The sequence below is a fragment of the Microbacterium sp. AG1240 genome, assembly GCF_003635115.1.
Classification (GTDB): domain Bacteria; phylum Actinomycetota; class Actinomycetes; order Actinomycetales; family Microbacteriaceae; genus Microbacterium.
The window spans coordinates 1,019,667-1,075,593 of sequence record NZ_RBXJ01000001.1 but is presented as its reverse complement, the minus strand read 5'-3'; the positions used below and the strand labels follow the sequence as shown (position 1 = coordinate 1,075,593).

Below are 55,927 nucleotides of genomic sequence, written 5' to 3'. Positions count from 1 at the left end.
AAGATCGCGCGCGGATCGCTGAGGAGAACAGAGGTGTCGAGCACGTACGTGCGGAGGTCCTGCTCCGTCGACGTGTCCTCCGCGGTGTTCTCCAGACGCTGCTTCTGAGGTGCTCGTGCGCTCACAACCCACTCCCGACCCGGGACACTCTCCCGGAAAGCGACGAGTCGACCAGGGGTCACGAGTCGCGATCCAGAAGGCCGACTCGAACGGGCGCCTTGCCCGATGCGATCAAGCTACGACGGAACGCACCGCGCGCGCAGCGACACGCCCCTTCGTTCGCGTTACGAGCAGGTGAACTTCCTCACCACACGCGCGACGCCGCGAACGCGGCCATGGCGTCACCGAGCTGGCGGAGCGTGTCGGGGCTGGTACCGGCGTGCACGGCGATCCGGATCCCGCCCGAACGGACGGTGACGGCCAGACCGTGGTTCGACAGGGCGGCGGCCAACGGCGCGGCATCCCGGGCGTCGGGGGCGAGCGCGATGATGCCGGCACGGTGCGCGGGATCGCGGGGTGTCGTCACGGGGATGTCGTACTGATCGGCCAGGGCGAAGACGTCGGCGGCTCGCTCGGCGATACGCGCGCCGACCGCGGCGACGCCGACGTCTCGGATGTCGGTCACCGCCGTCTTGAGTCGACCCGCCGCCAGCGAGTCGAACGCGCTTACCGTGAAGGCGCGAGCCTGGTGCACCGGCGGCGGCACCTCGTCGAGCGGTAGCCCCTCCGCTTCGGTTCCGGTGAAGCCCGAGAGCACGGGGTCGAGCCGATCGAGCGCGCGCTCTGCGAACCAGGAGTACCCGGTCCCCCGGCCGGCGCGCAGCCACTTGTACCCGTTCCCGCACACGACGTCGGCCGCGGCGAAGTCGGCCTCGACCACACCGAACCCCTGGACGGCGTCGACGATGAGCAACCGGTCCCCGATCACGTCGCGGATGGCGGCGAGGTCGGCGAGGTAGCCGGTGCGGAAGTCGACGAGACTCACGGCCACCGCCGTCACGTCGTCGGTGAGGGCGTCGCGCACGACCTCCGGAGTCACGAACCCGGCCGGTGGCAGCATCCATGAGACCTGCGCACCACCGACCGCGGCCGAGCGCGCCGCGGCGACCGTCAAACTCGGGAATTCGGCCGACGAGAGCAGCAGCGTGCCGCGGAGGGCGTAGATCGCCTGCATCAGACCGTGCGCGGTCGACGGCTGCAGCACGACCTGGTCGGCCGGTGCGCCCAGCAGCTCGGCCACGGCGGCGCCGGCCTCGGCGACGTGATCGACCACGAGGTCGAGGCTCGACCGCCGACCCGACGCGAGGAGCTCCGCGTCGGCGTTCGTCTCGGCCACCACGGACGGGGCGAGGGGGCCGAACGACGCCCAGTCGAGATACCCCGTCTCATCGCCGAAGGAGTGCACGTAGGTATCGAGGTCGGTCACAAACGGCCATTCTCCCACTCCGCTCGCCGCTTCGCTCGCCGTTGACCGCGAGACCCGGTCTGCGCGACGACACCCCGACATCATGGCCGGGTCTCGGCGCGCCGTTGCGGTCTCGCGGAGGAGCTCAGCCGCCGTAGCGGCGGTCGCGCTTGGCGAAGTCGCGCACGGCGCGCAGGAAGTCGACCTCGCGCAGGTCGGGGCCGAGCGCCTCGACGAAGTAGAACTCGCTGTGGGCGCTCTGCCAGAGCAGGAAGTCGCTGAGCCGCTGCTCGCCCGACGTGCGGATCACGAGGTCGGGGTCAGGCAGCCCACCCGTGTAGAGGTGCTCGCCGATCTGCTCGGGCGTGAGGCTCGCGGCCAGCTGCTCGAGCGAGCCGCCCTCGCTGTCGTGCTGGGCGATGATGCTGCGCACGGCGTCGACGATCTCGCTGCGCCCGCCGTACCCGACCGCCAGATTCACGTGCAGACCCGTGTGGGCACGGGTGCGGTCCTCCGACTCTGCGAGCACCCGCGCGAGCTCGGGCGGCAGGTTGGCGGCGCGACCGACGTGCTGCACCCGCCAGTTCGGCTCGCGGGAGACCTCGTCGGCGAGCTCGGCGATGATCTCCAGGAGGTCGGCGAGCTCTCGGGAGTCGCGCTTGACGAGGTTGTCGTTGGAGAGCAGGTAGAGCGAGACGACGCCGACGCCGAGATCGTCGCACCAACGGAGGAACTCGCGCATCTTCGCCGCACCCGCTCGATGGCCGTGCGCGGCGGAATCGAACCCGAGCTGTCGGGCCCACCGGCGGTTGCCGTCGATCATCATCGCGACGTGGTGGGGCACGACATCGGGCGTCAACCGGCGGCGCAGTCGATTGATGTAGAGGCGGTACAGAGGTCCTCTGCCCTCGTTGATCCCGGTCTCCGTCACGCCCCTACGCTACCCCCGACCTGTGCAGTGCATGCGGAACCGCACAGCGTGCGCTCAGCGGCATACGCCCGGACGTAGGCTCATTGCGTGACCCGCCCAGCCTCCTCCCGTGCGGCCGAAGACGACGGCCCCGACATGCCGCAGCTGCCCCTCATCGAGGCGGCGGCGGTCGGTGCGCAGGACGAGCTGAAGCCGACGTGGCGCGGGTGGATCCACGCCGGGACCTTCCCCGTCGCCATCGCCGCCGGCATCGTCCTCATCGCGGTGGCGCAGGGTGCTCCCGCGAAGTGGGCGGCGGCGGTCTTCATGGCCACCTCGCTGCTGCTGTTCGGCAACTCCGCGCTGTACCACCGCTTCCAGTGGAAGCCGCGGACACGCGCGATCCTCAAGCGGATCGACCACGCCAACATCCTGCTGCTGATCGCAGGCACCTACACACCGCTGTCGGTGCTCGCCCTCCCCACCGACAAGGCGATCATCCTGCTGTCCATCGTCTGGGGCGGCGCGATCCTGGGCATCTTCTTCCGCGTGTTCTGGCTGAACGCGCCGAGATGGCTCTACGTCGCCCTCTACCTCGCGCTCGGATGGGCGGCCGTGATGTACATGGGCGATCTGTTCGCCGCGAACGTCGCCATGATGGTGCTCGTCGTCATCGGCGGTGTGCTGTACTCCGGCGGTGCGGTGATCTACGCGCTGAAGCGACCGAACCCGTGGCCCGGCCATTTCGGCTTCCACGAGATCTTCCATGTCTGCACGGTGCTGGCGTTCCTCTGCCACTGGACCGCGTCACTGCTCATCGTGCTGAACCCCGCGTTCCACGCGGGATGACCCTCAGCGGCGGAAACGATCGTCGCGGGGATCGATGTCCTGGTCGTCGACGTCGGATGCTTCCTCGGCCGCCCTCGCCTGCGCCTCCGCAGCATCCAGGTCTTCGTTGACCTCCGCGCGGTAGCGTCCGCGACGGATGCGGCGCAGCATGTCCCAGACGAGCAGGAACACCGCCACGGCGATGAACGCGATGGCGGCGAAGCCCCACGGACCGGGGGTGACGAGTTCGGCCGGAGGCGCGCTGGGCTCGGGGGTCACTGCGGCGAGAAGAATCGCGGCGTACATCACACATCCTCGTTCTGCGCGGGAGCGCTTAACCTGGACTTCCAGCCTAGTTCCGACCCGAGGTAGCGATGACCCAGCAGATGCTCGACGAACGATACGGACGGCGACGCTCCGGCGGACGGCGGGCTGCCGGCTGGATCGTCGTCGGAGCCGTCGCGGTCGGGCTGATCGGATGGGTCGGCTGGGGCACGGTGGCCCGCTCGATCGACGAGATCGACGACGACCTCACCGCCTTCGAGGTCGTCGACGCGCACACGGTCTCGGTGACCTTCCAGATCACCTCTCCCCCGGGCCGCGGGGTCGCGTGCGTGCTGGAGGCACAGGACGAGGAGCACGGGATCGTGGGCTGGCGGGTCGTGGAGTACCCCGCGGTCGACTCGCACGCGCGGGCGTTCTCGGAGGAGATCCCGACGGTCGCCCTGGCGACCAATGGTTTGGTCAACAGCTGCTGGGTCACGTAAACTCAGGACCCACATTCGATCGACGCCCTGGCCGATGCCGGGGCGTTTCGAATTGCGGGCGTCGATATCGGCGCTCCACGACGACCAAGGAGACCGACCGTGTCCAGCGACGCCCCGGTGACGTTCCTCACCCAGGATGCCTACGACCGCCTCGCCAATGAGCTCGAACACCTGTCGACGACCGGCCGCGAAGAGATCGCCAAGCGCATCGAGTCGGCTCGCGAAGAGGGCGACCTCAAGGAGAACGGCGGCTACCACGCCGCGAAGGACGAGCAGGGCAAGCAGGAAGCACGCATCCGCACCCTGAAGGCGCTGCTGAAAGACGCCACGGTCGGCGAAGCACCGCAGAGCCACGGCGTGGTCGAGTCGGGAACGATCGTCACCGCTATCGTCGCGGGAGGCGAAGAGCGGTTCCTGCTCGGCAACCGCGAGATCGCGGTCGACTCCGAACTCGACGTGTACAGCGAGGCCTCCCCGCTCGGAGCTGCGATCCTCGGCCAGAGCGAGGGAGCGAAGGTGTCGTACACCGCCCCCAACGGCCGCGAGATCCCGGTCGAGGTCGTGAAGGTCGAGACCTACTCCGGCGAGTAGGCCCCGCCCTCAGTCGCGCGAGACGGTAGCGGTGAACCCCGCCTCTTCGAGCGTGCTGATCACGAGACCGCGGTGGTCCTCACCCCGGGTCTCGACGCTCAGCTGCAGCACCACCTCGCTGATCTGCATGCCCTGACCGTGTCGGGTGTGCATCACCTCGACCACGTTCGCCCCGACCTGGGCGAGCAGCTCCGACACCCGCGCGAGCTGCCCCGGACGATCGGGCAGCGGGATGCGCAGGGTCATGTAGCGACCGGATGCTGCGAGCCCGTGCGCGACGACGCGCTGCAGCAGCAGCGGATCGATGTTGCCGCCCGACAGGATCGACACGGACGGGCCGGAGGCGGTGACCTTCCCGGCCAGGATCGCCGCGACCCCGACCGCACCGGCCGGCTCGACCACCTGCTTCGCGCGCTCGAGGAGTACGAGGAGCGCACGGGCGATGTCGTCTTCGGTCACGGTGACCACGTCGTCGAGGTGCTTGCTGATGAGGGCGAACGGCAGGTCGCCGGGGCGTGCGACCGCGATGCCGTCGGCGATGGTCGGTCGGGTCTCGACCTGGAGCGGACGCCCCGCGGCGAGTGACGACGGGTACGCGGCCGAGTTCTCGGCCTGCACCCCGATGACCCGTACGGTGCGGCCTTCGGCGGCGGCGCGAGCCTTGACGGCGGCGGCCACTCCGGCCGCGAGGCCTCCCCCGCCGATACCGACGATGACGGTCTCGAGGTCGGGGAGGTCTTCCATGAGCTCGAGACCGAGCGTTCCCTGGCCGACGACGATGTCGCGGTGATCGAAGGGGTGGATGAGCACCGCACCGGTCTTCTCGGCGAACTCCGCCGCGAGTCGCAGCGGCGTCTCGACCGTGTCGCCCTCGAGGATCACCTCGGCGCCGTACCCCCGAGTTGCCAGCAGTTTCGGCAACGGCACGCCCAGCGGCATGAAGATCGTCGCCGGGATGCCGAGCTGCTGGGCCGCGAGAGCGACGCCCTGAGCGTGATTCCCCGCCGACGCGGCGACGACGCCGCGCGCACGCTCGTCGGCCGTGAGACGCGACAGGCGGTAGGTGGCCCCCCGGATCTTGAACGAACCGGTGCGCTGCAGGTTCTCGAGCTTGAGATGCACCGGCACGTCGAGGAGGTCGCTGAGGTGCTGCGACTGGTCGAGCGGGGTGCGCGTGATGATGCCGCGAAGGGAGGCGGCCGCGTCTTCGAACTCGGCCAGGGTGGGATCGGTCATGCCTTTTTTCTCTCTTTGCGTGGCACGGTGCTCCAGATCAGATCTCCCGTGAGGGGCTGCTCGCCCGCGGTCGTCCAGGCCCGTGACGACAGGTAGACCGCGACGACGTTCACGAACGCCGCGAGCGGAACCGCGAACAGGGCCCCGGGGATACCGCCGACCATGGCGCCACCGGCCACGACCAGCACGACCGCGAGCGGGTGCACCTTCACCGCCGAGCCCATCAGGATCGGCTGCAGGATGTGGCTCTCGATCTGCTGCACGAGCAGCACGAAGATGAGCATCCACAGGGCGATCCACGGCCCGTTGTAGACGAGGGCGATGAACACGGCGACGGCACCCGTGAGGACGGCGCCGACGAACGGGATGAAGGCACCCAGGAAGACGAGCACGCCGATCGGGATGGCCAGCGGCACGCCCAGGAAGAAGGCGCTGAGGCCGATGCCGACCGCGTCGATCGTGGCGACGAGCAGCTGCGTCCGCGCGTATGTCACGACGGTGCGCCAGCCCGCGCGTCCGGCACCGTCGACGGCCGGACGGGCGTCTTTCGGGAACAGGCGCGTCGTCCACTGCCAGATGCGTGCGCCGTCGGCCAGGATGCACAGGAGGATGAAGATGGTCAGTAGGAGTCCGGTGACCACGTGCCCGACGGTGCTGCCGACGGCGAGCGCGCCGGTCCAGAGCACCTGGGCCTGCTGCTGCGCGAAGTCGATCGCCTGCGCGAGCCCGTCGTCGATCTGGGCCGCCGTCAGATGCAGCGGGCCGTCGATGAGGAACTGGCGGAACTGCTCGGCCGACGCGACGGTGCGCTCCTGCACCGAGCGGAAGTCGCGGGTGATCTGCCACACGGCGACCCAGAACAGTCCGCCGACGATCGCGATGGTGCCGAGCACCGTCACGACGATGGCGAGCCATCGCGGCCAGCGATGGCGCAGCACGAAGGTGAACGCGGGCCAGGTCAGGGCCGTGATGAGGATCGCGATCAGCAGCGGGATGACCAGCAGCTTGAGCTGGATCACCAGCCAGATCACGACGCCGATCGCGGCGGCGAGCACCAGCAGCCGCCACGCGTAGGAGGTCGCGATGCGCAGGGCGTTCGGCACGGCGCTCGGGGCATCGATCGTGACCGTGCGGCGACGCAGCGCGTCGAGGAACGAACCGCGGGATTCGGGGGCGGGATCGCTCATCCACTCAGTCTAGGCTCGGGGCATTCCGCGGCGGGCATGGCCGCCGCGGTGTCGGTGGCCATCAATAGGCTGACTCGGTGAGACAGACCCTCGGACGAGCTGAAGCACGTCGCATCGCCCTCGCCGCCCAGGGGTTCGCGCGCCCGCGACCCGAGACGGTCGGCACGCGGCAGCTCAACGGCGCCCTCGCGCGCATGGCGACCCTGCAGATCGATTCGGTCAACGTCTTCGCCCGTTCGCACTACATGCCGCTCTTCTCCCGGCTGGGCGCGTACGACACCGCCCTGCTCGATCGCCTGCTGTTCTCGCGCAGACCTCCGTACGTCGAGTTCTGGGCGCACGTCGCAGCGTTCATCCCCGCCGATGACTGGGGCCTGTTCCGCTTCCGGATGGACGACCACCGCGCCAAGTACGCCGAGAAGGCCGACGCGTGGATGGCCACGCATTCCGAGATCGTCGAGTGGGTGCGGGCCGAGCTGGTTTCTCGCGGTCCGCTGCGGCCGGCCGAGATCGAACACGATGCCGCGGGCGGTCAGCGCGGCCCGTGGTGGGGCTGGAACGACGTCAAGCTCGCCCTCGAGTACCTATGGCTCGTCGGCGACGTCGCCATCGCGGGGCGACGAGGATTCGAACGTCGCTACGCGCTCGCCGAGCAGGTGATCCCCGCCTCCGTTCTCGCATCGCCCGTGGCGCGGCCCGACGCCATCCGGGAGTTGGTGCGGCGCGCAGCCCGCGCCTACGGCGTGGCGACAGCATCCGACCTCGCCGACTACTGGCGCATCCGTGATCGCCGGGCCGTGCTGGGCGCACTCGACGAGCTCACCGACCAGGGCGAGCTGCAGCGTGTGACCGTCGAGGGGTGGGAGACCGGCGGGCGCCCCGCGAAGGCGTGGCTCCACCGCGATGCGGTGCTGCCGCGTCGCCTGACCGGAGCGGCGATCCTCACCCCGTTCGACCCGGTGGTGTGGTTCCGCGATCGCGCGGAGCGTCTCTTCGACTTCGAGTACCGCATCGAGATCTACACGCCGGCGCCGCAACGCCGGTACGGCTACTACTCCCTGCCGGTGCTCGTCGGTGACGACATCGTCGGACGCATCGATCTCAAGGCTGATCGAGCCTCGAGCACCCTTCTCGTGCAATCCGCCTGGTGGGAGCACCGGCGACCCTCCGACGCCGCCGACCGCATCGCCGCCGAGATACGCCTGGCCGCCGCGTGGCAGGGGCTCGAACGGGTGTCGGTCTCACGATGGGGCGATGCCGTCGACGACCTCGCACGAGCGATTCCCGGCGCAGATCGGCACGAGCGGACGACGACCCTCGAGTCCGTCGCGCTCGCCCCGGAAGAACCCCGACTCTGACGCGTCAGAACTGCACGCGGGGCGGCTCGGAGATGGCCGCGCCGTCGACCACTTCGAAGAACTCGCGCTCGGAGAACCCGAGGCGGCGGGCGAAGAGGTTGTTCGGGAAGACCTTGACCTTGGTGTTGAGCTCGCGAACGCCGCCGTTGTAGAACCGGCGCGATGCCTGGATCTTGTCTTCCGTGTCGACGATCGACTGCTGCAGGTGCAGGAAGTTCTGGCTCGCCTGCAGCTGGGGGTAGGCCTCGGCCACCGCGAAGATCGATTTCAGGGCCTGTTGCATGTGCCCTTCCGCCACGCCGGCCTCGGCCGGCCCGGTCGCCGACAGGGTCTCTGCGCGCGCCCGCGTGACGTTCTCGAACACGGCCTTCTCGTGGGCCGCGTAGCCCTTCACCGCCTCGATGAGGTTCGGCAGCAGGTCGGCTCTGCGCTTGAGCTGCACGGTGATGTCGCTCCACGCCTCGTCGACGCGGACGTTGAGCTGGACCAGCGAGTTATAGGTCGCCCACAGGTAGATTCCGCCGATGGCCACGAGGGCGACGACGGCCAAGACGGGGATGAGCCATTCCCACATTGCCGGGTTCTCCGTTCGACGATTTTCCTCATCCTAACCGTGGCGGTCGCCGCGAAAGACTCCCGACCCCGCCTCTCAGGGCTTACTCACCGAGCACGCGGGCCAGATAGGGATTGGCGAAGAGCCGATCCGGATCCAGCCGATCCCGCACCGCCAGGAAGTCGTCGAATCGCGGGTAGAGCGCGCGGAGCTCGCCGGCTCCGAGCGCGTGCTCCTTGCCCCAGTGCGGTCGTCCGGAGAAACCGCGCATGACCTCGCCGACCGCCTCGAAATACTCGGTGGGATCTTCCCGCCAGTACCGGTGGACGGCGATGTACCCGCTCTCCCTCCCCGACGCCGTCGACAACCACAGGTCGTCGGCGGCCGCCACGCGCACCTCCACGGGGAAGGAGATGCGCCATCCGCGCTCGCTCACGAGATCGCGCACGGCGGCGAACGCCGCGGTCAGGTCGTCGAGGCCGACCGCGTACTCCATCTCGCGGAACCGCACGGTGCGCGATTGCGTGAAGACGCGGTGCGAACGGTCCGCGTAGGTGCGACCGCCCATCAGCGCGCTGGCGACACGCGCCACCGGCGGAACCGTCGCGGGCACCACCGTGCCCACCGCGCACGTCGCTCGGTAGACGCCGTTCGCGAGAAGCGACTCGTCGACCCACCGCCGCAACGGCGGGATCGGACGGGTGGGACTCCCCTGCGGCAACCGCACGTTCTCCTTCGTCACGGCATCGTCGGTGTGGGGGAACCAGTAGAACTCGAAGTGGTCGGCCGCGCCGACCCGATCGCGGAGAACGCCGGTGACGTCGTCGAGCGGTTCGAGGCGCTCGGTGGCGTCGAGCACGAATGCGGGCACGCACTGCAGCGTCACGTCGACGAGGATCCCGAGCGCACCCAGCCCCACCGCGACGGCCGGGAGCAGCTCCGGATTGCTCTCGTCGTCCACGCGCAGCAGCTCGCCGTCGGCGGTGACGAGGGTCGCGCCGACCACCTGCGTCGAGATGCCGCCGAAGCGCAGACCCGTCCCGTGCGTGCCGGTCGAGATGGCTCCGGCGACGGTCTGCCGATCGATGTCACCGAGGTTCGGCATCGCCAGTGCGTAGGGTGCCAGGATGGCGGGAATCTCCCACAGGCGCGTTCCGGCGCGCAGACGCACGCGTCCGCGTTCGCGGTCGACGGCGATCAGGCCTCTCAGATCGCGCAGGTCGAGCATGATGCCCGCCGCAACGGCGATGCCCGAGAAGCTGTGCCCGGCGCCGACGGCCTTCACGGTGAGGGAACGGGCGGATGCGGCGGCCACGGCGCGGCGGACCGCACCCTCGTCGACGGGGAACTCGATGCGATGGGGCCGGACCTTCTGCGAGCGCCCCCAGTTGCGCCAGACGCCACCCGGACGGGTCACAGGAACGTCATCCCCTCGCCGCGGTAGGTGAGCGCCTCACCCTCGATGCGGTCGTCCTCCACGAGGAGGTAGCGGTCGACCCGTTCTGCGAGCTCGCCGCTCTTCGCGTGACGGAACCAGACGCGATCTCCGATCCGCAGCCCCCGCGCGGCGACGCCCCGTAGCGGGGTCTGCACCTCCCCCGCCCCCTCTCGCGAGAACATGGCCAGCCCTTCGGGCCACACCGGTCGGGGCTGTCGCGACGCCAGCGGCGGCCCCGATGCGATCCACCCGCCGCCGAGCACCGTCACGACGTCGGGGCGGGGCTTGCGCACGACCTCGAGTGCGAAGGCCGCGGCCGGCGCCGGCTGGAACGCGCGATACCCGTCGAAGAGGTGCCCCCCGAGCAGACCGCTCCCGGCGGTCAGCTCGGTGACCGACGTGTCGGAGGCCGTCTCCTCCAGGGATCCCGTCCCCCCGCCGTTGACGAACTCGATCGGTGCGACCTCGCGGATGCCTGCCACGATCGCTCCACGGCGTTCGAGGAGCTCGGCCGCCGAGCGACGCTGCATCCAGCGGATCACGGGGTCGGCGATCCCCGTGTCGTCACCCTGCCCGGCGATCTGCGCCTCGTACATCATCAGTCCGACGAGGTCGAAGCCGGGTCGGTCGGCGATGCGGCGGGCGAGAGAGACGACCTCCGCCGGTTCGTGCACGGGCGAACGGTGCACACCGATGTGTCCGAGAACGGCCGAGCGCCAGGAAGCATCCGCGTCGATCGCGATCCGGATGCGTGCTCGCGCGCCCGGCGACGCGATGGCGTCGATGAGATCCAACTGGGCCGGATCGTCGATCATCAGCGTGATGCGCGACGCGGCGGCGTCGTCCTTCGTCAGTCGCGAGAGGGCCTCCCGGTCGACGGTGGGATACCCCAGCACGATGTCGTCGTGGTCGGCCGCGAGCCAGAGCGCCTCGGGGAGGGTGTAGGCGAGAATGCCCCGGTAGCCGGGCACCGAGAGCACGGCGTCGAGCACCGAACGCACCCGGACCGACTTGCTCGCGACACGCACCGGTACGCCGCTTGCCCGCACGAGCAGATCCGCCGCGTTGTACCGGAGTGCGGGCAGGTGGATGGTCGCCAGCGGGCCGCTCACCGACGAGACGGCTCGGCCGAGGTGCGGCCAGAGCTCCGAGGCCGGCGGATGCGCCGCCGGGCGAGAGATCAGATCGATCGACACCGTGTGCGTCTCCCTCCGCGTGTGGGGTCAGCCTAGAACCATCGGCCGTGGGCCGCGGCGGTCACGCCGTCGGCAGCGAGAACGTGAATGCAGCGCCGACGCCCTTCGCCCCGCTCGCGGAGACCGCCCCGCCGTGGAGCGCGACGATCCTCGAGACCGACGCGAGCCCGAGGCCGGTGCCGGGAAACTCGTCGGCGCTGTGCAGACGCGTGAGCGGGCGGAAGACCCGGTCGGGGTCGGTGGCATCGAATCCCACGCCGTTGTCGCTCACCTCGATCGTGCGGAACGCTCCGTCCGACCCGACGCAGCGCAGACGGATCGCTGCGTCGTCGGTCGTGGAGGTGTACTTCACCGCGTTGTCGAACAGGTTGCTGAGCAGCAGGTGCACCATCGCGGGATCCGCCGAGACGCGGATGGCCGGTTCGATCTCGATGATCACGCCGTCGGCGCGGCCCTGCACGCGAAGGTCGGCGGCGATCCCCTCCGCGACCGCGCTCAGGTCGACCGGCTCGATGTGCAGCGGTTCGGTCGAGAGGCGGTAGACCGACAGCATCCGGTCGATCTGATCCGACATGCGCTGACCGGCGCCCAGTGCGGAGTGGGCGTAGGCGGCGGCGCTGGCGACGTCGGTCGCCGTGCCGTCGGCGACGAGCTCGGAGAAGCCCATCATCGCGCCGAGGGGCCCGCGCAGGTCGTGCACCAGCGAGTGCATCGCGGCATCGAGCTCGTCCGCCCGCGCGGCCTCCTGGTCGCGTTCCGCGCTGCGCCGGGCGATGGCGCCCCGCAGCTCGAGGTTCTCCAGAGCCACCGCGGTGCTGTTGGCGAGCACCTCCAGGTGGCGCACCACCTCGGGCTCGGCGACGTGGGGTTCGGCCCAGTACGCGCCGAGGACGCCGATCGGGTCGGACGAGCGGATCGGCGCCATGCACAGGCTCGAGACGAACGTCGGTCGGTACGCATCGTGCGGAACGCGGTCGTCGTCGTAGATGTCGGCGATGACCACCGTCTGCCGGTGCAGCATCGACCACCCGCTCACACACGCGGTCACCGGGAATCGGCTGCCCTTCCACAGCGGCGCGATCGCGTTCTCGTCGGCGTAGAAGCACTGGTCGTCTTCGCGGAGCACGAAGGTCGCTCCGTCCGCCCCGGTCAGAGCGCGGACGGCCGCTGCGACGATCGCGGTGACCTGAGCGGAGCTCGTCGCGGTCGACAATCGGTCGACCGTCTCGGTGAGAACGAGCGTTCTCGCGCTGGTCGTCGGTTCTGTCACGGTCATGGTTGCCCCCCAAAGCAACTCTGATGCGCCTGAATGGAAATACTAGCGGACGGGCCCCCACGAGTCGGGTCCCGCACGTCGCTCCCCGCCGGAGCCGTGCGCGCCGTACCCTGGTGCGGGGCGCGCATGCATCGCGCCGACGGACCGAAAGGACCCTCATGGCCGTTTTCTCCCGAGGCTTCGGGGCTCGCAGGCGCGAGTCCGACCCGAAGCTCCCTCCCGGCCAGTATCTGACCGAGGACTTCCCCGTGCTCTCCGCCGGGCCGACCCCGCGGATCGACACCGCGGACTGGAGCTTCAGCATCCAGACCGAGAAGAACACGACGACCACCTGGTCGTGGGACCAGCTGCACGATCTGCCGATCGAGGAGGTCGCCACCGACATCCACTGCGTGACCCGGTGGTCCAAGCTCGGCACCTCCTGGCGAGGCGTCTCGCTCGACACCCTCTTCGCCGGCGTCGACACCGACTTCGCCTACGCGATGGCGCACTCGTACGGCGGATACACCACGAACATCGCGATGGCCGACCTGCTCGGCGGCAAGGCGTGGGTGGCGTTCGAGTTCGGCGGTGAACCGCTCGACCCCGAGCACGGAGGGCCCGCACGGTTGCTCGTGCCGCACCTGTACTTCTGGAAGAGCGCGAAATGGGTGCGCGGACTGACCATGCAGAAGCACGACGATCCGGGCTTCTGGGAGCAGAACGGGTACAACCTGCACGGCGATCCCTGGACCGAGGAACGCTATTGGTGAGCGTCGGCGGCTGGCTGCCGGCCACTCTCGCCGCGATCGAGCCCTCGACTCCGAGCGCGCGTGTGCTGCGTCTGGACGTGCCGGGGTGGACGGGCAACCTCCCCGGGCAGCACCTCGATCTTCGCCTGACGGCCGAAGACGGCTACCAGGCCGTCCGGTCGTATTCGATCGCCTCCTTCGGCCCCGGTGAGCAGGTCGAGCTGGGAGTCGACGAGGTTCCGGACGGCGAGGTGTCGCCCTACCTCGTGCTCGACGCCCGACCCGGCGACGCCGTCGAGGTGAAAGGTCCGCTCGGGGCGTACTTCGTCTGGCACGACGACGACCCCTCCCCCGTGCAGCTCATCGCCGGCGGGTCGGGGATCGTTCCGCTGATCGCCATGGCGCGCGCACGCGCCGCGTCCGACTCCGCAGCGCCGTTCCGCCTGCTGTACTCGGTGCGGCGCCCCGACGATGCCATGTACCGCGACGAGATCGAGGCGCTCGGCGGCGGTGTCGACGTCACGTGGGCCTACACGCGCGAAGCACCGGTCGGGTGGGCGCGGCCGGCAGGTCGCGTGAGTCGCGACCTGTTGCGGGATGCTGCGTGGTCGCCCGCGCAGTCGCCGGCGGTGTTCGTGTGCGGCCCCACCGGCTTCGTCGAGACGGTCGCGACGGCGCTGGTCGCCCTCGGCCACGACCCCGCGCGCGTGCGCACCGAGCGGTTCGGAGGATAGCGATGGTCAAGGTGAAACCGGGCGACACGGTCGAGAGCGTGATCGTCGACGGAAATGCGGTCGCGGGCCTGCTGTCCGATGCCCTTCAGTCGGACGCGACGCTGCTGCAGCTGACGTGCGGAACGTGCGGCGATCAGAGCGTGCTCGCCGAAGCGCTCGTCGAACTCGACGAGGCCGGCGCGATCGTGCGATGCCGGTCGTGCACCCACACGATGCTCACGCTGCTGCGGCGACCCGAGGGCGTCACGCTGCGCATCGGGACGTTCGAGATGGTGTTCCCCGGCGCGGCCGGGTGACCTCAGACCCCGCAGCTACCCGGTGCCCCCGCTGGGACTCGAACCCAGACTGAAGCGATTTTAAGTCGCCTGCCTCTGCCATTGGGCTACGGGGGCCGGTGCCGGCACCTGCGCGTCGCCGACACCACCACCGTAGTGCCGGTACAGAACGAGCCGGGCACCCCGCGGGGTGCACCGGCTCGTTCGACGACGCGGGCGGATCAGCCGGCGGCGGCGACCTTCTCGGGCTCGGCCTTCTCGGCTGCCGGCTTCGACTCCTCGACGGCCGCGGGCTGCGGGGGCTTCGGACGAGCGGCGAACTCCTCGAACACGGCGCGGGGGGTCTGGACGGCCTCGAGGCTGACGATGTCGCGACCGAGGAAGAAGTTGTTGATCCATCCCCAGACCACGCGGATCTTGCGCTCCCACGAGGGCATGGCCAGACCGTGGTAACCGCGGTGGGCGAACCACGCGACGAGGCCCTTGAGCGCGATGTTGCCCGACTGGAAGACACCGTTGTAAAGACCGAGGCCGGCGACGGCTCCCAGGTTCTTGTGGAAGTAGTTCTTCGGCTCTTCGCCGCGGACGACCGCGAGCACGTTCTTCGCGAGGAGCTTGCCCTGACGGACGGCGTGCTGCGCGTTCGGCACGCAGAAGCCGCCGACACCGCCGCCGGAGAGGTCGGGGACGGCCGAGACGTCACCGGCGGCCCAGGCGCCCTCGACGATCTCGTCGTCGGTGCCGACGCGCAGGTCGGGGCGGGTGCGGATGCGACCGCGCTCCTCGACGGGCAGGTCGCCGCCGCGCACGACGGTCGGGTTGGCCATGACGCCGGCGGTCCAGACGATGAGGTCGGTCGGGATCGTCTCGCCCGTCGAGAGCTGCACGATGCCGTCGACCGCGCTCTGCAGCTGCGTGTCGAGGTGCACGAACGCCCCGCGCTTGGCAAGGTCTTTCAGCACCCACTCGCTCGTCTTCAGCGACACCTCAGGCATGATGCGCCCCATCGCCTCGATGAGGTGGAAGTGGGTCTCGTCGAACGACAGCTGCGGGTAGTCCTTGAGCAGCGCGGAGGCCAGCGAGCGCAGCTCGGCGAAGACCTCGATGCCGGCGAAGCCGCCGCCGACCACCACGACCGTGAGCAGGCGCTCGCGCTCAGGACCCGCGGGGAGCACCGATGCGCGGTCGAAGTTCGACATGAGGCGGTCGCGCACGGCGACGGCCTCTTCGATGGTCTTGAGTCCGATCGCGTTGTCGGCGATGCCCGGGATCGGGAAGGTGCGCGAGACGGCTCCGGCGGTGACGACGATCTGGTCGTACTCCTGCTGCCACGGCTCGCCCTCGGCGGGCGTGATCGTGGCGACCTTGTTCGCGTGGTCGATCTTGGTGACCTTCGCCGTGACGACCGTCGTGCGCTTCAGGTGGCGACGCAGGGCGACGACGGCGTGGCGGGGTTCGATGGCGCCGGCCGCGACCTCGGGGAGGAACGGCTGGTAGGTCATGTACGGAAGCGGGTCGACGATCGTGACATCCGCTTCGCCGCGGCGGGACCGCTTCTCGAAGTGCCACGCGGTGTAGAACCCCGCGTATCCGCCACCGACGATGAGGATCCTGGGAACGGTGTGGGTCACGGTGGAAGAACTCCTAGATGATGGTGCGGCTTGGCCCGCGAGATGCGCGCGCCGATCTGATGCGCCGGACAGCAGCGGTGAAGCCGAGCGAGATCATTATAGCCGCGAGCGTGCCCGCCACGAGCGGCACCGTCCCGTAGAGCAGGGTGTCGCCGCTCGGGACGAACGGCGAAGCCTCCGCGGTGCGCTCCTCCGCATCGGGAAGCGGGGGCACCTCCACGGGGGTCGGCGTGACCTCGGGCGCAGGCGCGGCGGCGGCGCGGCGGTAGAGGCGGATCCACTCCTCCAGCGTCAGCCCGAGCGGGCTCTCGTCGACGCTCGCCACCTGCGCGGTGACCGCGGCGGAGGCGTTCACGAGACCGTAGCCGTAGAGAGGGTCGGGCAGGGCGGAGATCCCGGGCACGGGGCTGGCGGTCTTGATCAACCGGTTGATCACGTTGTCGGCGTCGAGCTCGGGGTGCGCCGAGCGGATGAGGGCGGCGATCCCGGCGACGAGCGGGGCCGCCCCGCTCGTGCCGTCCCACCAGACGAGCTGACCGTTCGGCGAAACGCCGAGGAGGCGCTCACTGGGAGCCGAGACCCCGATGGTGATGCCTTGCGTGGATGCTTCTTGACTCGCAACGCCCGACGGATCGACACCGCCGACGGTCAGCACTCCGGGGATCGTGGCGGGTGCGCCGACGCGGTTGGTTCCGCTGCCGCGGTTCCCCGCCGCGACGATCACGACGACGTCGTTGTCGAACGCGTACTGGAACGCTTCGTCCCAGGTCTCGTCCCAGTCGAGGGTGTTCGTGGTGAAGGAGAGGTTGATCACGTTGGCACCGTTGTCGACCGACCAGTGGATGGCGTCGGCGATCTGCTGGATGAACGACACCGACGAGGTGCCGCCGAACCCGACGGAGACCGACAGCAGCTCGGCCTCGGGGGCGACGCCGATCATCCCCCGCCCGTCACCGGTCCCCCGCGCGCCCGCGAGCGATGCGACCCAGCTGCCGTGCGCGCGGTCGGTGCCGCCCACCGGGGTGCGTCCGTCGGGCGTACCCACACCCGACACGTCGGTTCCTCCGGCCACGGCGCCGGCGAACTCCACCGGCCCCGATGCGATACCCGTGTCGATGATGGCGATCCGCGAGCCGGCGCCGCGGGTGGTGTTCCACGCCTCGCGGATGCCGTACTGATCGAGCCAGTACTCCGCCGCTCTCACGCCGTCGGCGGGGTCGTCGACCACGGGAGGAGGCGGGGTCGCCGCCCCGACCAGCGTGCCCGCCACGACCACCGCGAGGACGGCCGCGGCGAACCGCCTCATGCCGCCGCTCCCGGACTGACGCAGACGCACTGCTCGGGCGACCACGTGGAGCGTTCGAGTGCGCGGTCGCCGACGGGATTCACCCCCGGGCCGGCGGCGAGCGCGTGGCCCGCCAGGGCGTGGAGGCACTTGACCCGCGTCGGCATGCCACCGGCCGACACACCGGCGATCTCCTCGGGCTCGCCGTACCGGGCGCGGTCGCGCAGATAGGCCTCGTGGGCGCGGAGGTACGCGTCGCGCTCGAGGTCGTCCTCGGCGAGCTCGTCGGTGAACTCGCGCATCACGTGGTCGGCCTCGAGCGTCGACATCGCTGCCGTGGCGGCCGGATGGGTGAGGTAGTAGAACGTCGGGAACGGTGATCCGTCGTCCAGACGCGGAAGGGTCGCGACGACGGTCGGGTTGCCGCAGACGCAACGGGCGGCGATGCCGACCACGCCGCGCGCGGGGCGCCCGAGCTGCTCGCGGAGCACGGCGAGCTCTGCGTCGGTGACCGGCGGGTAGGGCGGCGTACTCATCGCCCCCAGGGTACCGTGCGGCGCGCCCCCCACGCGGATCGGCGGCGGTCGCCGATGTCAGGGGGCGGGAACCGCGGTCTGCGCGAGGCCCGCCGTCGTGACCGATCGCACGAGCTGTGCCATCCAGTCGGTGCGTGTCTGCTCGACATCCTCGCTCACCGGCGCTTCGTCCTGCGGGAGGGCCGACGGGGGCAGGTCGTCATCGACGAGATACACGACCTCGCCGGGCTTGACGTAGTAGAGGCGCTCACGGGCCTGCGTCGTGATGTAGGCGGGATCCGTCCATCGCTCACGCTGCGCTTCGAGGTCGTCGACCTCGGACCGGCTCAGCGAGACAGCATCCTGGAGTCCCGCGATCTGCTGGCGCTGGTCGACGTAGGTGCCGACCGTCGGCACGAGGGTGAACACGGCGAGCACCACCAGTCCGAGCATGATCACCATGAACCCGGAGAAGCGGATGCCGCCGAGCCACGCGCGCACGTCGACGCGAGGGTCGCCCTGGCCGGACGTGCGAGAGGGAGGAACCCGATCGCTCATGGTTCCTCCCTCTCGTCGTGCGTCGTACTGCGTGTCAGCCCTTGAAGCGCGGGAAGGCGCCGCGGCCGGCGAAGACGCCGGCGTCGCCCAGCTCCTCCTCGATGCGCAGAAGCTGATTGTATTTCGCGACGCGCTCGCTACGGGCGGGCGCGCCGGTCTTGATCTGACCCGCGTTCACCGCGACAGCGAGGTCGGCGATGGTGGTGTCCTCGGTCTCACCCGAGCGGTGCGAGAGCATCGAGCGGTAGCCGTTCTGCGTCGCCAGCGAGATCGCGTCGAGCGTCTCGGAGAGCGTGCCGATCTGGTTGACCTTGACCAGGAGCGCGTTCGCGACGCCCAGGTCGATGCCGCGCTGCAGGCGCTCGGGGTTCGTGACGAACAGGTCGTCTCCGACGAGCTGCACCTGGGTGCCGAGCTTGTCGGTGAGCAGCTTCCACGCGTCCCAGTCATCCTCGGCCAGCGCGTCTTCGATCGTGACGATCGGGTAGTTCGCGGCGAGATCGGCGAAGTAGTCGGTCAGCTGCTCGGCCGACCACGACTTGCCCTCGACCGTGTAGACGCCGTCGGCGAAGAACTCGGTCGCGGCCACGTCGAGGCCCACGGCGATGTCGGTGCCCGGCGTGAAGCCGGCCTTCTCGATCGCGCCCATGAGGAAGTCGAGCCCCTCGCGGTTGCTGGGCAGGTCGGGGGCGAAGCCGCCCTCGTCGCCGAGGCCGGTGGCGAAGCCGGCGGCCTTGAGCTGCCCCTTGAGCACGTGATAGACCTCGGTGCCCCAGCGCAGCGACTCGGAGAACGACTCCGCGCCGATCGGAGCGAGGAAGTACTCCTGGAAGTCGATGCCGTTGTCGGCGTGCGAACCGCCGTTGATGACGTTGAACAACGGCACGGGGAGGACGTGCGCGTTGGGTCCGCCCAGGTAGCGGAACAGCGGGAGGTCGGCGCTGTCGGCGGCGGCCTTGGCCACGGCGAGGCTGACGCCGAGGATGGCGTTCGCGCCGCAGCGCGACTTGTTCTCGGTGCCGTCGGTCTCGATGAGGATCTCGTCGACGATGCGCTGCTCGCTGGCCTCGACGCCCTCGAGGGCGGGGCCGAGCTCGTCGACGACCGCGGCGACGGCCTTGAGAACGCCCTTGCCGCCGTAGCGGCTCTTGTCTCCGTCGCGGAGTTCGTACGCCTCGAAGGCGCCGGTGGATGCGCCGGACGGAACGGCCGCGCGCTGGACGATGCCGTCGTCGAGCAACACCTCCACCTCGACGGTCGGGTTTCCGCGCGAATCCAGAATCTCGCGCGCGTTGACAGCCTCGATAAGTGCCACGGAGGACTCCCTGTGTGATCTCGGGGTGTGAGGTGGTGCGGAGCGTCGTCGGTCCTCGTCGAGTCTAGTGATGCGAACGGCTCTCCACGGGGCGGGTCACGATGCGGCGTCCGTCACGAGCGCGATGGCCACGCCGTCCCAGCCCTTGCGGTCGAGGGTCTGCAGCGCGGTGGCGTCGAACCGCGGATCGCCCCCGAGCATCGCCAGCCCCGCGCGGGTGCCGACGATCCGCGGGTCGGTGGTGTCGGCGTCGGCGACGTCTCCGCTGCGACCGATGTTGTCGACGACCACGACGGTTCCGGGACGCCCGAGCCTGGCCGCCCAGTCGAGGTAGATCGTGTTCGACTCCTTGTCGGCGTCGATGAAGACGAGATCGAACGGTGCGTCGCCGGCGAGGGTGGGGAGCACGTCGGCCGCCCGCCCCTCGATCACCTCGACCCGACCGCTCTCCCCCGCCCGCTCGAGGTTCGCGCGGGCGACGGCGGCGTTCGCCGGCTCGGCCTCGATCGTGACGACGCGGCCGTCGGCGGGCAGGCCTCGCGCCAGCCAGATCGTCGAGTACGCACCGAGCGTGCCGATCTCGAGCACCCGGCGCGCACCGCTCATCCGGACGAGCAGATGGAGCAGCTTGCCGTTGACCGGTGCCACTTCGATCGAGGGCAGCCCCGCAGCATCCTGGTCGGCGACCGCCGCCTCGAGAGCGGGGTCGTGGCCGACGAGGGTCTCGGACAGATAGGCGTCGACGGCGCGGTACGCGTCGGGGGTGAGCTCGCTCATGCCGTCAGCCTCGCGTCACGTCGCGCGCCCGGTCAAGGCGCTCCCCCGCGAGACCGCCCGCTCGCGGCCCGACGAGGGCGGGCGGATGCTGCGGGGTCAGGCGTGGCGCGTCAGCGCGTGCAGCGCGACGGGGAGGAGCGCCTCTGCCGTGCGCCGGTAGCCCAGGGCGCTGGGGTGGAAGCGGTCGAGGCTGAACATCTCGTCGGGCTCGGACAGGAACATGGGCCCGACCGTCCGGCGGAGGGAGAACACCTCGGCACCCGCGGCGGTCGCGGCCTCCGCCTGCTCGTTCGCCAGCTGCCGCGAGAGCCGGGAGGCCAGGCTCCGCAACGGCTGGGGCACGGCGCGCAACGACCGGAGGTCGGGGCAGGTCGCGACGACCACCGCCGAGCCGCGTTCGCGCAACCGACCGATCGCCTCGATGAGGTGCCCGGTCGCCACCGAGACCGGCACGCGATGGGTGACGTCGTTGCCGCCGACGACGATGACAGCCAGATCGGCGACGTAGTCGGGGGGCAGCGCGTCGAGCTGCCCCGCCAAGGCGGACGACTCGGAGCCGACCACCGCCGCCGTCCTCAGCCGCACGGGCCGATGCGTGCGGCGGGCGACGTCCTTCGCGAGGCGCGCACCGAGGGTGTCTTTGCGCCGCTCGGCTCCGAGACCGGCGGCGATCGAGTCGCCGAGCAGAAGGAGCTCGAGGGGTGCCCCCTCGAGCGAGCGGCGCCACACACGGTCGGAGTCGGGCGCGAGCTCGCCCAGAGGCTTGCCGATCCGCCGGCGCGCGACGGCGGCCTGCCGGCGCAGGACCTCGCGGACCACGACCGCCGTCACCCCCACCCCGGCGACGGACGACGTCACGGTGACGGCCAGGCGAGTGGAACGACCCATGCGTCGATTCGACACCCGGCGGATGAACGGCGTCTGACGTCCGCGTATCCGGCGGCTACCGCCCGCCGGACGCGCCCTGCTCGATCGCGGGGTGCCCGTCGCCCACCGGGATACCGGTGTCTCGCACCAGATAGATCCACGGGAAGGCCCGGCACCCGATCTGCCACCCGGCCTCGGTCTCGGACGCGACCGACGCGCGCCAGAGGATGCGGCGGTGCTCCCACTGCGTGTCGGTGCGCACCACGCGGTGCGAGAGCATGCCGGCCTCGACGGTGTGCCACCCCGCTCGTCCGGCGAGCTCGAGCTCGGCCATCTCGTCGAAGGCCGTCACGGGGCTGATCCACCGCTCGTCCTCGTCGACGGCGGACGGCTTCTCGAGCGCTCCGAACCGCTGCTGGGCCGCCTGCCGGGACATGCCGAGCTCGCTGCCGATGAGAGCCCAGCTCGCCCCTCCCGCCCGCGCGGCCGCGACGGATCGCTGCAGCAGCGCGCGGATCTCGCCCTCGGCGCGCGCGCTCGCGGCGATGAGGGCGAGGTGATCGTTCACGCCCAATTCCTCGCGGGCGTCGATGTCGGCGGCGGCGACGACGGCACGCGCCACGACCTCCGAGAGGTCGGTCACTCGCCCTCGCCCGAGCTGGGGATCCAGACGGCGGCCGACCGCACGCGCCGCAGCCCGTTCGCATAACCCCACAGGTACGCGCCGACCACGGCGAGAGCCACGCCGGCACCCAGTCCGGCGCCGCCCCAGAACCCGCTCCAGTCCAGCACGGTGCCGGCCAGCAGGAGCAGCGCTCCGACGACGACCAGCGATGCGGAGAAAGCGGTCAGGAAAGCATTGCGGCTTCGAACGGTCGAGGAGGTCATGATGTCAATCTAACGTTGACACCGGGGAGCGTCAACTTTTTGTTGACATCACGCGAGCGGCTTCACCTCGAGGTCGGACGGGTCGGCCCCTGCGGCGACGAAGGCGAAAGCGGTGTAGCCATCGGCGGCGGCGCGTTCGAGGAGCGGCTTGAGGTTCTTCGGGCGCTGCTCGAGGCGGACGCGTGCACCCTCCGCGACGAGAGACGCCTTCACCGCGACCAGCTCGGCGACCGTGACGTCGCGGTCGTGCACGAGCACGATCGCGCGCCCCGCAGCATCCGCGTCGCCCTCGAGCAGATCGACGATGCGCTCGAAGCCGATCGAGAAGCCGACGGCCGGCACGTCCTGACCGAGGAACCTCCCGATCATGCCGTCGTAGCGACCGCCGCCCCCGAGCGAGTAGCCGACGCTCGGGTGGGCGAGCTCGAAGATCGTGCCGGTGTAGTAGCCCATGCCGCGCACGAGGAACGGATCGAACACGACCGGGATGCGGGACTCCCCCGGCCGCGCGGCGGCGACGGCGTCGCCGATCCCCGTCAGGTGCGCGACGATCTCGTCGGGGACACCGTCGGGGAGCGCCCCGCGGATCTGCTGCTCGCCGAACGGCGCGTCGGCATCCGAGGTACGGCGGAGGAACTCGCCGAACGCCTCGACCGCCGCGGCGGCGGCACCGCGCTCGGCGAGCTCGCGCACGACGCCGTCGGGCCCGATCTTGTCGAGCTTGTCGATCGTGATGAGTACGCGGGGGCGTTCGTCTTCGACGAAGCCGAAGCTCGACAGCATCCATTCGAGCACCCGGCGGTCGTTCACCCGCACGACGCCTCCCTCGAGCCCGAGCGCATCGAGGGTGTCGAGCGTGGCGGCGATGAGTTCGGCCTCGGCGCGCGCGGTCGCGTCTCCGATGATGTCGATGTCGCACTGCACGAACTGGCGGTAGCGCCCCTTCTGCGGCCGCTCGGCGCGCCAGACGGGGGCGATCTGGATCGCGCGGAACACGCCGGGCAGTTCGCCGCGGTGACTGGCGTAGAAGCGCGCGAGCGGCACGGTGAGGTCGTAGCGGAGTCCGAGGTCGGTGAGGGCCGCGGGGTCGTCGGCGGCGGCACGGATGGCGTCGGCGTCGAGTCCGCGGGCCAGGACGTTGAAGGCGAGCTTCTCGTTGTCGCCGCCGATGCCCGCGTGCAGGCGCGAGTACTCCTCCATGACGGGAGTCTCGATCTCGTCGAAGCCGTGCGCGCGGTAGCGGTCACGGATGACGGCGAGCACGCGCTCGCGACGGGCCTTCTCGGCGGGGAGGAAGTCGCGCATGCCGCGCGGCGGGTTCACGGTTGCCACCGCGCCATTCTTCCAGGTCGCCGCGGGGCGTCCCGCCGCGCCCGATCGCTGAGAGTCCACAACACCCGGAGGCAGCGCGAAGCGCGTCCGGGTGTTGTGGACTCTCAGCGCGTTACGCGGGCCCCTCGGCCGCGCGGACGTCGGCCTGCAGCATCCGCAGACGCTCGCGGAGCGCGCGCTCGGCGTCCCAGCCGTTGCCGCGCGCGTCGGCGACGAGGGCGAGCAGCGCGTCGCCGAGCTCGGCCTCCGTCCGCGCCGGCGCCGCGGTCGGCGCCGCCTCGACGCCGACCTGGGCGGCGCGGCCGAGCATCTTCTGCGCGAGTGCGAGCGACGGCATGTGCTCGGACACGCCGTCGAGCACGCTCGTGCGCGTGCGCTTCTCCGCAGCCTTCGCCGCGTTCCAGTGCACGAGCACCTCCTCGGGCGTCGTCGCGACCTCGCCGGCGAACACGTGCGGGTGACGGCGCACCATCTTCTCGGTCAGCACCCGTGCGACGTCGTCGATGTCGAACGGGTCGGTCTCGTCGCGGGAGGCGATCTCGGCGTGGAAGAGCACCTGCCACAGCAGGTCTCCCAGCTCTTCGCGCAGGTCGTCGCGACTGCCCGCCTCGACCGCGTCGATCACCTCGGCGCTCTCCTCGACCAGGTAGGGCACGAGCGCGCGGTGATCGATCTGCTGCGACCAGACGCAGCGGTCGCGCACGGCGCGCATGGTCTCAGCGGCTTCGCGGAGCGGATCGACGGTGCTCATGAGGACTCCCGGGGAGAAGGATGCTGCGGGCGTGCGCGCCACGAGACGAGTATCGCGGTCATCACGACCGCACCGGACCCACCCGTCGAGACGGGCCGTGTCACTTCACCGTCATCCGGCGGCGCTAGCGTGGAGGGATGCGCGAATTGACCCACACGGAGGCCATCGACCTGGTCGGCCGCTTCGAAGCCGCCGAGGAGCTGCCCGAGCAGATGCGTTCCGACGTGCGACTGCTCGGATCGCTGCTCGGGCGCGTTCTGCGCGAGAGCGGCTCCCCCGGTCTGTACGAAGACGTCGAACGCCTCCGCACGGCGACGATCCACGCCTACACCGACGAGACCCCCGAGGCGTTCGCGCGTGCGGCGGCCATCGCCGACGGCTTCACCGTCGAGCGCGCCGACGAGGTCGCCCGCGCCTTCACGGCCTACTTCCACCTCGTGAACCTCGCGGAGGAGCACCAGCGCGTGCGCGCGCTCCGCGAGCGCGACGGACGCCCGGGGCGCTCCGCCACCGATTCCATCGCCGGCGCGTACGCGCAGCTGTCGTCCGAGGTCGGCGAGGAGGCGGCGCTGACCCGCCTGCAATCACTGCGGTTCCACCCGGTCTTCACCGCGCACCCGACCGAAGCCCGCCGCCGCGCGGTGTCGAGCAGCATCCGCCGTCTCGCGGAGTTCATCGACGAGCGCGACGCGGCGATCCGCGACGGCGCCGACTCGGCCCGCATCGAACCGAAGATGATCGAAGAGATCGACACCCTGTGGCGCACCGCGCCGCTGCGCGCCGAGAAGCCGTCGCCCACCGACGAGGTGCGCGCCGTCATGGCGATCTTCGACGAGACCCTCTACACGGCCGTGCCCGATGTCTACCGGCGCATCGATGAGGCGATCCAGGGGGCGGATGCGGGATCCCGCCCGCCGATCGTGCGCCCCTTCGTGCGCGTGGGATCGTGGGTCGGCGGCGACCGCGATGGCAACCCGTTCGTTACCGCGAAGGTCACGCGTAAGGCGGCGGGGATCGCCAGCGAGCACGTGCTGCTCGGTCTCGAGCGCACGGCGCAGCGCATCGGCCGCGGTCTGACGCTCGACGCGACCACGACCCCGCCGAGCGACGCGCTGCTGGCACTGTGGCGGCGTCTGCGCGCCGCCGACGAAGACGCCGCCACCGAGATCGCCAAGCGTTCGCCCAATGAGCCGCACCGCCGCATCCTGCTCGTCGTCGCCCGCAAGATCGCCGCGACGCGCACCCGTGACGCCGACCTGGCCTATCGCGACCCCGAGCACCTCCTCGCCGACCTCCGCACCGTGCAGGAGTCGCTCGTGGCAGCCGGCGCACCGCGCCAGGCATACGGCCAGTTGCAGCACATGATCTGGCAGGTGGAGACCTACGGCTTCCACCTCGCCGAGCTCGAGGTGCGTCAGCACTCCGCCGTGCACCGCGCCGTGCTCGCCGAGCTCGAGGCGGGCGGCGCGCGCAGCGAGCAGACCGAGGAGGTGCTCGAGGTCTTCCGCGCGATCGCGTTCGTGCAGGAGCGCTTCGGCCCGCGAGCCGCGGGGCGCTACATCGTGTCGTTCACGCAGTCGGCCGAAGACCTCGCGAACGTGCACGCGCTGGCCCGTCACGCGATGGGCGAGGGCGCCACCCTCCCCGTCCTCGACGTCATCCCGCTGTTCGAGACCTTCGCCGATCTGCAGGCCGCGCCGGCCATCCTCGCCGAGGTCGTGCATCACCCCGAGTTCGTGGCGCGACTGGACGCGACCGACCGCCGCCTGGAGGTCATGCTCGGCTACTCCGACTCGTCGAAGGACGTCGGCCCGGTCGCCGCGAACCTCGCGCTGTACGAGGCGCAGGCGAAGATCGCCGCCTGGGCCGATGAGAGCCGCATCGAGCTGACGCTGTTCCACGGTCGCGGCGGAGCGCTCGGCCGCGGCGGCGGGCCCGCGAACTCGGCGATCCTCGCCCAGCCGCCGCACTCCGTCGACGGGCGCTTCAAGCTCACCGAGCAGGGCGAGGTCATCTTCGCCCGCTACGGCGACCCCGCTATCGCGATGCGACACATCGATCAGGTGGCCGCCGCCGTGCTCATGGCCTCCGCACCCTCGAACGAGGACCGCAACCGCGACGCCGCCGAGCGCTACGCCGATGTCGCCGCCGCGATGGACGAGGCGTCGCGCGCCCGCTTCTTCGAACTGGTCAAGGCCCCCGGCTTCGCCCCGTGGTTCGCGACCGTCACGCCGATGGAGGAGCTCGGCAACCTCGCTCTCGGCTCCCGCCCCGCGCGCCGAGGCCTGTCGGTCGAGTCGCTCGAAGACCTGCGGGCGATCCCGTGGGTGTTCGCGTGGACGCAGGCCCGCATCAACCTCGCCGGCTGGTTCGGACTCGGCACCGCCCTCGAGGCCGTCGGCGACGAGCACCGACTTCGTCAGGCGTACGCCGACTGGCCGCTGTTCCGCACCCTGGTCGACAACGTGGCTATGAGCCTCGCGAAGGCCGACGCGCGGATCGCCCGCCGGTACCTCGACCTCGGCGACCGCGACGACCTCGCCGACCTCGTCATGGGCGAGATGCTGCTGACGCGTTCGTGGGTGATCCGCGTCACCGCCGGCTCGGAGCTGCTCGACAACAAGCCGGTGCTCCAGCGCGCGGTGAAGATGCGCAGCCCCTACGTCGACGCCCTCTCACTCCTGCAGCTGCGGGCGCTGCGCTCGCTCCGCTCCGGCGACGAGGCGACGCCCAGCGATCCCGAGCAGGAGCGCCTGCTGCTGCTGTCGGTCAGCGGCGTGGCGGCCGGACTCCAGAACACCGGCTGAGCGCGCAGCATCCGCTCGAGGGTGCCCGTTTCCGCCGATCGTGCCCGATTATCCGCGCACTCTTGGCGGAAACGGGCACTTTCGGCGTGACCGGGGCTCAGGCGGAGGCCGGTTGCGGCTCTGCGGGTGCGGCGACGGGCTCGGGGAAGAGCGCGTCGAGCAGCTGGGCGACCCAGGCGATGAGCGCGGCGTCGTGCGTGTCAGTCGGCAGCGGCACGACCATCGCGTCGCCGCCGGAGACGAGCTTCGCCTTCGGGTAGAGGCGCTGCAGGCGCACACGCATCGAGTCGGGTAGCCGGGCGGGGGCCACGCGCAGGTTCGGCCCCATCGCGACGACGTCTTCGAGCCCGGCGCGTGCTGCACGGCGGCGCAGACGCGCGACCGCGATCAGTCCGTCGACCTCGGCCGGGGGCTCGCCGTAGCGGTCGCGCATCTCATCGATGACGAGGTCGATCGCGTCGTCCTTCGCGGTGGCGGATGCTGCGGCCGAGAGCTTCTGGTAGGCCTCGAGCCGCAGGCGCTCGCTGTCGATGTACGACTCGGGGAGGCGCGCGTCGACGGGGAGCTCGAGCCGCAGCTCGGCCGGCCCCTCGGTGTCGTCACCGCGGAAGGTCGCGACGGCCTCGCCGACCATGCGCAGGTACAGGTCGAACCCGACACCCGCGATGTGTCCTGCCTGCTCGCCACCGAGAAGGTTTCCGGCACCGCGGAGCTCGAGGTCCTTGAGGGCCACCTGCATGCCGCTGCCGAGGTCGTTGTTGACCGCGATCGTCTCGAGACGGTCGGCGGCGGTCTCGGACAGCGGCTTCTGGTCGTCGTAGAGGAAGTAGGCGTAGGCGCGCTCGCGGGCGCGCCCGACGCGGCCGCGCAGCTGGTGCAGCTGCGACAGTCCGTACTTGTCGGCGCGGTCGATGATGATCGTGTTCGCGTTGGCGATGTCGAGACCGGTCTCGATGATCGTCGTGGAGACGAGCACGTCGGCCCGGCGCTCCCAGAAGTCGTCGACGACCTGCTCGAGGGCGTGCTCGCCCATCTGGCCGTGGGCGACGGCGATCCGCGCCTCGGGAACGAGCTCGGCCAGCTCCGCCGCGACCTTGTTGATCGACTGCACCCGGTTGTGGACGTAGAACACCTGCCCCTCGCGGAGGAGCTCACGGCGGATGGCGGCGGCGATCTGCTTCGGGTTGCGGGCGCCGACGTACGACAGGATCGGATGCCGGTCTTCGGGCGGGGTCTGCAGCGTCGACATCTCGCGGATGCCGGTGACCGCCATCTCGAGCGTGCGAGGGATCGGCGTCGCGCTCATGGCGAGGATGTCGACGTTCGTCTTCATCTTCTTCAGCGCGTCCTTGTGCTCGACGCCGAAGCGCTGCTCCTCGTCGATGATCATCAGCCCGAGGTCTTTGAACTGCACCTTCTCGGTGAGGATGCGGTGCGTGCCGATGACCATGTCGATCGTGCCGTCGGTGATGCCCGCGAGCACCTCGCGGGCCTCTTTGTCGGTCTGGAAGCGCGAGAGCGCGCGCACCTTCACCGGGAACCCGGCGAACCGCTCGGTGAAGGTCTCGGTGTGCTGCTTGACCAGCAGGGTCGTCGGCACGAGCATCGCGACCTGCTTGCCGTCCTGGATCGCCTTGAAGGCCGCGCGGACGGCGACCTCGGTCTTGCCGAAGCCCACGTCGCCCGAGAGCAGGCGGTCCATCGGGATCGGCTTCTCCATGTCGGCCTTGATCTCGTCGATCGTCTGCAGCTGATCGGGGGTCTCGGCGAACGGGAACGCCTCTTCGAGCTCGCGCTGCCACGGGGTGTCGGGTCCGAAGGCGTGGCCTTTCGCGGCCATGCGCGCCGAATAGAGCTTCACCAGCTCCACGGCGATGTCGCGCACCGCCTTGCGCGCGCGTCCCTTCGCCTGGGCCCAATCGCTGCCGCCCATCTTCGACAGGGTGGGCGCCTCTCCCCCGACGTAGCGGGAGAGGAGGTCGAGCTGGTCGGTGGGCACGTAGAGCTTGTCGCCCGGGTAGCCGCGCTTGGACGGTGCGTACTCGAGCACGAGGTAGTCGCGGATGCTCTTGACCGCATTCCGACCGCCGCTGGAGACCTCGCGCTGCTGCAGCTCGACGAACTTGCCGATGCCGTGCGTGGAGTGCACCACGAAGTCGCCGGTCTTCAGCTGCAGCGGGTCGACGACGTTGCGTCGCTTGGAGGCGAGCTTCTTGACCGTGCGCGAGTCGTTGGCCACGGCGCGGCCGTAGAACTCCGCCTCGGTGAGCACCGCGAACCGCGACCCCGGCATCTCGAAACCGCGCTCGAGCTCGGCGCAGACGAGGAGCGCCACCCCCGGGGCGGGCTCCTGGATGAGGGCCTCGTCACGTCGGGCGGCGATGCCGCGCTCGGCCAGCACGTCCCGGGCGCGGTCGACGAGACCGGGCCCGGAGGCCACGACGACCACACGCCAGCCATCTGTCAGGAGCTGCCCGACGTGCTCGGTCGCGCCGTCGATGTTGCCCTGGAAGGAGGGCACGGCCTGGCCGCGCACGCGCACCGAGCCGTCGGCGGCGAGACCGTCGTACTCCGTGCCCTCGAAGTCGGTCGTCGCGTCGGAGGCCCCCGAGTCGAACGACGACAGGGACCACCAGACGCCCTCGCGCTCGCGAGCCGCATCGCGCAGGGTGCCGAGGGAAAGGAAGTCGCCCGCCCCCAGGCTGATCGGCGTCTCCGCACCGGCGGTCGCGGCCGACCACGCGGCATCGAGGAACTCGCGGTTCGTGTCGGCGAGGGTGGTGGCGCGCGCGAACGAGCGCTCGGGGTCGACCAGGGCGACGGCCGCACCCATCGGCAGGTACTCGACGAGGGGCACGACGCGGTCGAGCAGCGCGGGCGTGAGCGACTCCATCCCCTCCACGGGGATGCCTTCGGCCATCTTCTCCAGGATCGACCGGAGGGCGGGCAGCTCGTCGCGCAGCTCGGCGGCCCGCGCCCGCACCTCGGCGGTCAGCAGCAGCTCGCGGCTCGGAACGAGCGAGACCGAGGTGACCTCCCCGGGGAGCGACCGCTGGTCGGCCACCGAGAACGCGCGGATCTGGTCGACCTCGTCGCCGAAGAACTCGACCCGCAGCGGGTGGTCGGCGATGGGCGGGAAGACGTCGAGGATGCCGCCGCGCACGGCGAACTCGCCGCGGCGCGACACCATGTCGACGCGGAGGTAGGCGCGCTCGACGAGCTGGCGCGTGACCGACTCGAGGTCGTAGTCGCGCCCGCCCACGGTGAGATCGATCGGCGCGACGTCGGCGAGTCCGGACGCGAGCGGCTGCAGGGCGCTGCGAATGGATGCGGTGACGATGAGGGGGGTCTCGCCGTCCCACGAGGCGATGCGTCGCAGCGCATCGAGGCGTCGGCCGACGGTCTCGGGGCTCGGGCTCAACCGCTCATGGGGCAGCGTCTCCCACGCGGGGAAGTGCAGCACCTGCGCGCCCGGGACGAGGGCCTCCAGGGCGGGGCCCAGCGAGTCGGCACGGCGGCCGGTGGGAGCGACGACGAGCAGTGCCGCGGGCTTCCCGGCCGAGCGTCGCCGCTCGAGGAGCCCGGCGAGGGCCGGGGCCTGCAGCCCCTCCACCAGCGAGAGGTCGGCGTCGACCACCGCGGCGGCCATCGCCTCCCGGAACGATTCATCCTGCTCAAGGGCGCGCACGATCCCGGGAACTGTCACCGGAGAAGCATACGCGCCCCCACCCCCATCGGGCTTCGTCGTCGTGCCCGGCCGGGCCTGCCGGGGCGGATTGTTGCATGAGACCGAGTGTGACGCGAGGGATGCGGAGGTTCTGGCCCGTCGTCGCGACGAACTCTAGACTGTGGGGTTCACAGCCGATTCTCGGCTGTATCTCGCTCGCCGACAGCCAGGAGTAGCCATGAGCAACGTCCCGCCCGCCCCCGAGCCGCAGGGTTCGCAGCCCGCGTACCAGCCCCCGACACCGGGCGATTCCGCGCCGCCGCCCGCTCCCCAGTACTCCGCTCCCGGTTCCTACCCGGCAGCGCCTTCCAACTATCCGGCGGCGCCGTCCGACTACCCGACGGAGAAGCCGAAGGGGTCGAACAAGCTCGGCCTCATCGCGTTCGTCGTCGCCCTCGCCGCCGTGGTCATCGGATCGATCGTGGCGTACCTCGGCGGGCAGAGCCTGGGCACCCTGATCGAGTACACGGGCACCTCGGGCACCGTCGATGCGAACGATCTGCCTCCCGCCGCCCAGCAGATCGCCGCCTCCGGTGGCCTGCTGACCTTCGCCGGGTTCGCCGTGTTCGGTGTGCTCGCGCTCTGGGGCTTCGTCCAGGGCATCGTCGCCGTCGTGAAGAAGCGCGGCCGCGGCTGGGGCATCGCCGCGATCATCGTCGCCGTCCTCGGCGGCGTGATCGTCTCCATCATCTGGGGCGTCGGCTTCGCCGCGGGCGCCGCCCCCTACATCAGCGCCTGACACCCACGCGCCGAGAAGGCCCCGTCTCCTCCCGGAGGCGGGGCCTTCGTCATGAGCGGGTGCGAGGCGCCGGGCTCAGGCGCGCGGGGCGTGGAAGCGCTGCTGAGCCGCGACGAGCCCCTCGGCGACCAGCTGCTCCACCGCGTCGGCGGCATCGCCCACGAGGATCGGCAGGGTCTTGCGCTCGGTCGCACCGAACGGATCGAGCACCCAATCCGCCGCATCCTGCCGCCCCGGCGGTCGGCCGATGCCCACGCGCACGCGCGGGAACTCGGGGGTGTCGAGCGCCTTCGCGACGTCGCGGACGCCGTTGTGCCCGCCGTGACCTCCGCCGGTCTTCAGCTTGATCGTGTCGAACGGGATGTCGAGCTCGTCGTGCACGATGACGACGCGCCCCGGCTCGACGCCGTAGAACTTCGCCAGCGACGAGACGGGCCCGCCGGAGACGTTCATGAAGCTGTCGGGCTTGGCGAGCACGAGCTTCGCTCCACCGGGACGCAACCATGTCTCCACGACCCGCGCGTGCGACTTATGCGCGCGGAACGTCTCGCGGCGCCGGGCCGCGAGCTCATCGACGACGAGCTGCCCGATGTTGTGCCGGGTCGTCTCGTACCGGGGCCCGGGGTTGCCGAGTCCGACCACCAGCCACGTCTCTGCCATGCCCTCATCCTCCACCGAACCGATACCCGGAAACGAAACGAGGGGGCGCACCGGGCGCCCCCTCGTCTCTCCCATCCGCCTGGGCCGCTCGACGGAGTCGGCGACCGTGGCGGGCGAGGATCGCTCTTACTCGGATGCTTCTTCGTCGGCCGACTCGAGGGCCTGTGCAGCCGAGACGGCGGCGTCGATCTCGGCGATCTCGTCCTCGGCGGCGAGGGTCGCGGCCGGGACGGAGACGGCGATGATGAGCGCCTCGGGGTCGCCGGCGAGGACGGCGCCGCGGGGAAGCTGCAGGTCGGCCGCGGTGATGTGCGTGCCGTCCTCGAGGCCCTCGACGCTGACCTCGAGGTTCTGCGGGATGTGGGTGGCCTCGACCTCGAGCGACACGGTGTTGCCCTCGAGGTTGGCGATGGTTCCGGGGGCGGGCTCGCCGACGACGTTGATCGGCACGTCGACCGAGACCTTCTCGCCCTTCTTCACCACGAGCAGGTCGATGTGCTCGATGATCTGACGCACGGGGTCCTTCTGCACGTCCTTGACCAGGGCGAGCTCGGGCGTGCCGGCGATGTCGAGCTCGAGCAGCGCGTTGGCGCGGCGGATGAGCAGCGAGACCTGGTGGCCGGGCAGCGAGACGTGCTTCGGGTCGGTGCCGTGACCGTAGATGACGGCGGGGATCTTGCCCTCGGCGCGCAGGCGACGGGCGAAGCCCTTGCCGAAGTTCTCGCGCAGCTCGGCGCTGACCTTGTTGTCTTCCGACATGGTTGTTCTCCTCGAGGGCGTGCGGCCCGTAGTTCACGGGTACTGCCCAGTGCTTGTGGTCTGGGGTGGATTCGACTCGAACGCGAGCGCGTGAGGAAAGCCGTGAGCCTGCTTCACTGCGTCGATCACGGATGCTGCGATCACCCTCACGGGCGACGTGGGCATCCCTCGCCGAAGTTCAAGGACAGAGTCTACCAGCGGCGACGGTACGATGAAGACGCACCCGATCCCCTCCGGAGGACCCCTTGGACCTGGACGCTCACTTCTTCTCCCACGTCATGCTGTGGATCGTCGGCGGCATCGCCGCGGTCGGCGGAGTGGGCCTCATCGCGGCGCTGTTCTCGATGGGACGACAGGGCTACCGCAAGCCCTGACCGATCACGGGAGCTCGCGCAGTTCGACCGGCAGCGACGGCGCGAGCCGCCGCAGGCTCGCGAACGTGGGCACGAGCTGGTCGTAGAGCGCACCGAACACCGGCTGCAGCTGTCGGTAGACGGATGCTGCGGTCGGATCGGGCCGCACGTGGTCATCGACCGGGATCAGGTCGGCGGCGACATCGATCGAATCGATCAGTCCGAGCGCCTCCATACCGAGGAGGGCGGCTCCGAAGCTCGACCCCTCCTGGCCCTCGGCGAAGTCGACGCGGATGTCGAGAGCCGCGGCGAGCACGTCGCGCCAGAGGTCGCTCTTCATCACTCCCCCGGTGGCGCGCATCTGCGTGATCTCGAGCCCGGCGGCCCGCATCGACTGCAGCACGAGCGCGAGCTGCAGGCAGACCCCTTCGAGCGCCGCCCGGATCAGGTGCTCGCGGGTGTGGGCTCGCGACAGCCCGATGTAGGCACCCTTCGGAAGCGCACTCCAGTGCGGGGCGCGTTCACTGAGCAGGTACGGCAGCATGATCAACCCGCCGGAACCGGGCTGGGCGCGGGCGGCGAGTTCGAGCAACTCTGCCTCCTCGCCCGATGCGATCTCGGGTGCGAGGAGCGTGCGCACCCAGTCGAGGGTCGCCCCGCCGTTGTTGATCGCCCCGCCGACCACCCATCGGTCCTCGGTGAGCGCGTAGCAGAACACCCCGCCCTGAGGATCGACCGCGGGCCTGTCCACTCCGACGCGGAGAGCTCCGCTCGTCCCGATCGAGCATGCGGCCACGCCCGGGCCGACCGCTCCGACGCCGAGGTTCGCGAGCGGGCCGTCACCGGCGCCGACGACCACCGCCGTGTCGATGGGAAGGCCCATCGCGGCGCTCGCCTCCTCGGTGATGCCCCGCAGCACGTGGCGGGTGGGAACCAGTTCGGGGAGCTGCTCGACCGAGATTCCGGCGATCGACAGGGCCTCGTCGTCCCAGGCGAGCGTGTGGATGTTCATGAGGCCGCTGGCGGAGGCGAGCGAGTGGTCGACGACGAGCGCGCCGCACATGCGCACGAGCAGCCAGTCCTTGATGCCCACCCAGAACGCGGCCTCCTCGTGGAGCTTCGGCTCGACCTCGCGGAACCACACCAGCTTGGGCAGGGGCGACATCGGGTGCAGCGGGGTACCCGTGCGCCGGTGCAGCGCGAGGCCGCCCGGTTGGGCCCGGAGGCGCTCGGCGTGGACGCCGGCGCGAGTGTCTCCCCAGGTGACGACGGGCGTCAGAGGTCGGTACGCCGCGTCGAGGGCGAGGAGGCTGTGCATCGCCGACGAGAACGAGATGCCTGCGATCCGACCGGCGCCCGTCACCGCCACGACGTCGCGCACGGCCGCGTAGGCGGCGGCGAGGATGGCCTCCGGGTCCTGCACCGCATACCCGGGGTGGGGGGTCTCGAGCGCGTACCCGTGCGAGGCGGTGGCCACCTGGGTGCCGTCGACCGCGAAGGCCACGGCCTTCGTGCTGGTCGTTCCGAGGTCGAGCCCGATGACCAGGTCCGCAGCATCCGTCATGGTCAGATCCTCCCAGGTCAGCGGCCGGCGGAGAGCTCGACGACGACCTTGCCGCTGGCCGTGGAGTCCTTGGCGATCTCGAATGCACGCACGGCGTCGTCGACGGGAAGCACGTGCGTGATGACGGCCTCGATCTGCGGATGCTGCGCCAGGAGACGCACAGCGTCGTCGATCTCGTCGTGGAACCGGAAGACGCCGAGGAGGGCCACCTCCTTCGAGATCAGGGGTGCGATGTTGAGCGGCCTCGGCTCGTTCGGCACCATCCCGACCTGCACCACGGTGCCGCGTCGACGCACAGCGGAGAGCGCGGCCGAGATCGCCGGGGCGGCGCCCGAGCACTCGAACACCACGTCGAAGGCCTCGTCGGGCAACGGCTGCTCGCCGATGCGCACGACGGCATCGGCTCCGAGGCCGGCGGCCCGGCGAAGCGGCTCGTCGAGCACGTCCGACACCGTCACGTGCTCGGCCCCGCTCGCGCGCGCCGCGGCGGCGGTGAGGAGCCCGATCGGTCCGGCGCCCGACACCAGCACCCGGGCACCGGTGATGTCGCCGACGCGCGTGATCGCGTGGAGCGCAACGGCGAGGGGCTCCGCGAGCACCGCTCGACGCACGGGGAGGTCGGCGGGGAGCACGCGCACCATGTCGGCCTCGACGACGAGCAGTTCGCTCATCGCGCCCTGCGTGTGCGGGCGGGTCGATGCGCTGCCGAGGTACGAGCCCCCCGGCCAGAGGTGGGGCTCGTCCTCGGTGCCCCGCGTGGGCGTGCCGAACCGCGCAGGGTGCACCGTCACCGGGGTTCCCGGCGCCAGCACCCCGCGGGGGTCGAGGTCGACGCGACCTGAGAGCTCGTGGCCGGGGACGAGCGGCTCCTCCACGACGAACGCGCCGTTGGCACCCTCGAAGTAGTAGTGCAGGTCGGATCCGCAGATTCCGACGAAATCGACCCGGATGCGCACCTGCCCCGGCGCCGGCTGGGGCTCGGGGGCGTCGACGACGTCGAGGTCGAGCTTGCCGCTGATGACGACCGATCTCATGGTCGTTCCTTTCATGACGGGGACGGTGGGTCAGACGACGGAGGTCATGCCGCCGTCGACGAAGATGTTCTGCCCGCTGACGAAATCGCTCGCCGACGACGCGAGATACAGGAGCGTGCCCGCCAGCTCTTCGGGGCGCCCCCAGCGCTGCGCCGGGGTGCGCTGCTCGACCCACGCCGAGAACTCCGCGTCGGCGACGAGCGCGGAGTTCATCTCCGTCGCGAAGTACCCCGGCGAGAGCGTGTTGACCTGGATGTTGTGCCGCGCGAGGTCGGCCGCCATTCCCCGGCTGAGTTGCGCGACCCCGCCCTTGCTCGCCGAGTAGGGGGCGATCGTCTGCCGTGCCAGCATCGACTGCACCGACGCGATGTTGACGATCTTGCCCGACCCCCGCTCGATCATCGCCGGGGCGATGAAGCGCGACACGTAGAAGACGCTCGAGAGGTTCGACGCGATGACGGCGTCCCAGTCCGCGACCGGGAACTCCGCGAACGGCGCGCGGCGCTGCACGCCCGCGTTGTTCACCAGGATGTCGGGCACGCCGTGCGCGGTGATGAGCCCGCCGATCGCGCGCTCGACCTCCGCCGCATCCGTCACGTCGAACGTCACCGTCACGGGGCGACGACCGCTCCGCGCCTGGACGAGGTCGGCGGACTCCGCGAGCGCCGCCTCATCGCGCCCGTGCAGCACGAGGCCGGCGCCCGCATCGGCCAGTGCGAGGGCGAGCGCGCGCCCCAGGCCACGGGACGAGCCCGTGACGAGGGCGGTCTTGCCGGTGAGGTCGAACATCGCATTCATCTCTCGGGGTGCCTTTCTGTCAGAACAGCTGCGCGACGGCGTACACGATGAGCACGAGCACGAAGCCGATGATCGACTCGAGACCCTGCTGCACCGTCCAGGTCTTGAGCGTGGTCTTCACGTCCATCCCCATGAGGCGACCGACGAGCCAGAACCCGGAGTCGTTGACGTGTCCGGCGAAGACCGAGCCCGCCGCTGCCGCGAGCGTGATCGCCGCGACCTCGAGAGGGTTGAAGCCGCCGGAGATCACTGCGGGCGCGACCAGGCCGGCGGAGGTGACCAGAGCGACGGTCGCGGAGCCCTGCGCGAGGCGCAGCACCACGGCGATGATGTACGCGGCGAAGATGACGGGGAGGCCGAGGTCGGCGAGAGTGCCCGACAGTGCGTCGCCGATACCCGAGGCGCGCAGGACGCCACCGAACATCCCGCCGGCGCCGGTGATGAGGATCACCGAGCAGATCGGGCCGAGCGAGCGCTCGACGATCTTCTCCAGCGCGCTTCCGCCGACGCCACGGGCCCGGCCCAGGACGACGAGGGCGACGAGCACCGAGATGAGCAGGGCGACGGGGCTGGTGCCGATGAGCGTCAGGAACTGCACCCAGAGCGCGGTCGAATCGACGACGCCGATCGAGCCGAGGGCGTCGAGTCCGGTGTTCAGGAAGACGAGCAGCATGGGGACGGCGATGATGCCGATCACCGTGCCCGCCTTCGGCGGGTTGACCGCCTGCACGTCGTCTTCGGGACGACCGAACAATGCCAGCACGGGCATGGGGATGCGCTTGTTGACGCGCTTGGCCCAGAGGTATCCGGAGATGTACCAGGTCGGGAAGGCGACCAGCATGCCGACGAGCAGGACGACGCCGAGGTTGGCCTCGAAGTACTCCGTCGCGGTGACCGGACCCGGGTGCGGCGGGAGGAAGACGTGCATCACCGAGAACGCCGCCGCCGAGGAGATCCCGTACAGCAGCAGGTTGTTGCCGCCGACGCGGCGCGCGACGGCGAACACCACCGGCAGCATGACGATCAGACCGGCGTCGAAGAACATCGGGAAGCCGATGATCAGCGAGGCGATGCCGAGGGCGAAGGCCGCGCGCTTCTCGCCGAAGACGTCGACCATCTTCTCGGCCAGCACGCGGGCGCCGCCGCTGGATTCGACGAGGCTGCCGAGCATCGCGCCGAGACCCACGAGGAGGGCCACCGACCCGAGCGTGCCTCCGAACCCGCTGACCAGCACTCCCGAGATCTCACCGGTCGGGATGCCGGTGGCGAGCGCGGTCAGCAGCGACACCAGCACCAGCACGAGGAACGCGTGCAGCTTGACGACGATGACCAGGAACAGGATGACCGCGATCGCTGCTGCGGCGATGCCGAGCAGCGGGAGCGCTCCGAGTGTCTGAGTCCACTCTTCCATGGGGATTCTCCGTTGAATTCGAGGGTGACCGGCCGGTGGCTGACGCCGCGCGACCGGGGCTGACTAGGGTGGGGACCGCCTCGACGGAGCGCTTCCCTGGAAGCCACGGTCAGGCTGCCACAAAGATAGTACTTTTACCAAACGGAGGCTTGATGAGCGCGATGCGCGAGGGTTCGCACAGCCGCGTCGTGCAGGAGCTCGGACGCCGGATCGCGGGCCTCACGCTGCCCGCGGGCACCGTGCTGACGCTCGCCGGGCTCGAGGAGGAGTTCGGCACCTCCCGCACCGTGGTGCGGGAGGCCGTCCGCGTCCTCGAGACCCACGGGCTGGTCCGATCCCGCCGGCGCGTGGGGATCACCGTGCAGCCGCGCACCGAGTGGGACAACCTGAATGCCTCGGTCATCCAGTGGACGCTCGACGGCCCCCGACGCCGGGATCAGCTGATCGAGCTCATGGATCTGCGCGAAGCCGTCGAACCGGTCGCGGCGAGGCTCGCCGCTCAGCGCGCCACCGCCGAGCAGCGGGCCGAGCTCCTGCGTTCGGCGACCGCCCTCAGCGACCTCGGGGCTGCGGGCCTGGGCGATTCGGACGACTACCTCGCGGCCGACATCGCCTACCACTCGCTGCTGCTGACGGCCAGCGGCAACGCGCTCCTGGCCCAGATGGCGGGGCCCGTGACCGAGATCCTCCGCGGACGCACCTCCTACGGGCTCACCCCCTCCGACCCGCGGCCCGGCACGCTCGAAGCGCACGTCGCCACCGCGGCAGCCGTCGCTGCCGGCGACGTCGACGTCGCCGAGCGCGAGGCCCGGCACCACCTGGCGCTCGTCGCCGACGAGGTCAGCGCGCTCCAGCAGCCGTCGACGGCGCCCGGTTCGATCCCGGTAGCCTGAGGGGGTTCCGAGACTTCAAGGAGTTCGCGTGTCCTCTGACCCCACGTCCGCACAGAAGCACCTCTCGCCTGATCAGGCCGACGGGCCGGATTCTGCCCCCGACCACGAATCGGCCCCCGGTTCGGAGAACGTCCGCCGCCCCGTCGGCGAAGCCGGCGTCGACGCCCCCGCCACCGGTGGGCAGGCCAACATCGGTGTCGTCGGTCTCGCAGTGATGGGGTCGAACCTGGCTCGAAACCTCGCCAGCCGCGAGGGCAACACCGTCGCGGTCTACAACCGCAGCTCCGACAAGACCGAGCACCTCGTGCAGGCGCACCCCGAGGCCGGCTTCGCGCCCGCCTTCTCCTACGAGGAGTTCGCGGCCAACCTGCAGAAGCCCCGCGCGGCGATCATCATGGTCAAGGCCGGCCGCCCCACCGACGCCGTCATCGATGAGCTCGTGCGCGTCTTCGAGCCGGGCGACATCATCGTCGACGGCGGCAACGCGCTGTTCACCGACACGATCCGCCGCGAGAAGGCCGTCCGCGAGACCGGCATCAACTTCGTCGGCATGGGCGTCTCCGGCGGCGAGGAGGGCGCTCTCCTCGGCCCCTCGATCATGCCCGGCGGCTCGGACGAGTCGTGGGTCACCCTGGGCCCGATCCTGAAATCGATCGCCGCGGTCGCCGAGGGCGAGCCGTGCGTCACCCACGTGGGTCACGACGGCGCCGGCCACTTCGTCAAGATGGTGCACAACGGCATCGAGTACGCCGACATGCAGCTGATCGCCGAGGCGTACGACCTCATCCGTCGCGGCACGGGCAAGTCCCCCGCCGAGATCGCCGAGATCTTCGCCGAGTGGAACCGCGGCGAGCTCGAGTCGTACCTCATCGAGATCACCGCCGAGGTGCTCCGTCAGACGGATGCGGCGACCGGAGGCCCGCTCGTCGACGTGATCGTCGATCAGGCCGGTGCGAAGGGCACGGGCGCGTGGACGGTGCAGACCGCCCTCTCGCTCGGCGTGCCCGTCTCGGGCATCGCCGAGGCGACCTTCGCCCGCTCGCTCTCGTCGCACGCCGAGCAGCGCGCGATCTCGGGCGGGCTGCCCGGCCCGTCGGCGGAGGGCGACTTCGCGGTCGACGACGCGGACGAGTTCATCGAGAAGATCCGGCTCGCGCTGTGGGCGTCGAAGATCGTCGCCTACTCGCAGGGGTTCGATGAGATCCGTGCGGGCGCGGCCGAGTACGGCTGGAAGATCGACCTCGGCGCCATCGCGGGCATCTGGCGGGGCGGCTGCATCATCCGCGCCCAGTTCCTCAACCGCATCACCGAGGCCTACGCCGAGACGCCCGACCTCGCGGTGCTGCTGACGGCGCCGTACTTCGTCGAAGCGCTCGAGCGCAGCCAGTCCGCCTGGCGCGACGTCGTCGCGACGTCCGCACGAGTCGGCATCCCGGCACCGGCGTTCTCGTCGTCGCTGGCCTACTACGACGGGCTCCGCGCCGAGCGTCTGCCCGCCGCCCTCATCCAGGGCCAGCGCGACTTCTTCGGTGCGCACACCTACAAGCGCATCGACAAGCCCGGCACCTTCCACACGCTGTGGTCGGGCGACCGCAGCGAGATCGAGGCCGAAGACACGCACTGACGCCGCGCCGCGCGGCGCGAACGCCCGAACCGCGAGACGTCACTCCGTATACGAGACTGCGACCGTAGTGCGCTGTCTCGTGCCGGGGATGACGTCTCGCGGTCTTTGCGTCACCGGCGCGTGATGTCGGTCACCATCCCGCGATCGAGGCGCAGGCGTCGACGGGCGCGGGCGGCGACCGCCGAATCGTGGGTCACCACGATGAGCGTGAGCCCGGCCGCATTGAGCCCCTCCAGCACGGAGAGGATCTCGTCGCGCATCCGCTCGTCGAGATTGCCCGTCGGCTCGTCGGCCAGCAGCACCCGCGGCCGCTTCGCCACCGCCCGCGCGATGGCGACCCGCTGCTGCTGCCCTCCCGAGAGCTCCCCGGGCCGGTGGTCGGCCCGATCGGCGAGACCGACCTGGGCGAGCGCTTCGGCGACCCGGGTCGCACGCTCGTCGCGGTCGAGGCCGAGCGGCTCGAGACCCATGTCGACGTTCTCGGCGGCCGTCAACGTCGGGATGAGGTTGAACCCCTGGAAGACGAAGCCGATCTCGGCGGCACGCAGGCGCCCGATCTCGGCGTTCGATGCGACGGCGACGTCGATCTCGCCGAGTTGCACCGATCCGGCGGTGGGACGGTCGAGCGCGCCGAGAAGCTGGAGGAGCGTCGACTTCCCGCCGCCCGTCGGACCCTGGATGGTGACGAAGTCGCCCTGCTCGATCTCGAGATCGACTCCCGCGAGCGCGTTCACGACACGCTCGCGCTGTCTGTAGGTGCGGGTGACCCCCGCGAGGCGGTAGATCGGCGAGCGCTCGTCGATGCCGGACGGGGTGCTCGAGCTGTCTGCGATGGTCATGCTCTCTTCTCCGATTGAGGTGTCGAACGGACGGCCGGGTCTCATGCGACCGACCGCAGTGCTTCTGCGGGGCTGAGGCGCGCGGCACGCCATCCTCCGAACGCCCCCGCGACGAGCCCGCCTCCCACCGCGAGGCCGACCGCGGCCACGATGATCCACGGGGTCAGCGGAGCGTTGAGTACGACATCGGCGACCTGCGTCGCGGCCTGCCCGAACGGTCCGCCGCCGCCCGCGCCCATCCCGCCGGGGCCTCCGCCGGGGGCGCCCGTCGTCGTCTCGGGGGCCGACGAGATCGTCGGCGAGATGATGTTGATCGCGGCGATGGCCGCCAGACCGATGATGAGCCCGGCTGCGCCGCCGAGGAGTCCCTGCACGAGCGACTCCCCCGCGACCTGTCCGACCACGCGTCCGTTCGACCAGCCGATCGCCTTGAGGGTGCCGAACTCCCGAGTACGACGGGAGACACCCGAGATCGTGAAGAGCACGGCGAGCACGAGGGCGACGAGGAGGACCAGCACCGACAGCCAGGTGCCGAGGCTCGACACGAGCGACGAGGCGCTGGAAAGAGACCCCGACACCGTCGAGGCGAGCTCGGACTGGGAGCTGACCGTCGCATCGGGGAGTGCGGATCGGATCTCGGTCTGGACCGCGCCGATGCCGTCGGCCGACGCCGCCTGCACGTAGACGGTCGAGATGACGTCGTCCACCCCGGCGAGCGTCTGGGCCACGGCGAGCGGCAGGTAGACGTCCGCTGCGGTGTCGGCAGTGGACGACGTCGACGAGACCAGGCCGACGATCTCCATCGCGGTGCCGCCGATGTCGATCGTGCCGCCCACGGCGAGCGCGCTCGTCGCGGCGTAGCCGCTGTCGACCACGGCGACGTTCGCGCCCGCATCCCCCGCATCCAGCCCTCGTCCGTCGGTGACGGTGACCGATGACAGCGGGCCGATCCCGGATGCGGCGGGGTCGATCCCCAGCACACTGAACGACTGGATGTCGAAGGCGCTTCCCCCGGCGCCGTCGGCGCCGCCCGCGGGCGGCTGACCCGGGGTCACTCCTTCGCCCCTCTGAGACATGTCGGGCATCTCGCCCGAGAAGGTGGTGTTGGTGAGCGACAGGGCGCCGGATGCTGCCGCGACCCCGTCGAGCGAGGCCACCGTGTCGACGGCGGCGGCCTCGAGCGTGCCGCGCAGCATGTCGGTCATCAGGCGCGACTGGCTGAGGCTGGTCGTGCCGTCTTCGGTCTCGCCGTCGTCCTGCCCGAAGTCGAAGCGCGAGCCCCCGCCCTGACCGGGCTCGACCGACGCCCCCGTGACGGTGAGGTCGGTGCCGACGCCGTAGACCGAGGCGAGGGCCCGGGTCTGCGCATCGCGGACGCCGGCCGACAACGCCGCGACGACGATGACGAGGGCGATCGCTATCGCGAGCCCCGCGGCCACGATGATGGTGTGTCTCTTGCGGCCGGCGAGCTCGCGGCGCAAATACGTCCAGTACATGTGTCTCCTCCCGGCGCCCGGATGCCGCCGTCCCCCGACGGTAGGAATCGCACTCATGTCGCGCGTGTGGCGCACGTGTGGAAACACGATGAGATCGGATTCACAGCGCAGCCATAACATTCGCCATAGGAACCACATAGGTGGGCGAGCACAATGAGTGCATGACCGCGACCGCCGCCTCCCCCGCCCTCACCCGTCCTGACGGCTCTGCGCTTCGCGTGCTCGTCGTCGACGACGAGCAGATGCTCACCGACCTCCTGTCGATGGCGCTGCGGATGGAGGGCTGGGACGTGCAGACAGCCGCGTCGGGCCTTCAGGCGCTCCAGGCCGCGCGCGACTTCGCACCCGACGCCATGGTGCTCGACGTCATGATGCCCGACCTCGACGGCATGGCCGTGCTGCAGCGGCTTCGCCACTCGGGCAACGACGTGCCGGTGCTCTTCCTCACCGCGAAAGACGCCGTGTCCGACCGCGTGGCGGGTCTGACCGCGGGCGGCGACGACTACGTCACGAAGCCGTTCAGCCTGGAGGAGGTCGTCGCGCGCCTGCGGGGACTGATGCGACGCGCGGGCACGGCGTTCGCCGGCGGCGGCGAGCCGATCCTCCACGTGGGCGACCTCTCGCTGAACGAGGACAGCCACGAGGTCTCCCGTGCGGGGACGTCGATCGACCTGACGGCGACCGAGTTCGAACTGCTGCGATACCTCATGCGCAATCAGCGGCGCGTCGTGTCCAAGGCTCAGATCCTCGACCGCGTGTGGAACTACGACTTCGGCGGCCGCTCCAGCGTGGTGGAGCTCTACATCTCCTACCTCCGCAAGAAGATCGACTCCGGTCGCGAGCCGCTGATCCACACGGTCCGGGGCGTGGGCTACATGATCAAAGCACCGCAGTGACGGCCGACACCGCCGAAGCCACCACCACGAAGCGGCGCGGGCACGCCTACAGCCTGCAGGCCCGACTCATGATGGCGATCATCGGCATGGTCGCGATCATCCTGGCGAGCATCGCTCTCGGAACGAGTGCGATCCTCAGCAACGTGCTGCAGGAGAACCTGCAGACGAAGGTGCAGTCGCAGGCGCAGGAGCTGCGGTTCGGCCCGCAGAGCACGGCCAGCGCGGTGCTGAGGGCCGGATTCTTCGAGCCGGGCACGGTGCTCGTCGTGTCGAACTTCGCCGGTATCACCGGCGCGTACGTCGACGGCGACACCGTCCGCGAGCTCGACTCCGACCAGATGGACGACGTGGTCAACGCCCTCGTGGGCGCCCCGGCGTCGGAGGTCATCGACCTGCCCGGGCTCGGCGAGTACCGAGTGGCCAGCACGGGGTCGGCCGTCCTCGGTCTGCCGCTGACCGACGTGACTTCGACGATCGCTCAGATCCTCACCACGATCGCCCTCGTCACCGCCGGCGGACTCGTTCTCCTCGGCTCGATCATCGCGATCGTCATCCGGGCGGGCCTGAAGCCGCTGCGCGCGGTCGCCGAGACGGCGCAGCGCGTCGCGTCGGTGCGCATGGACCAGGGCGAGGTGTCGATCACCGAGCGCGTACCCGACGAGCAGACCGACGATCGCACCGAGATCGGCCAGGTCGGCGCCGCGCTCAACAGTCTTCTCGACCACGTGGACGCATCGTTGTCGGCCCGGCAGCAGAACGAGGAGCTCATGCGGCGCTTCGTCGCCGACGCCAGCCACGAGCTCCGCACCCCGCTGGCATCGATCCGGGGCTATTCGGAACTGTCGCTGCGCGACCGGACGCTCAGCGATACCTCGCACGAAGCGCTCTCCCGCATCCAGGCGCAGTCGCTGCGCATGACGACCCTCGTCGAAGACCTGCTCCTCCTCGCCCGCCTCGACGAGGGGCAGGAGCTCGTCTACGGAACCGTCGACCTCACCCAGCTCGCTCTCGAGGCGGTCGGCGATGCCCGACCCGCCGGGCCCGATCACCAGTGGGAGATCGACGTGCCCGACGAGCCCGTCCATCTCGCCGGCGATACGTCGCGCCTTCACCAGGTGGTCGCGAACCTGCTCGCCAACGCTCGCACCCACACGCCCGAGGGCACGATCGTCACCGTCTCGGTTCGCCGCGAGCGCGACGAGGCGGTGCTGCGCGTGCACGACGACGGACCCGGCGTCGACCCCGCGGTCGCCGACGAGCTGTTCGAGCGGTTCTCCCGCGCCGACCGTTCGCGGGCCCGCAAGACCGGCGGCACCGGCCTCGGCCTCTCCATCGCCCGCGCCATCGTCGAGGCCCACGCGGGCACGATCTCCGTCAGCAGCGCGCCCGGCGACACCACGTTCGAGGTGCGGCTTCCGGCGAAGCCGTCCGACCCCGCCTGACGCGCAGCATCCGCCCCGCCCCGCCCCGCCCAGCCCCGCCCCGCCCAGCCCCGCCCCGCCCCGCCCCGCCCCGCGAGCACACGCTCTGCGCCCGGGCACACGGTCTGCGCCCGGCACCACCCCGTGCGCACGAACCCGACCCGTGTGCTCGCGCACGCAGGCGACGGGACGGCGGGTCAGTAGCCTGCGAAGGCGTCGGTGGTCAGCGACCGCGCGCGGCCGAGGGCCGGCGCGAGGTCGGCGATGAGCGCGGGCGGACCCGAGATGTAGGCGTGGCGGCCCTCGATGTCGGGTATCGCGCGGATGAGGCCGTCGGAGTCGAGCCGCGTGCTGCGTCCGGCCCAGGTCCAGCGCGGGGGCAGATCGACCGGCTCGTCGCGCGTGAAGACCACGACGGGGATGCCCGCGGCGACGATGTCGTCGCGGAACGCCAGTTCGTCGGCCGTCGACGCGACGTAGACGAGCACGATGTCGCGGTCCTGGTCGGTAGCGACCAGGTGCCGCAGCTGCGACACGAAGGGTGTCACGCCGATCCCCGCGGCGACCAGCAGCACCGGCGACGACGACTTCACGGGCAGCAGGAAATCGCCCCACACGCCCGTGACGGCCAGCGGCGAGCCCGGCGCGACCTCGGCGAGGGCGCGTTTGAAGCTGCTCTTCGACCCGTCCTTGAACGCGATCCGCACCATCGGCAGGTCTTCGGGTGCCGAGGCGATCGAGAATTCGCGCCGCGTTCCCCGCGCATCGGGGTGCGTGTGGGGGACGTCGAGCTCGAGGTACTGCCCGGGGCGGAATGCGAACGGGCGCTTGGCCTGGAAGGTGAGCTCGCGCACCGTGGGGGTCAGGTCGCGTCGGCGCTCGAGCGTCAGACGCACCGCCGCACGGACAGCGAAGAAGAACGCGAGCAGGTTGCCGATGAGGAGCGCGCGCTCCTGACCGAGCGTGACGGTGCCGATGCCGAGGTCGACCGGGATGGGCCACCCCGCGAAGACACCGACGACGACGGCGACGGTGTACTGCTGCCAGCGGCGGGGCGGCATCGTCAGCGGCTCGGACAGCATGAACGCGCCGAGGAAGAGGAACGGCGAGGAGAACGCGACCTGGGTGAGCAGCACGCCCGGGTCGATCGTCTCGCCGATCGCCTGGTACTGCGACGACGTGCGCAGGAAGGCGACTGCCGTGGCCACGATCCAGAAGCCGACCACCATGCGCAGCTTCTCGGTGCGCCAGAGGATCGCGATCCCCAGCACGACGACCGGCGCCGCGAGCACGGGGGTGCCCACCCACCACGACGACGCGCCCAGGTCGGGGGCGAGCACGCTGACGAAGGTCAGCACCGTGGCGCCGACGGCCGCGGGGTTGAAGATGTGACGGCCCCGCCAGACGAGCACGTACTTGGACAGGGATGCGGCGACCGCGGCGAGCACGATGCCCAGGATCGCGATCGGTTCGAGCGTCGGACGCAGCACGAACAGGAGGATCGCCGCGGTGATGAACGACGACTCGAATCGTCGAGGCAGGCGCAGCACGCTCTGCGCGGCGAGATCGGCGCCCGCGCACGCGAGGGCGAGCACCACCGCCGTGACGAGGATCTCGAACGGCCCGGGGCCGACGAGGTCGAAGAACGACAGCACGAACGACAGCGCTGCCAGCACGGCGAGCGACATCATCACGAGCCGATACATCGAGACGCGTCCGAGGACGGCGAGAACGCGGGAAGAACCCGCGACGAGGGTGGCGATCACGTGAACAACTCTGCCTCACTGCCCGGCGACCACTCCACGCGGCCGTCCGTGCGCATTCGAACCCAGTGGGCTCCCCAGGAAGCGGCGAGCTCGGGCCCGCCGTCGAAGAACAGCGCCGTCGCGAGCGCGTCGGCGTGCAGAGCGTCGGGGGCGAGCGCCCACGTCGCCGCGTACGCGCGCACGGGGGCGCCCGTCCGTGCGTCGAGCACGTGGTGAAGCCCCTCGCCCCAGGCGCGGCGGGTGACGGCCGAGGCGCAGAGCGCAGCATCCGCCACCGTCACGGCGCCGATGACGCGGCGCGGGTCGTACGGATGCTCCAGCCCGATCCGCTGCGGGGTCCCGCGCACGACGAGGTCGCCGCCGCCGTCGACGACGAGGTCGCCGTCGACGGCGCGGGAGACGACATCGGTCACGAGGTCGACCAGCCGTCCCTTGCCCACAGCTCCCACATCGATCGTCGCCGGTGCGGCCACCGCGAGGGTGCCGGAATCCCACCGCACGATGTCGCGCCAGTGCTCGGGCGCAGCGATCGGGTCGCCCTGCGCGACGAGCGAGTACCGCGCGTCATAGCCCAGGCGGGCGAGCGACGCGCCCACGAGCGGGTTCACCGCTCCCCGCGTGGCCTCATCGAGCGCGGTGTAGACGTCGAGCATCGCGACGGCATCGGGCGGAACGGGAGCAGAGCCTCCCGAGCCGGCCAACCGGGACACGACCGAGTCGTCGCGGAACCGCGACCAGTCGCGGTCGAACGCGTCGATCGCCGTCTCGACCTCGAGGCGCACCCCGTGGCCCAGAGGGGCGTCGGTCTCGATCGACCACATCGTGCCGATCGCCTCGAACGACCACACCGCGCGGGTGGGAGTCGCGGAGCTCACGACGCCGGTCAGGCCGCGGCTTCGGACTTGATCGTCTGGAGAGCCTTGTTGAACCCGCCGCTGGTGAGCGAGGACCCCGCGACACGGCTGACCGAGACGTCGTCGACCAGCTTGCCCACGACCTCGTCGGAGATGCCCCCGATGAACTCGGACTGGTACCGCTTCGACTCGGCGGCCTGCGGGTCGCCGGTCACCTCGACGGCCGTGACGACGTCGCTCTCGAGCGTGATCGTCACCTCGACGGTCTCGACCGACTCCGGGGTCGAATACGACCCCTCGGCCGTGTAGGTCCCGTCGGTGTAGGCGCTGCCGACGATCGAACCCGTGTCTGTGCCGGTTGCGGACGAGGACGACGGTGCGGTGGTCGCGGGCGTCGTCTCCTCGGCGTCGGCGGCGGGCGTCGTGGCGCCGGCGCATCCGGCGAGGGTGACCATACCGAGGACACCCACGAGGGCGGCTCCGGCGCGGACGGGGCGGGGTACGGCGGTGGTGCGGATCATGGGGGGTGCTCCTTCAGCAGTGCCTCGCGATCCTGCTGCTCTACCGAGCAGGATCGTCACTCAGGTGACACGAGACCATCAGCGTGACGGTTCACCTTATGCGCGCACTGTGGAAGGGCTAGGCCTCGCCGCCGAACATGCTCGTGACCGAGCCGTCCTCGAAGACCTCGCGCACGGCGCGGGCGAGAAGAGGCGCGATCGGCAGCACGATGAGCGACGGGAATCGCTTCTCCTCGGGGATCGGAACCGTGTCGGTCACCACGACCTGGTCGATGGCGGGATGCTGCAACCGCTCACGAGCCGGATCGCTGAAGATCGCGTGGGTCGCCGCGACGATGACCTTGCGCGCGCCCGCGTCTTTCAGCGCCTGCGCCGCCTTCGCGATGGTGCCGCCGGTGTCGATCATGTCGTCGACGAGGAGGCAGGTGCGGCCGTCGACCTCACCGACGATCTCGCGCACCGTGACCTGGTTGGCGACCTTGGGGTCGCGACGCTTGTGGATGATCGCCAGCGGCGCGTTCAGGCTGTCCGACCAGGTGTCGGCCACGCGCACGCGGCCCATGTCGGGAGACACGACGGTCAGCGTCTCGCGGTCTTCGGGACTCAGGTTCGCCTGGAAGTGCTCGAGCAGCACGGGCTTGGCGAAGAGGTGGTCGACCGGGCCGTCGAAGAAGCCCTGGATCTGCGCGGCGTGCAGGTCGACGCTCATCACGCGGTCGGCACCGGCCGTCTTCAGCAGGTCGGCGACGAGGCGGGCGCTGATGGGCTCGCGTCCGCGGCCCTTCTTGTCCTGCCGTGAATAGGGGAAGTACGGAGCGACCACGGTGATGCGCTTCGCCGACGCGCGCTTGAGCGCGTCGAGCATGATCAGCAGCTCCATCAGCCACTCGTTGACCGGGGGGCCGAACGACTGGATCACGAACACGTCGCAGCCGCGGATCGAGACCTCGAACCGGGTGTAGATCTCGCCCGAGGCGAAGGTGCGGTGCTCGGTGGGCGCGAGCTCGGTGCCGAGCTGCTGCGCGACCTGGTGCGCGAGGTCGGGGTGCGAGCGACCCGTCGCGACCACGAGCCGCTTCTTGGTCTTGGCGACCAGGCCCGGGGCGATGTCGTTCTCGCGGTCGAGGTCTACGGTCTTCTTCTTACGAGCCATCGCCGGCTTCCTGTGCAGACCGGGCGCGTGCCGCGGCGGCTGCCGCTCCGGTGCCCGATCGGTTCTTGTCGACCCACCCCTCGATGTTGCGCTGGGGGGCCACGCTGAGTGCCAGGGCGCCGGGAGGAACGTCCTTGCGGACGACGGCTCCCGCGCCGGTCTTCGCGCCGTCTCCGATCCTAACGGGCGCGACGAAGACGTTGTGCGAGCCGGTGTGCACCTCGTCGCCGATCTCGGTGCGGTGCTTGGTAACGTCGTCGTAGTTCGCGGTGATCGCACCGGCTCCGAGGTTCACCCGCTCGCCGATGGTGGTGTCGCCGATGTACGACAGGTGCGGCACCTTGCTGCCCTCGCCGATCGTGGAGTTCTTCGTCTCCACGAACGTGCCGATCTTGCCCTTGGACGCCAGCACCGTGTTGGGCCGGAGGTAGGCGAACGGACCCACGCTCGCCTTCGCGCCGATCACGGCGAGCGTCGCATCGGTGCGGGTGACCGTCGCGTCCTCCCCCACCTCGCAGTCGACGAGGCTCGTGTCGGGACCGATCAGCGCGCCGCGGCCCACGGCCGTGGAACGCAGGATGTGGGTGTTCGGCAGCACGGTGACGTCGGGGGCGAGCGTGGCGGTGACGTCGATCCACGTCGTGGCCGGGTCGAGGATCGTGACGCCCTCGAGCTGCCAGTGCCGTACCGTGCGCGCGTTCAGGATGCGCGCGGCCTCGGAGAGCTGCACGCGATCGTTCACCCCGAGCGCGGTCGAGGCGTCGGGAGCGTCGGCGGCGGCCACCGTGTGGCGCGAGTCGCGGAGCAGACGAACGACGTCGGTCAGGTACTTCTCGCCCTGCGCGTTCGCCGTGCCGACCAGCTCGAGGTGGGTGCGCAGCGACGGGGCCTGGAAGACGTAGACCCCGACGTTGATCTCGGTGACGGATGCCTCGTCGGCCGTCGCATCCTTCTGCTCCACGATGCGCTCGACGCCGCCGCCGGCTCCGCGGATGATGCGGCCGTAGCCGGTGGGATCGTCCAGTCGCGCGCTCAGCAGGGTCGCGGCCGCCTGCTGCGCGCGGTGGGTGTCGAGCAGGTCGGAGAGCGTCGACGACTCGAGCAGGGGCACGTCGGCACTGAGGACGAGCACATCGCCGTCGAAGTCGCCGAGCTCGGCGAGGGCGACCTGCACCGCGCGCCCGGTTCCGGGGATCTCGTCCTGGTCGACGATGACGACACCCGGAGCGAGGCCGAGCACCGTGTCAGCGACGAGATCGCGCTCGTGCCGCACCACGACGATGACGCGCGTGGGGTTCAACGCCCCGGCGGTGTCGAGCACGTGCCCGACGAGCGGACGACCGCCCACCGCGTGCAGCACCTTCGGCAGGGTGGACCGCATGCGGGTTCCTTGGCCTGCGGCCAGGATCACGATGGCGAGTTCGCTCGTTTCGTTCATGCTCCGCCGCCAGGATTCGAACCTAGACCTCACAGCTCCAAAGGCTGTCGTGCTGCCATTACACCACGGCGGACCGCGCCCGCCTCGGGGCTGTCGGCGCCCGACAAGTCTGCCATGCGGACGCCGACGATAATGGTGCGATGACCCCGCACAGCGACGAGGTGGACCGCATCGTCGACGCCTGGGTGCGTCAACGCCCCGATCTCGACTTCTCGCCCCTCGAAGTACTCTCCCGCGTCGACCGGCTCTCGCGCCACCTCGACCGGGCGCGCAGGGAGGCGTTCCGCCGCAGCGACCTCGAGTCGTGGGAATGGGACGTGCTGTCGGCCCTCCGCCGGGCGGGCGAGCCGTTCCAGCTGAGCCCGAAGCAGCTGCTGCAGCAGACGCTCGTCTCCAGCGGCACCATGACGAACCGCATCGACCGCCTGGTGGGGCGGAGGCTCGTGCGGCGGGAGTCGGACCCCGGCGACGGACGCAGCATCCTGGTCACCCTCACCGCCGACGGACGAACGCGCGTCGACGCGGCGATCACCCGCCTCGTCGACGCCGAGGCGTTGCTGCTCGGCGCGCTCTCGCGCGGTGATCGAGACCGCCTGGCCGGGCTCCTGCGCAAGCTCAGCCTCGGCTTCGACTCCTGACGCCGCGACTCAGTCGAGCGCCTCGCTCAGTTCCATCCAGCGACCCTCGAGCTCGTCACGTTCGGCCTCGAGCGCGGTGATTCTCTTCATCTCCGCACCGAGACCCTCGTAATCGGACGGATCCCACTCGACGAGCGCGGTGCGGGCCGAACTCACCTGGCCGTCGAGCTTGACGATCTTCCGCTCGATCGCGGAGACCTCTTTCTGCGCCGCGCGGAGGTCTCCTCCGGACAGAGCGGGCGTCGACGTCGAGGGGTTGCCGCCAGCCGGCGTCGGAGCCGCGCCCTCTCCCTTCGCGCGCAGGCGAAGGTACTCGTCGACGCCACCGGGGAGGTGCCTGAGCTTGCCGCCGAGGATGGCGTACTGCTGGTCGGTGACCCGCTCGAGGAAGTACCGGTCGTGCGAGACCACCAGCAGGGTGCCCGGCCACGAGTCGAGGAGATCCTCCATCGCCGCGAGCATGTCGGTATCGAGGTCGTTCGTGGGCTCGTCGAGGATCAGCACGTTCGGCTGATCGAGCAGGATCAGCAGCAGCTGCAGGCGCCGCTTCTGCCCGCCCGAGAGATCCTTCACCGGGGTGGAGAGCTGCGCGCTGGAGAAACCGAGCTGCTCGAGCAGCTGTCCGGGTGAGAGTTCCTGCGCTTTCGAGCCGGTGCCGAAGGTGTACGACGTGCGCAACCGGGAGATCACCACGCGCACGGGATCCTTGAGGTGCTGCTCGAGCTCGTCGAGGCGCTGCGTCAACGTCGCGACATGCACGGTCTTGCCGCGCTTGACGCGGCCCTCGGTGGGCTGGATCGATCCGTCCACGAGGCCGAGGAGAGTCGACTTGCCGGCGCCGTTGACGCCCAGGATGCCGGTGCGCTCCCCCGGGGCGATCAGCCACGTGACGTCGTCGAAGACCTGGCGCGGCTCCCCCGAGCCCGTCGAGGGGTAGCTCACGGCCACGTCGATCAGGTCGACGACGTCTTTGCCCAGTCGGGACGTCGCCAGCGACTGCAGCGCGATGCGATCGCGGATCTCCGGCACATCCGCGATCAGTTCGTTCGCCGCGTCGATGCGGAACTTGGGCTTGGTCGATCGCGCGGGCGCGCCGCGGCGCAGCCACGCGAGTTCCTTCTTGGCGAGGTTCTGACGACGCGCCTCGATCGTCGCCGACTGCCGATCGCGCTCCACGCGCTGCAGGATGTAGGCCGCGTACCCGCCCTCGAAGGCATCGACGATGCGGTCGTGCACCTCCCACGTCACGGTGCTCACCTCGTCGAGGAACCACCGGTCGTGCGTCACGACCAGGAGGGCTCCCGAATTCGCGGCCCACCGGCGCTTCACGTGTGCGGCGAGCCAGGTGATCGCCTCGACGTCGAGGTGGTTCGTCGGCTCGTCGAGGAAGAGGATGTCCCAGTCTCCCGAGAGTAGCCGCGCGAGCGCGACGCGGCGTCGCTGACCGCCCGAGAGCGTTCCGATGCGCGCCTCCCAGGGGACGTCGGAGAGGAGGCCGGCGATCACGTCGCGCGTGCGCGCGTCGCCCGCCCACTCGTGTTCCGCGCGCCCGTCGACGACAGCGTTCGAGACGGTGTCGTCATCGTCGAGCTCATCGGCCTGGTGCAACACGCCCACCGTGACGCCGCTGCGGACCGTGACGCGTCCGGAGTCGGGTTGGCGCAGGCCCGCCAGCATGCCCAGGAGGCTCGACTTGCCGTCGCCGTTGCGGCCGACGATGCCGATGCGGTCACCCTCCGAGACCCCCAGGGTCACGGCGTCGAAGACGACTTTGGTCGGGTATTCGAGATGCAGGGACTCGGCCCCGAGAAGATGCGCCATATTGCCTCCAGGGTACGGGGTCGCGGGTGTGCGGATGGTGTGCGCGGGTGGCGGCGTGGTAACGGTGCGAGCTGCGCGGTGTCACGGTCCGCGACGCATGCCCTCGACGTCGGCCTTCGGCCGGCGTCTCCCGCCCGTCCCGATGCCAGCGTCGCGGACCCTCGCACCGCTCCGCCGCTCCCCCCGTCGTCGCGCCACACCGCCGACGCGATGAGGGCCGCCCGGCGGAAGCCGGACGACCCTCGGAAAACGGATGCTGGTCAGGCCAGGCCGTTCTCCTTCAGCCAGTCGGCCGCGATGTCGCTCGCCGAACGCTGGTCGACGGTGTTCTGCACGTTCAGCGTGACCAGACCCTCGGGGGTCAGCGCCGCGCTGATCTTGTTGATGACGTCGGCGGCGTCGGCCGGGAAGTCGGCGCTCACGACGGGAACGATGTTCGACGCGAGGAACAGACCCTCGGGGTCTTCCAGCACGACGAGGTCGTCGGTCTCGATGCGCGGGTCGGCCGTGTAGACGTTCGCGATGTTGACGGTGCCGGCGAGGAGATCCTCCACCGTGGTGTCACCGGTCGGGGTGAACGAGACGTCGACGCCGTAGGTGTCCTTCAGGCCGGTCGGACCGTAGGGACGCTCCGCCAGCTCTGCGTTGCCGCCGAGCGTCAGCGGGACCGTGACGTTCGCCAGATCGGCGATCGTGGTGAGGTTGTTCTCCTCGGCGAAGGCGGCCGTGACCGTGTAGGAGTCCTGGTCGGTCGCCGCCGACTGGTCGAGAACCTTCAGGCCCTCGGGCAGCGCGTCGGGGAGCGCCGCGTAGACCTCGTCGGACGTACGCGCGGTGGTCGCGGCGTCGAAGTACTGCAGCAGGTTGCCGGAGTACTCGGGGAACAGGTTGACCGAGCCGTCTTCGAGCAGCGGGATGTAGGCGTCGCGCTGTCCGATGCTGAACTGGGTCGTGACCTCGAAGCCCGCGGCCTCGAGAGCCTGGGCGTAGATCTCGGCGATGATCTCGTTCGACGGGTAGGCCTGCGACCCGACGACGATGGGGCCGTCGGATCCGCCGTCGCCGGCGGACGCGCCGGAATCAAGCGGGCTGCTGGACGAGCAGCCGGCCAGGGCGAGGAGCGCCGCCGCGCCGACGGCTGTGCCGACGAGGCCCTTTCGAGTTCGTGCTGTGAACATGTTATTTCTCTTTTCCTTGGTGGGGTTTCGTGTTCCCGAGGGCGTCTAACGGGCGGCGTCGGCCGTCGTGACGCTCACCGGACGTTCGGTCGCGGTGCGCGAGGTCTTCTTGCGGCCTTCCGAGCCGGCCGCGACGGCGCCGGCGCGAATGCCGCGCGGTACGACCAGGTGCTGCACGATCGCGAACAGCGCATCGAGCACCAGGGCGAGGACGGCGACGAGGATGGCACCGCCGATGATCACGTCGAGCTGGCGCAACTGCAGACCGCTGATGATGTACTGCCCGAGTCCGCCCAGACCGATGTACGCGGCGATCGCCACGGTGGCGACCACCTGCAGCGTTCCGGCGCGCAGGCCCCCGACGAGCAGCGGCAGTCCGAGGGGCACCTCGATGCGCCACAGGATCTGCCACTCGGTCATTCCCATCGCCCGCCCGGCGTCGATGACCCGGCGATCGATCGCCTCGAGACCCGTGTAGGCGCCCGCGAGGATCGACGGGATGGCCAGGATGACGAAAGTGATCACCGCGGCCTCGGGCTTGCGCAGCACCCCGAGGAGCAGAACGAGCAGGATCAGCAGACCGAACGAGGGGATGGCGCGCGCGGCGCCCGAGATGGCGACCGCGACCTCGCGACCGCGCCCGGTGTGGCCGATGGCCCAGCCGACGGGCACCGCGATGAGCGCCGCGATGACGACCGAGACGAAGGTGTAGGCCAGCTGCTGGAAGAGCGCGAGCTGCAGCGGCAGGTCGCCCGACAGACGGTCGGGCGAGAAGATCCACGCGAACGCGTCGATGAAGAGGTTCATGCCGTCGCCTCCGCACCGATCGGGGCGCGGCGCACGCGGCGCACCGCCGTCGCCCGCGTCCACGGCATGAGCAGTCGGCCGGCCACGACGAGCACGAAGTCGACGAGCAGTGCGAGCAGCACCACCACGACGACGCCCGCCAGCACCTCGGGGATGATCCGGCGCTGCAGACCGTTCGTGAACAGGTAGCCGAGGTTGATGACGCCGACGAGGATGCCCACCGTCGCGAGCGAGATGGTGCTCGCCGCGGCAACGCGAAGGCCCGCGAGGATGACCGGACCCGCCAGGGGGAAGTCGACCGCCCAGAAGCGGCGGAACGTGCCGTA

At 70.5% G+C, this 55,927-nt stretch carries 54 protein-coding genes and 2 tRNA genes (2 of these 56 only partly in view); 15 read left to right on the top strand and 41 right to left on the bottom strand.

Translation table 11 applies throughout. From position 1 onward, the window contains the following. The 3 genes from DEU34_RS04940 to DEU34_RS04930 form a co-directional block, all read right to left on the bottom strand. Window positions 1-125: the start of a PhoH family protein gene (locus tag DEU34_RS04940; protein ID WP_121149065.1), read on the bottom strand. It extends 1,231 nt beyond the left edge of the window; only the first 125 of its 1,356 coding nucleotides appear in the window; the start codon lies at window positions 123-125; its stop codon lies off the left edge, out of view. A gap of 179 nt (window positions 126-304) precedes the next feature. Then, a complete protein-coding gene (locus DEU34_RS04935) occupies window positions 305-1,426 on the bottom strand; it encodes an aminotransferase class V-fold PLP-dependent enzyme (protein WP_121149064.1) in 1,122 nt (373 codons plus the stop codon). 124 nt (window positions 1,427-1,550) lie between these two features. Then, window positions 1,551-2,336, bottom strand: coding sequence for an isoprenyl transferase (locus DEU34_RS04930; protein WP_121149063.1), 786 nt, complete (start codon window positions 2,334-2,336; stop codon window positions 1,551-1,553). Between the two features lie 135 nt (window positions 2,337-2,471). Between DEU34_RS04930 and DEU34_RS04925 the strand changes: the two genes are divergently transcribed. Next, complete coding sequence (locus tag DEU34_RS04925) at window positions 2,472-3,164, top strand: hemolysin III family protein (protein WP_121149062.1); 693 nt, start codon at window positions 2,472-2,474, stop codon at window positions 3,162-3,164. A gap of 3 nt (window positions 3,165-3,167) precedes the next feature. Here DEU34_RS04925 and DEU34_RS04920 read toward each other — a convergent pair whose 3' ends face one another. Further along, the gene (locus DEU34_RS04920; protein ID WP_121149061.1) at window positions 3,168-3,449 is read right to left on the bottom strand and encodes a hypothetical protein; all 282 of its coding nucleotides are present in this window, start codon (window positions 3,447-3,449) and stop codon (window positions 3,168-3,170) included. Window positions 3,450-3,517: 68 nt separating this feature from the next. Here DEU34_RS04920 and DEU34_RS04915 point away from each other — a divergent pair, with 68 nt between their 5' ends. Continuing rightward, window positions 3,518-3,910 (top strand): DUF4307 domain-containing protein, encoded by a 393-nt coding sequence (locus tag DEU34_RS04915; RefSeq protein ID WP_121149060.1) that lies wholly within the window; start codon window positions 3,518-3,520, stop codon window positions 3,908-3,910. A 99-nt stretch (window positions 3,911-4,009) separates the two neighbouring features. After that, entirely contained in the window at window positions 4,010-4,501 is a 492-nt protein-coding gene (gene greA, locus DEU34_RS04910) for a transcription elongation factor GreA (protein WP_121149059.1), read from the top strand. A gap of 9 nt (window positions 4,502-4,510) precedes the next feature. On the opposite strand, the gene ilvA is transcribed toward greA, so the two are convergent. Both ilvA and DEU34_RS04900 read right to left on the bottom strand, forming a co-directional pair. Next, on the bottom strand, window positions 4,511-5,737 hold the full coding sequence (ilvA, locus tag DEU34_RS04905; protein ID WP_121149058.1) for a threonine ammonia-lyase: 1,227 nt from the start codon (window positions 5,735-5,737) through the stop codon (window positions 4,511-4,513). Continuing rightward, window positions 5,734-6,924, bottom strand: a complete 1,191-nt coding sequence (locus tag DEU34_RS04900; RefSeq protein ID WP_121149057.1) for an AI-2E family transporter — start codon at window positions 6,922-6,924, stop codon at window positions 5,734-5,736. Before DEU34_RS04900 ends, ilvA begins: the two co-directional genes overlap by 4 nt. Before the next feature lie 77 nt (window positions 6,925-7,001). On the opposite strand from DEU34_RS04900, the gene DEU34_RS04895 reads away from it, so the two are divergent. Beyond that, entirely contained in the window at window positions 7,002-8,282 is a 1,281-nt protein-coding gene (locus DEU34_RS04895) for a winged helix-turn-helix domain-containing protein (RefSeq protein WP_121149056.1), read from the top strand. A 4-nt stretch (window positions 8,283-8,286) separates the two neighbouring features. Here DEU34_RS04895 and DEU34_RS04890 read toward each other — a convergent pair whose 3' ends face one another. The 4 genes from DEU34_RS04890 to DEU34_RS04875 all read right to left on the bottom strand — a co-directional run bounded on the left by DEU34_RS04890 (window position 8,287) and on the right by DEU34_RS04875 (window position 12,745). Next, window positions 8,287-8,856: a LemA family protein gene (locus DEU34_RS04890; RefSeq protein ID WP_116646158.1), complete on the bottom strand. Its 570-nt coding sequence runs from the start codon at window positions 8,854-8,856 to the stop codon at window positions 8,287-8,289. Window positions 8,857-8,938: 82 nt separating this feature from the next. Further along, window positions 8,939-10,252: a D-arabinono-1,4-lactone oxidase gene (locus DEU34_RS04885; protein WP_121149055.1), complete on the bottom strand. Its 1,314-nt coding sequence runs from the start codon at window positions 10,250-10,252 to the stop codon at window positions 8,939-8,941. After that, window positions 10,249-11,469: an alanine racemase gene (locus DEU34_RS04880; protein ID WP_121149054.1), complete on the bottom strand. Its 1,221-nt coding sequence runs from the start codon at window positions 11,467-11,469 to the stop codon at window positions 10,249-10,251. The genes DEU34_RS04885 and DEU34_RS04880 overlap by 4 nt, the downstream gene beginning before the upstream one ends. 61 nt (window positions 11,470-11,530) lie before the next feature. Beyond that, window positions 11,531-12,745 carry an ATP-binding protein gene (locus DEU34_RS04875; protein WP_121149053.1) on the bottom strand — a complete coding sequence of 405 codons (1,215 nt, stop codon included), beginning with the start codon at window positions 12,743-12,745 and terminating at the stop codon, window positions 11,531-11,533. 158 nt (window positions 12,746-12,903) lie between these two features. Here DEU34_RS04875 and DEU34_RS04870 point away from each other — a divergent pair, with 158 nt between their 5' ends. From DEU34_RS04870 to DEU34_RS04860, 3 genes are read left to right on the top strand one after another with little or no spacing between them, the layout of a single operon-like run. Then, window positions 12,904-13,497: a molybdopterin-dependent oxidoreductase gene (locus DEU34_RS04870; RefSeq protein ID WP_121149052.1), complete on the top strand. Its 594-nt coding sequence runs from the start codon at window positions 12,904-12,906 to the stop codon at window positions 13,495-13,497. Further along, complete coding sequence (locus DEU34_RS04865) at window positions 13,494-14,210, top strand: ferredoxin reductase (protein ID WP_121149051.1); 717 nt, start codon at window positions 13,494-13,496, stop codon at window positions 14,208-14,210. The genes DEU34_RS04870 and DEU34_RS04865 overlap by 4 nt, the downstream gene beginning before the upstream one ends. Before the next feature lie 2 nt (window positions 14,211-14,212). Further along, entirely contained in the window at window positions 14,213-14,506 is a 294-nt protein-coding gene (locus tag DEU34_RS04860; protein WP_121149050.1) for a DUF6510 family protein, read from the top strand. 23 nt (window positions 14,507-14,529) lie between these two features. Here the strand turns inward: DEU34_RS04860 and DEU34_RS04855 are convergent. The 12 genes from DEU34_RS04855 to DEU34_RS04800 form a co-directional block, all read right to left on the bottom strand. Beyond that, window positions 14,530-14,602: transfer RNA gene (locus DEU34_RS04855), tRNA-Leu, on the bottom strand. 104 nt (window positions 14,603-14,706) lie between these two features. After that, on the bottom strand, window positions 14,707-16,116 hold the full coding sequence (locus DEU34_RS04850; RefSeq protein ID WP_121149049.1) for an NAD(P)/FAD-dependent oxidoreductase: 1,410 nt from the start codon (window positions 16,114-16,116) through the stop codon (window positions 14,707-14,709). 13 nt (window positions 16,117-16,129) lie between these two features. Continuing rightward, window positions 16,130-17,422, bottom strand: a complete 1,293-nt coding sequence (locus DEU34_RS04845) for a S8 family serine peptidase (RefSeq protein WP_121149728.1) — start codon at window positions 17,420-17,422, stop codon at window positions 16,130-16,132. Next, a complete protein-coding gene (locus DEU34_RS04840) occupies window positions 17,419-17,937 on the bottom strand; it encodes a DUF501 domain-containing protein (RefSeq protein WP_121149727.1) in 519 nt (172 codons plus the stop codon). Before DEU34_RS04840 ends, DEU34_RS04845 begins: the two co-directional genes overlap by 4 nt. A 57-nt stretch (window positions 17,938-17,994) precedes the next feature. Then, the gene (locus DEU34_RS04835; protein ID WP_121149048.1) at window positions 17,995-18,474 is read right to left on the bottom strand and encodes a septum formation initiator family protein; all 480 of its coding nucleotides are present in this window, start codon (window positions 18,472-18,474) and stop codon (window positions 17,995-17,997) included. A gap of 34 nt (window positions 18,475-18,508) precedes the next feature. Then, window positions 18,509-19,789 (bottom strand): phosphopyruvate hydratase, encoded by a 1,281-nt coding sequence (gene eno, locus DEU34_RS04830; protein ID WP_116646149.1) that lies wholly within the window; start codon window positions 19,787-19,789, stop codon window positions 18,509-18,511. Between the two features lie 96 nt (window positions 19,790-19,885). Next, window positions 19,886-20,566: an O-methyltransferase gene (locus DEU34_RS04825; RefSeq protein WP_121149047.1), complete on the bottom strand. Its 681-nt coding sequence runs from the start codon at window positions 20,564-20,566 to the stop codon at window positions 19,886-19,888. 96 nt (window positions 20,567-20,662) lie between these two features. Further along, window positions 20,663-21,454, bottom strand: a complete 792-nt coding sequence (locus tag DEU34_RS04820) for an SGNH/GDSL hydrolase family protein (RefSeq protein WP_121149046.1) — start codon at window positions 21,452-21,454, stop codon at window positions 20,663-20,665. A gap of 55 nt (window positions 21,455-21,509) precedes the next feature. Continuing rightward, a complete protein-coding gene (locus DEU34_RS04815) occupies window positions 21,510-22,076 on the bottom strand; it encodes a hypothetical protein (RefSeq protein ID WP_121149045.1) in 567 nt (188 codons plus the stop codon). Continuing rightward, window positions 22,073-22,321, bottom strand: coding sequence for a hypothetical protein (locus tag DEU34_RS04810; protein WP_121149044.1), 249 nt, complete (start codon window positions 22,319-22,321; stop codon window positions 22,073-22,075). Before DEU34_RS04810 ends, DEU34_RS04815 begins: the two co-directional genes overlap by 4 nt. 48 nt (window positions 22,322-22,369) lie before the next feature. Next, window positions 22,370-23,626 (bottom strand): histidine--tRNA ligase, encoded by a 1,257-nt coding sequence (gene hisS, locus DEU34_RS04805; RefSeq protein WP_220659934.1) that lies wholly within the window; start codon window positions 23,624-23,626, stop codon window positions 22,370-22,372. A gap of 139 nt (window positions 23,627-23,765) precedes the next feature. Beyond that, window positions 23,766-24,404, bottom strand: coding sequence for a MazG family protein (locus tag DEU34_RS04800; protein WP_121149042.1), 639 nt, complete (start codon window positions 24,402-24,404; stop codon window positions 23,766-23,768). A 137-nt stretch (window positions 24,405-24,541) separates the two neighbouring features. Between DEU34_RS04800 and DEU34_RS04795 the strand changes: the two genes are divergently transcribed. Then, window positions 24,542-27,211, top strand: coding sequence for a phosphoenolpyruvate carboxylase (locus tag DEU34_RS04795; protein WP_121149041.1), 2,670 nt, complete (start codon window positions 24,542-24,544; stop codon window positions 27,209-27,211). Between the two features lie 97 nt (window positions 27,212-27,308). Here the strand turns inward: DEU34_RS04795 and mfd are convergent, their stop codons facing one another. After that, entirely contained in the window at window positions 27,309-30,917 is a 3,609-nt protein-coding gene (mfd, locus tag DEU34_RS04790; RefSeq protein WP_183042362.1) for a transcription-repair coupling factor, read from the bottom strand. 199 nt (window positions 30,918-31,116) lie between these two features. On the opposite strand from mfd, the gene DEU34_RS04785 reads away from it, so the two are divergent. After that, window positions 31,117-31,677 (top strand): hypothetical protein, encoded by a 561-nt coding sequence (locus DEU34_RS04785; RefSeq protein WP_121149039.1) that lies wholly within the window; start codon window positions 31,117-31,119, stop codon window positions 31,675-31,677. 75 nt (window positions 31,678-31,752) lie between these two features. On the opposite strand, the gene pth is transcribed toward DEU34_RS04785, so the two are convergent. Together pth and DEU34_RS04775 are read right to left on the bottom strand one after the other, a co-directional pair. Then, a complete protein-coding gene (gene pth, locus DEU34_RS04780) occupies window positions 31,753-32,337 on the bottom strand; it encodes an aminoacyl-tRNA hydrolase (protein ID WP_121149038.1) in 585 nt (194 codons plus the stop codon). A gap of 126 nt (window positions 32,338-32,463) precedes the next feature. After that, the gene (locus DEU34_RS04775) at window positions 32,464-33,096 is read right to left on the bottom strand and encodes a 50S ribosomal protein L25/general stress protein Ctc (protein ID WP_121149037.1); all 633 of its coding nucleotides are present in this window, start codon (window positions 33,094-33,096) and stop codon (window positions 32,464-32,466) included. A 245-nt stretch (window positions 33,097-33,341) separates the two neighbouring features. On the opposite strand from DEU34_RS04775, the gene DEU34_RS16415 reads away from it, so the two are divergent. Next, a complete protein-coding gene (locus tag DEU34_RS16415) occupies window positions 33,342-33,470 on the top strand; it encodes a hypothetical protein (protein WP_259460027.1) in 129 nt (42 codons plus the stop codon). Between the two features lie 4 nt (window positions 33,471-33,474). Here the strand turns inward: DEU34_RS16415 and DEU34_RS04770 are convergent, their stop codons facing one another. From DEU34_RS04770 to DEU34_RS04755, 4 genes are read right to left on the bottom strand one after another with little or no spacing between them, the layout of a single operon-like run. Beyond that, window positions 33,475-35,013, bottom strand: a complete 1,539-nt coding sequence (locus tag DEU34_RS04770; RefSeq protein WP_121149036.1) for a gluconokinase — start codon at window positions 35,011-35,013, stop codon at window positions 33,475-33,477. A 17-nt stretch (window positions 35,014-35,030) separates the two neighbouring features. Continuing rightward, window positions 35,031-36,047 (bottom strand): L-idonate 5-dehydrogenase, encoded by a 1,017-nt coding sequence (locus tag DEU34_RS04765; protein WP_121149035.1) that lies wholly within the window; start codon window positions 36,045-36,047, stop codon window positions 35,031-35,033. A gap of 30 nt (window positions 36,048-36,077) precedes the next feature. Continuing rightward, the gene (locus tag DEU34_RS04760; RefSeq protein ID WP_121149034.1) at window positions 36,078-36,845 is read right to left on the bottom strand and encodes an SDR family oxidoreductase; all 768 of its coding nucleotides are present in this window, start codon (window positions 36,843-36,845) and stop codon (window positions 36,078-36,080) included. A 19-nt stretch (window positions 36,846-36,864) separates the two neighbouring features. After that, complete coding sequence (locus DEU34_RS04755) at window positions 36,865-38,256, bottom strand: GntP family permease (RefSeq protein ID WP_121149033.1); 1,392 nt, start codon at window positions 38,254-38,256, stop codon at window positions 36,865-36,867. 152 nt (window positions 38,257-38,408) lie between these two features. Between DEU34_RS04755 and DEU34_RS04750 the strand changes: the two genes are divergently transcribed. Beyond that, window positions 38,409-39,149: a FadR/GntR family transcriptional regulator gene (locus tag DEU34_RS04750; RefSeq protein WP_259460026.1), complete on the top strand. Its 741-nt coding sequence runs from the start codon at window positions 38,409-38,411 to the stop codon at window positions 39,147-39,149. Window positions 39,150-39,177: 28 nt separating this feature from the next. Continuing rightward, window positions 39,178-40,773: an NADP-dependent phosphogluconate dehydrogenase gene (gene gndA / locus DEU34_RS04745; protein WP_121149032.1), complete on the top strand. Its 1,596-nt coding sequence runs from the start codon at window positions 39,178-39,180 to the stop codon at window positions 40,771-40,773. Between the two features lie 110 nt (window positions 40,774-40,883). On the opposite strand, the gene DEU34_RS04740 is transcribed toward gndA, so the two are convergent. Both DEU34_RS04740 and DEU34_RS04735 read right to left on the bottom strand, forming a co-directional pair. After that, window positions 40,884-41,612, bottom strand: coding sequence for an ABC transporter ATP-binding protein (locus tag DEU34_RS04740; RefSeq protein ID WP_183042361.1), 729 nt, complete (start codon window positions 41,610-41,612; stop codon window positions 40,884-40,886). A gap of 41 nt (window positions 41,613-41,653) precedes the next feature. Then, window positions 41,654-43,108 carry an ABC transporter permease gene (locus DEU34_RS04735; RefSeq protein ID WP_121149031.1) on the bottom strand — a complete coding sequence of 485 codons (1,455 nt, stop codon included), beginning with the start codon at window positions 43,106-43,108 and terminating at the stop codon, window positions 41,654-41,656. A gap of 161 nt (window positions 43,109-43,269) precedes the next feature. Between DEU34_RS04735 and DEU34_RS04730 the strand changes: the two genes are divergently transcribed. Both DEU34_RS04730 and DEU34_RS04725 read left to right on the top strand, forming a co-directional pair. Further along, entirely contained in the window at window positions 43,270-44,004 is a 735-nt protein-coding gene (locus tag DEU34_RS04730) for a response regulator transcription factor (RefSeq protein ID WP_121149030.1), read from the top strand. Then, on the top strand, window positions 44,001-45,446 hold the full coding sequence (locus DEU34_RS04725) for a HAMP domain-containing sensor histidine kinase (protein ID WP_310793500.1): 1,446 nt from the start codon (window positions 44,001-44,003) through the stop codon (window positions 45,444-45,446). The genes DEU34_RS04730 and DEU34_RS04725 overlap by 4 nt, the downstream gene beginning before the upstream one ends. Before the next feature lie 176 nt (window positions 45,447-45,622). On the opposite strand, the gene DEU34_RS04720 is transcribed toward DEU34_RS04725, so the two are convergent. From DEU34_RS04720 to DEU34_RS04695, 6 genes are all read right to left on the bottom strand, one after another. Next, window positions 45,623-47,191, bottom strand: a complete 1,569-nt coding sequence (locus DEU34_RS04720; RefSeq protein WP_259460025.1) for an FAD-dependent oxidoreductase — start codon at window positions 47,189-47,191, stop codon at window positions 45,623-45,625. Further along, complete coding sequence (locus tag DEU34_RS04715) at window positions 47,188-48,012, bottom strand: FAD:protein FMN transferase (RefSeq protein ID WP_121149722.1); 825 nt, start codon at window positions 48,010-48,012, stop codon at window positions 47,188-47,190. The genes DEU34_RS04720 and DEU34_RS04715 overlap by 4 nt, the downstream gene beginning before the upstream one ends. Before the next feature lie 62 nt (window positions 48,013-48,074). Beyond that, window positions 48,075-48,566, bottom strand: a complete 492-nt coding sequence (locus tag DEU34_RS04710; RefSeq protein WP_121149029.1) for a hypothetical protein — start codon at window positions 48,564-48,566, stop codon at window positions 48,075-48,077. A gap of 118 nt (window positions 48,567-48,684) precedes the next feature. Further along, the gene (locus DEU34_RS04705; RefSeq protein ID WP_121149028.1) at window positions 48,685-49,719 is read right to left on the bottom strand and encodes a ribose-phosphate diphosphokinase; all 1,035 of its coding nucleotides are present in this window, start codon (window positions 49,717-49,719) and stop codon (window positions 48,685-48,687) included. Next, window positions 49,709-51,157 carry a bifunctional UDP-N-acetylglucosamine diphosphorylase/glucosamine-1-phosphate N-acetyltransferase GlmU gene (glmU, locus tag DEU34_RS04700; RefSeq protein ID WP_121149027.1) on the bottom strand — a complete coding sequence of 483 codons (1,449 nt, stop codon included), beginning with the start codon at window positions 51,155-51,157 and terminating at the stop codon, window positions 49,709-49,711. The genes DEU34_RS04705 and glmU overlap by 11 nt, the downstream gene beginning before the upstream one ends. A 1-nt stretch (window position 51,158) precedes the next feature. Further along, window positions 51,159-51,230, bottom strand: a tRNA-Gln gene (locus DEU34_RS04695). A gap of 67 nt (window positions 51,231-51,297) precedes the next feature. Here DEU34_RS04695 and DEU34_RS04690 point away from each other — a divergent pair. Further along, window positions 51,298-51,795, top strand: coding sequence for a MarR family winged helix-turn-helix transcriptional regulator (locus DEU34_RS04690; protein WP_121149026.1), 498 nt, complete (start codon window positions 51,298-51,300; stop codon window positions 51,793-51,795). Between the two features lie 9 nt (window positions 51,796-51,804). Here the strand turns inward: DEU34_RS04690 and DEU34_RS04685 are convergent, their stop codons facing one another. From DEU34_RS04685 to DEU34_RS04670, 4 genes are all read right to left on the bottom strand, one after another. Next, window positions 51,805-53,616, bottom strand: a complete 1,812-nt coding sequence (locus DEU34_RS04685; RefSeq protein ID WP_121149025.1) for an ABC-F family ATP-binding cassette domain-containing protein — start codon at window positions 53,614-53,616, stop codon at window positions 51,805-51,807. Window positions 53,617-53,876: 260 nt separating this feature from the next. Then, on the bottom strand, window positions 53,877-54,794 hold the full coding sequence (locus DEU34_RS04680; RefSeq protein ID WP_121149024.1) for an ABC transporter substrate-binding protein: 918 nt from the start codon (window positions 54,792-54,794) through the stop codon (window positions 53,877-53,879). 45 nt (window positions 54,795-54,839) lie between these two features. After that, window positions 54,840-55,601 carry an ABC transporter permease gene (locus DEU34_RS04675; RefSeq protein WP_121149721.1) on the bottom strand — a complete coding sequence of 254 codons (762 nt, stop codon included), beginning with the start codon at window positions 55,599-55,601 and terminating at the stop codon, window positions 54,840-54,842. After that, window positions 55,598-55,927, bottom strand: partial view of an ABC transporter permease gene (locus tag DEU34_RS04670; RefSeq protein ID WP_121149023.1) — the end only. It continues 354 nt past the right edge of the window; only the last 330 of its 684 coding nucleotides appear in the window; its start codon lies off the right edge, out of view; its stop codon occupies window positions 55,598-55,600. Before DEU34_RS04670 ends, DEU34_RS04675 begins: the two co-directional genes overlap by 4 nt.

What these genes read in the sequence shown, in the direction of transcription:
- DEU34_RS04835 (WP_121149048.1), bottom strand. Translation starts at nt 18,474, where the DNA reads ATGAGCGATCGGGTTCCTCCCTCTCGCACGTCCGGCCAGGGCGACCCT.
- DEU34_RS04900 (WP_121149057.1), bottom strand. Translation starts at nt 6,924, where the DNA reads ATGAGCGATCCCGCCCCCGAATCCCGCGGTTCGTTCCTCGACGCGCTG.
- DEU34_RS04705 (WP_121149028.1), bottom strand. Translation starts at nt 49,719, where the DNA reads ATGGCTCGTAAGAAGAAGACCGTAGACCTCGACCGCGAGAACGACATC.
- DEU34_RS04680 (WP_121149024.1), bottom strand. Translation starts at nt 54,794, where the DNA reads ATGTTCACAGCACGAACTCGAAAGGGCCTCGTCGGCACAGCCGTCGGC.
- DEU34_RS04690 (WP_121149026.1), top strand. Translation starts at nt 51,298, where the DNA reads ATGACCCCGCACAGCGACGAGGTGGACCGCATCGTCGACGCCTGGGTG.
- DEU34_RS04770 (WP_121149036.1), bottom strand. Translation starts at nt 35,013, where the DNA reads ATGACGGATGCTGCGGACCTGGTCATCGGGCTCGACCTCGGAACGACC.
- DEU34_RS04810 (WP_121149044.1), bottom strand. Translation starts at nt 22,321, where the DNA reads ATGACCTCCTCGACCGTTCGAAGCCGCAATGCTTTCCTGACCGCTTTC.
- pth (WP_121149038.1), bottom strand. Translation starts at nt 32,337, where the DNA reads ATGGCAGAGACGTGGCTGGTGGTCGGACTCGGCAACCCCGGGCCCCGG.
- DEU34_RS04755 (WP_121149033.1), bottom strand. Translation starts at nt 38,256, where the DNA reads ATGGAAGAGTGGACTCAGACACTCGGAGCGCTCCCGCTGCTCGGCATC.
- DEU34_RS04760 (WP_121149034.1), bottom strand. Translation starts at nt 36,845, where the DNA reads ATGAATGCGATGTTCGACCTCACCGGCAAGACCGCCCTCGTCACGGGC.
- DEU34_RS04820 (WP_121149046.1), bottom strand. Translation starts at nt 21,454, where the DNA reads ATGGGTCGTTCCACTCGCCTGGCCGTCACCGTGACGTCGTCCGTCGCC.
- DEU34_RS04875 (WP_121149053.1), bottom strand. Translation starts at nt 12,745, where the DNA reads ATGACCGTGACAGAACCGACGACCAGCGCGAGAACGCTCGTTCTCACC.
- DEU34_RS04920 (WP_121149061.1), bottom strand. Translation starts at nt 3,449, where the DNA reads ATGTACGCCGCGATTCTTCTCGCCGCAGTGACCCCCGAGCCCAGCGCG.
- DEU34_RS04765 (WP_121149035.1), bottom strand. Translation starts at nt 36,047, where the DNA reads ATGAGATCGGTCGTCATCAGCGGCAAGCTCGACCTCGACGTCGTCGAC.
- glmU (WP_121149027.1), bottom strand. Translation starts at nt 51,157, where the DNA reads ATGAACGAAACGAGCGAACTCGCCATCGTGATCCTGGCCGCAGGCCAA.
- DEU34_RS04870 (WP_121149052.1), top strand. Translation starts at nt 12,904, where the DNA reads ATGGCCGTTTTCTCCCGAGGCTTCGGGGCTCGCAGGCGCGAGTCCGAC.
- DEU34_RS04775 (WP_121149037.1), bottom strand. Translation starts at nt 33,096, where the DNA reads ATGTCGGAAGACAACAAGGTCAGCGCCGAGCTGCGCGAGAACTTCGGC.
- DEU34_RS04715 (WP_121149722.1), bottom strand. Translation starts at nt 48,012, where the DNA reads ATGTGGTCGATCGAGACCGACGCCCCTCTGGGCCACGGGGTGCGCCTC.
- DEU34_RS04710 (WP_121149029.1), bottom strand. Translation starts at nt 48,566, where the DNA reads ATGATCCGCACCACCGCCGTACCCCGCCCCGTCCGCGCCGGAGCCGCC.
- DEU34_RS04925 (WP_121149062.1), top strand. Translation starts at nt 2,472, where the DNA reads ATGCCGCAGCTGCCCCTCATCGAGGCGGCGGCGGTCGGTGCGCAGGAC.
- DEU34_RS04795 (WP_121149041.1), top strand. Translation starts at nt 24,542, where the DNA reads ATGCGCGAATTGACCCACACGGAGGCCATCGACCTGGTCGGCCGCTTC.
- DEU34_RS04800 (WP_121149042.1), bottom strand. Translation starts at nt 24,404, where the DNA reads ATGAGCACCGTCGATCCGCTCCGCGAAGCCGCTGAGACCATGCGCGCC.
- ilvA (WP_121149058.1), bottom strand. Translation starts at nt 5,737, where the DNA reads ATGACCGATCCCACCCTGGCCGAGTTCGAAGACGCGGCCGCCTCCCTT.
- DEU34_RS04845 (WP_121149728.1), bottom strand. Translation starts at nt 17,422, where the DNA reads ATGAGGCGGTTCGCCGCGGCCGTCCTCGCGGTGGTCGTGGCGGGCACG.
- DEU34_RS04740 (WP_183042361.1), bottom strand. Translation starts at nt 41,612, where the DNA reads ATGACCATCGCAGACAGCTCGAGCACCCCGTCCGGCATCGACGAGCGC.
- DEU34_RS04860 (WP_121149050.1), top strand. Translation starts at nt 14,213, where the DNA reads ATGGTCAAGGTGAAACCGGGCGACACGGTCGAGAGCGTGATCGTCGAC.
- DEU34_RS04685 (WP_121149025.1), bottom strand. Translation starts at nt 53,616, where the DNA reads ATGGCGCATCTTCTCGGGGCCGAGTCCCTGCATCTCGAATACCCGACC.
- DEU34_RS04840 (WP_121149727.1), bottom strand. Translation starts at nt 17,937, where the DNA reads ATGAGTACGCCGCCCTACCCGCCGGTCACCGACGCAGAGCTCGCCGTG.
- DEU34_RS04675 (WP_121149721.1), bottom strand. Translation starts at nt 55,601, where the DNA reads ATGAACCTCTTCATCGACGCGTTCGCGTGGATCTTCTCGCCCGACCGT.
- DEU34_RS04915 (WP_121149060.1), top strand. Translation starts at nt 3,518, where the DNA reads ATGACCCAGCAGATGCTCGACGAACGATACGGACGGCGACGCTCCGGC.
- DEU34_RS04890 (WP_116646158.1), bottom strand. Translation starts at nt 8,856, where the DNA reads ATGTGGGAATGGCTCATCCCCGTCTTGGCCGTCGTCGCCCTCGTGGCC.
- DEU34_RS04730 (WP_121149030.1), top strand. Translation starts at nt 43,270, where the DNA reads ATGACCGCGACCGCCGCCTCCCCCGCCCTCACCCGTCCTGACGGCTCT.
- DEU34_RS04735 (WP_121149031.1), bottom strand. Translation starts at nt 43,108, where the DNA reads ATGTACTGGACGTATTTGCGCCGCGAGCTCGCCGGCCGCAAGAGACAC.
- DEU34_RS04825 (WP_121149047.1), bottom strand. Translation starts at nt 20,566, where the DNA reads ATGAGCGAGCTCACCCCCGACGCGTACCGCGCCGTCGACGCCTATCTG.
- DEU34_RS04750 (WP_259460026.1), top strand. Translation starts at nt 38,409, where the DNA reads ATGAGCGCGATGCGCGAGGGTTCGCACAGCCGCGTCGTGCAGGAGCTC.
- DEU34_RS04785 (WP_121149039.1), top strand. Translation starts at nt 31,117, where the DNA reads ATGAGCAACGTCCCGCCCGCCCCCGAGCCGCAGGGTTCGCAGCCCGCG.
- hisS (WP_220659934.1), bottom strand. Translation starts at nt 23,626, where the DNA reads ATGCGCGACTTCCTCCCCGCCGAGAAGGCCCGTCGCGAGCGCGTGCTC.